This window comes from Acinetobacter sp. XS-4 (assembly GCF_023920705.1).
GTDB lineage: Bacteria > Pseudomonadota > Gammaproteobacteria > Pseudomonadales > Moraxellaceae > Acinetobacter.
In genome coordinates this window covers 2,652,127-2,709,797 of the sequence record NZ_CP094657.1, presented here as the reverse complement: position 1 = coordinate 2,709,797, position 57,671 = coordinate 2,652,127, and the positions used below count along the sequence as shown (strand labels likewise).

Below are 57,671 nucleotides of genomic sequence, written 5' to 3'. Positions count from 1 at the left end.
ACTCGTAGACCTGTCTCTTCTATAACTTCTTTTTCAGCATTTTCCGATGCTGAGTAACCTACGTCAGCCCATCCACCCGGAACAGACCATCGCCCATCTCCAATTTCTTTTGCTAATAATAATTTATTTTCTTTAAAAACAACTGCTCTAACATCTAGTTTTGGAGTAGCATAACCTACATCTTGGAGCACATTATTAATAAAATTTTCTGTTTTGATTTCTTTTAATTCTAATAAATATTCAATATGACCTAAGAGTTGTTCATAACGTTCTTTGTCATAAACATCTTTTGAGTAATGCAAACCTGTTTGAGCAATACCAGTAATTTTATTTAAAGTTTCTAACCACTTAACTGAGTCATTCATTGCAATGTATGCCTTCAAGTTTATATCTTTTAGCTATGGTAAGGCATACTCATTCGAAGCACTATTAAACAGTTGTTAACTGAGATTTCATGTGAAGTCTTAAGATGTTTTCGATAATCAATGTGAGTATAAGGTTTGTGTGATAGCTCTCTAAGGGGGAAATCATTTAATTCATATTGGATACAAACTTGGAATATGCGGATATAAAAAATACTTAACCCATATTATAAATTGCTTATCGACTGTAATTATCGATAACTCAATTACCTCACAGATGGATATAACTATGAAAAATGGAAGTTTTCGTTTAGCAATTGGTTTATGTACAACTATATTCATGGGAATGAATACTGTTAATGCCGCACCTGAGGGTGAAATGAAAGTCACTCTACTCGGAACAGGAACTCCGATTGTTAATATTAATAGATTCGGTATGAGTACTTTAGTTGAGGCTGGTAATCAAAAATTATTATTCGATGTAGGACGAGGTGCGGTTATTCGCCTTCACCAAATCCAAGTTCCTTTAAGAGATATTAATTCTATTTTCTTTACGCACATGCACTCAGATCATTTAACGGGCTTCCCCGATCTGTATGCATCAGCTCCATTACCGACTGATGATGGGCGTAGTAAAGCTCCAATTTCAATTTATGGGCCTGTTGGAATAGACAATTTTGCACGTGGAATTGAGAAAGCTTTCACCGCCAATAATGAAATTCGCTTAAAAGGTGGGGAAACAAACGAACCAGCTACTAAAATTAGTGATCACTTTTTACCGCAAAAAGGTGGTGTTGTTTATGATAAAGATGGGGTAAAGGTCACCGCTTTTCTGGTAGATCATGGTCATGTTGAGCCAGCTTATGGATTCCGTGTAGATTATGCTGGACATGCAGTTGTATTATCTGGTGATACAACTTATTCCTCAAATTTAGTTAAACAAGCGAAAGGTGTTGATTTATTGGTTCATAGTTTATCGATTGGTAGTCGTGAACTTGAAAAAGCTTATCCAGATTATGTACAACACTTCTATTCATATCTTGCGAATACTGAGAAATTAGGGCAAGTACTCAACGAAACCAAACCTAAAGATGCCGTAATTTCACATATTTCTTTATACAGTAAAGGCAATATTGGTAGAGCTAGTGAGAAAGAAATTCTTTCGAGAGTTAGCGAAAACTATACAGGTAAATTCTTATTAGGACAGGATCTAATGAGCTTCGTTATTAATGACAAGGGAGTTACACGAGTAGCATATGATCCGAATATTCGACAATTTGAACCTATCAAACAAAATTGATTAAAGGAAATCCCTCGTATGAGGGATTTTTTAATTCCAACTTGGGATGTTTCAATATTTGGTGTAAGTACTTTATAAATATTAATATTTCTACTCTTTAAAAAAATTTGATTTAATCATAAGCGGTAAACCAAGTTCAGATAATAAAGCAGTTCGTGAATTTGGGACACTTTTTCTCTCTAAATCAATAAGCTCAATAAATTCTTTATTAAATTGTTTTCTAGGGTATTTTTCTAAAATTTCATTTCTAAATGATAGGGGGAGTTTATATAGACCATCACTAATCACATCACAGGATGCGCCTTGCTGTAATAGCGTAATTTCAGCTGGATCAGAATGATCTATATAGCCGTTCATATGTAAGCAGATAGCATCTCTAATAACTTCACTTTTCTTTTCATCAAAGCTATGTTCTTTAGCCTTTAGCTCAAATTGTTTGGCGCTCTCATAGGTAAAACAATTACAACCTTTACTATGAATATGTTGCTCAGTTAAGCCAATATCATGAAAAAGTGAGGCTATTAAAAGTGATTCATGGTCAAATTGCTGTTTTTGTATATTGCCTAGGGCAGCACCCCAGAAATAGGTTCGCCATGAATGATTGTAGATAGATATATTTGCTTTAGCTTCGAGCTCATCAAGCGCGACTTTAACCATTTGAGTATCTGGTATTACGATCTGATCGATATCAAAATCATGAGAAGTTTTGAATCGAAAGTAATTTATTTTTATAGAAGCCATAACACTTGGCAGCATAATTTTTTGAATTAACTTAATTTTCTCTTTGAAGCTGAGCTGACCATTGGTAGCTTGCATCCAGTGATACGAACCAATTCTTTTAGTTTTCATTATTAGATCTCATTTTAGAGTAATTACTCTAAAATATTATCATAGATGATTTTTTGCAAGTTTTCTCTTTTAAGACATCGATAGAGCTTTGATTGATAGACATTTTGTAAACCCCAATTTAACAATAACTTCCTCATTATTTAGCCTTGCTTTTTTAATGATCTAATTTAAAACAAATGTCATTTTGCGTGCTTGACTGTAAAAAGGTTGGGCACTATCCTTTGCCTGCTGGCCACATTGCCAGTCGGTTGTCGCAGACCGAATCAAACGAGCATTAAAAGTTTCATACTTTTAGTGTTGAGCCCTCGTGCCCCCTCTATGGCGGAACGGAGGGGGACACCTTCGGGTGTGCTGGCCTCGTTTGACCAGTCTGCGAACCCCTTTCGTTCTGCCACCATAATTTTAATGTTTTGGCAGAACTCCCAATAAAAAGGAGTTGGCTTTGCACATTCATTATTTCTTGGCAGCCTTTGCCAAAAGCTATAACGACACAACATAAACTTTTAGAGCAGTTTGATAGCTATTCGGCTTTTCAGACTTTAATCCACTGCGCCTAAAAACTTAATCAACAATAAAACTTGAGATGTGCCAAGCACAGTCTTTATAGGCTTTGCTATGCCTTTTTTCTCCCAAAAAGCGGCAGCGGTTTTTATATCTTATTTATATACAACAATAATTTTTTATAACGGTAAAACTATGCCACATATAGATCTCCCATTTCGTGCTTTAAGCGTACTGCACACTTCCCGCTATCTTTTTAATAAATACGGCTTTCACAATGTCGGGGTAGACCGAATTGTTGAGTCGGCGAAAATCCCAAAAGCGACTTTTTATAACTACTTTCACTCAAAAGAAAGGCTAATTCAAATGAGCTTAACCTTTCAAACAGATGGTCTTAAACAAGAAGTGATTTCAATCATTCATATTCAAAAAGAATTAACCCTAGTTGAAAAACTGCGCAAGCTTTACTTTTTACATGCCGATTTAGACAGGCTTTATCATTTGCCTTTTAAAGCTATTTTTGAAATTGCGAAAACACATCCAAAGGCCTATCAGGTGGTCGTTGACTACCGAAATTGGTTTATTAATGAAATCTATAAACTGCTTTTAACAACGAATGAAAATGCTTCAAAACAAGATGCACACATGTTTTTGTTTGTGATTGATGGAGCAATGGTTCAGCTTTTAGACCCCAATAAACCAGATGAAAGAAAGCGGTTGCTTGAGTATTTTTTGCTGGGGTTTGGGTAATTTTTGATTATTTAATAGCCTAAGTATTTAAGGGTTATATGTCATTTTTAGACAAGATTCATGTCATTAGTGTACAAGTCAGACCAATTTAAATATGTTGAAATCAGATTTATCAAATATGGGCGGAATAAATGAATAGGCCTAAAGTTATCGATATTTATTAAATATAATTTATTAATTTGTGGTGGAGGAGATTCAAAAGCTATTAGAGTTAATAAATATTATATTGAGCTAGAAATAATCATTAAGCCAAGTTTTTAATTATAAAAATATAAAACTTGGAAAGTGATTAATTATATTTAAAGGAAAGGATTCTATGTATATATCTAAACAAGGATGTATAGGTACACTCGTGCTTTTATATAGCATAAGTGCAAATGCAGAAGTTAGCCTAAAAGATAATTTTAAGTTCACAGCTAATTTTATTGATTTAGCGATGTATAGCCAAGAAAGTGCTGTAGATGATAATTTTACTAATTCAGCAGGCTTGTTTTTAAATACTGAAATTAAATTGGCGAACGAAAATTATGATTTAGGTATTTTAAAAGCACAATATGTATTTAATGGGTTAAATGATGATGCACAACTAAATACCTCAAACAATTGGTTTGGAGGAGTTGGAAGTTATATCGGTGGTGCAATTGCTGCCAATGATTTGGCTTCATCTCAACTCAGTTTGCTGACTTGGGATAAGTACTGGAATGATAAGAAACTCTATACTTCCGTTGGGCGTACTAACCTAAGACGGTATTTCCTCTATAACAATTGTCAAAATATTCTGTTGTGTACTGACCCGATTAAAGGAGCAATGGGTTCATTGCCTACCAACTATGCTTATTGGGGTGGTTACGCCAAATATAATTTATCAAACAATATCTATATGCATGCGGGAGTTTTTGAGGTAAACACAGATGATTATGTCTATAAGAAAAAAGGATTAGATTTTTCCTTTCATCATCAACTAGGTTTCACCCAAGTGTATGGTGTCGGATATAAAGATAAAAATAGTAAAGCAGAGTTGTTATATTTTTATAATAATTCTGAATATCGTAATGCATATACTCAAGAAAAATATAATGGTACAGATGGTTTAAACTTTAGATTTAATCATGATTTTAATAATCAGAATATCCCAACTGTATTTGGTGCTTACTCATATATTGATGAGAAAAACCAACCTTATAAAAATTATTGGGAACTTGGGTTAAGCTATAAGATTAATCAAGGGAAAAATCATTTAGGTGTGAAGTTTGGTCAGTCTCAGCTCAATGATGATTATGTTTTAATGACAGAGAAAATTAATGGTAATAATAATAAAACAACCTCTTTTCTTTCTTTAGATACCGATATTAATTACAAACGCCTAACCCTAAGCCCATTCGTACAATATATCTGGAACCCAGATAACTACTACCGCTCTACAGGAAAAACCTTCAACAATAATGTGATTGTGGGTTTAGTCACTCAAATTAAGCTCTACTAAGGGAAAAAAGAGATGAAGATTACAAAAATGAGCCTATTGTTCACAGGTCTATTCGTCAGTAGTGTCGCTTGTGCTGAATATAGCTGTCAGCAGTTAGAACTAAAAGACTGTCCAACTACAGTAGATAAAAAATTACCTGATCCACATGATATGTTGACATGGACACAACAACAAAGGGTCGTTGGCTTTCGAAATACCTTCCGCAGTTATGATGGCAGTGTTTTTCACCCTGATAAGAAGAACATACTTGCGCTACCAAAATTAAAGAACAGCATAAAAAATAAGGATATCCATTACTCGGTAGATGGGAAAAACTATAATTTAAATGATTACTTAAAAAACCAAAGTGTGGCAGGTCTAATTATATTAAAAGATGGCAAAGTTGCTTACGAATACTACGGACAAGGCAATAATGAAACAACTTTATGGACTTCACGTTCAGTTGCAAAATCTATTGTGGCAACACTGATTGGAGTTGCTATTCAACAAGGTAAAATCAAATCGGTAGATGATCCCATCATTCAATATTTACCTGATTTGAAAGAAACTGCTTGGGAAAAAGTATCATTAAAACAACTGTTACAACACACCTCAGGTGTTGAGTGGAATGAAAACTATAAAGATCCAAATTCAGATTTTGCAAAAATGACCTATTGTGAGGCTGCTAAGGATCCAGATGCTTGTGTCTATAAAAATGTGAAAAATTTGAAATCTAAATATGAACCAGGAACGGTATGGTCATATAGCACAGGTGGTGCATATCTGGTGGGTAAAGTCTTAGAAGCCGCAACACATGAAAATATTGCTAAATATCTCGAAGACAATGTCTGGAAACGGGTCGGTATGGAGAGAGAAGGTGTTTGGCAGTCTTATACCCGCAATCAAGTTGACATGGGTGGCCATGGGTTTAATGCAACTTTACGTGATTACGCACGTTTCGGACAATTTATATTGAATGATGGGCGCGTTTCTAATGGAGACAAAATGCTACCCGAAGGTTGGACTACACAAGCAACTGAATGGAATCAAGCGAAAGGTTCGGTATCTGAAAATTATCCAAACGGGATATATGGTTTTCAATGGTGGAATTCACATGCCAAAAAAGGTTCACCATTAACGACTCAAAATTCTGATGCAACTTTCTGGGGGCTGGGCATCTTTGGACAAATGCTAGCCATTAACCCTAAAGATAAGATTGTGATGATGCAATGGAGTACATGGGAAACTGCAATGCCTTCAGCTCAGCTTGATAATGAAAAAAGCTTATTTTTTAATGCGGTAACTCAGCATCTTACCCAGCAAAAATAAGTGATTTTCTATAGCTTAGATTGTCATTAAATTTTAACTTGATATTTAACAAAGGTAATTTTAGAATCCGCCCAACAAATTTTTAGGAGCTTCAATGTGAGTACTTGCTCGAGTGACAGTAGTCGATCGGTAATAGTCTAAGTATCCACTGAAGTCCTGACAGACCTCTTTTTGTGGATGCAAGAAGAGGTTTTTTATTTTCATCTTTTCATTTCTATTATTAGCCCATGATTTAATTATGACGGGTTGCAGTACTTGCATGTGCTCCATAACTTATGGGAGTGATGCCAGTGTTATTTACTTTAAAGAAACGCTCACTTATTTCTGGTTTCTGTTTATTCGCATTATCTAACGCTAGCCATAGTGGACGACCAATGGTTGTTGACGATGCGGCTCTTGTTTCTCCAAAAACCTGTCAACTAGAAACATGGATGCAGCATAATCCTGACAGCAAAGAATATTGGGCAATGCCAGCCTGTAATTTTGGTGGAAATTTTGAATTTGCGGTAGGGATGGGAAGAGTAAACGATGATACCGAGCACGTCAGCTATGCAACTTTTCAAGGTAAAACCTTATTAAAACCCTTAGAGACTAATGGGTGGGGAATCGGCTTTTCTTTTGGTACTCAAATGAATATTAATGATTCTTCAAAGAAAGATTGGACGGTTAATGTTCCATTAAGTGTTTCTACGTTGGATGATAAATTTTTAATCCATACCAATATTGGCTGGCTACGTGAAAATACTACGCATAGAAACCAGACCACATGGGGTATTGGAACCGAAGCACAACTTGCTGCCCCATTAACACTCACAACCGAAGTATATGGTAATGACCGAAATAGCGCCTTTTATCAAGCAGGTTTCAAATACATGATCTATAAGGACCTTGTGCAATTAGATGCAAGCTATGGCAATCAAATGTCTCATCACGATAATGCTTTTTTCTCTGTCGGATTTGTATTTCTAACAAAGCCATTTTTACCTTAATGGTTTATATGCATCTAAACCTATCAATAAATGTGACAGAATCTAACTTTTTATATCATGTAAATACCGCTATCTTGATTGGGCTTGAACACAACATCTTAAAGTGTTCCTCTTTTAGTTAGATTTTTAGGTATTTAAAAAATGAATAAAATGCACGTAACTTTAGCGGTAATTATTGGCTTAATTGTTGGTGGAGTAATAGGCGCTCTAGGTTACTCTAAAACTGCTGCACGTTATGACGCAATGACCACAGCATGTGTCATGGTAAATCAAGCAGTTGAACATGGCATCTTGAAACCAGAACAGGTAAAAGAGCTTGGTGAGCTAACAGGCCAAAGCCTTAAAAAAGATTATGAGTCAGTTGCATCTAAATTTAAATTTTCTGAAAAGCAATTAGGTAATGCATCTGAAGGCTCTAATTGTAGCCAGTTTATTGTTGGGGTAAATGCCGCAAAATAACTACTCGAAAGCCCACAAACTGTGGGCTTTTTTGGTTTCATCTTTTATAATTTCCTCAATACTTTTATTAGAATTTAATTATGCTTATTGTTTTTATTATTTTAGCAGTCTTCCTGGTTCTTGCACTTTTAACTAAATTTACTAAATAAAATTCTATACGTTTGTACTCTCTAAAACCTGCTTGTAAGGCGCTATGAGGGGAAGCACAAGAGCAACTGAATATATAGTCTACAGACTGCTATAATCATGATCAATTCAAAATCTGAAATATAAGCTTGCTCTAAAGGCGGGCTTCTTGTCTTTGCAAAAACTGTTAGGAAATATGAAACGCTATCTAAAACACACTGAGCCAACAACTTCCACTTGGACCACCGAGCAAGATTGCTTCTTGATAGAAAATAACTTTCTTTCAATTCATGAACTCATCGGACAGTTACCTTTTTCTGAAGAAGAAATACGAGTACGTCGAGCTGTTTTAGGTTTGGTTCGACGGGACAAACAAATGAAAACATATTGATTTTACCAAATGGTAAAAAATAATATGAAAGTAAATATTTCCAATTATCTCTATTCAAGTGTTCATTTTGTGGATGAGTTATCAAAACCATAATTTTTTTCGGGGTTTTTTTGGTGAGATTTACATAAAACTCTAATTTATTACAAGCAACTCTCATATAGTTACTTATAATTACAATTCTTTAAGCATAATCAAAGTCATAAAAGATTCATAGATCAGCACTTTATAACAATAGGACGGAGAGAGAGGTCAATGCCAAAGTATCTAGCTGTAGCCGAAAAGGTTTATAAAAATATTAAAAAAGATAGCTTATTCACTGATGACATTACTCAGAATCTTAACTGTTTAATTAGTCAGATTCGAAAAGCTATTAAAGGAACGGAGTTTAAACTCAAGTTCAACTATATCGACTTTGAAGAAAACTTAACGAAGCCGTTAAGTGAATGCAAAGTTCAAATTGATCTGAGTGTTATGCCGAAGTTCGCAAATGAAGGTGAATATCTTCTTTGGTTAGCTGGTTTTATCGAGCGAATCACAGAAGGGGGAAAGCCTAAATTACCGCCAATTTCGCACTTTTTACCACCTGGTTTTAAGATGTCGAAAGATGCATTTCCAGTAAGTGTTGCTCCTGCAAAAGAAGAGCATGCTGACATGATTATTAATTATTTTAAATCTGAAGATTTTAATAAAACCAATAAAAATCCTTCATAAAAGAATATAGAAGTGAACGTCCACCTTGCTTCTATATACTGCTGCTTTTAAGTTCAGCGACCGCCTTCTGGGGCGGTTTTTTTTGTCTCAAAATTACTCATAACTCAGTTTTCTTATAATTAAATTCAAATTTAAGAAAATATTAAATGTATATAAATGTGCCTATTTTTAGTATTTTGTAATAAATAACAATGATTTAACTTTTTTTGATAAAAGAAAAGATACATTTTTCACATAACCAATGTGCTAAGTAACGCAATTAAACATTTGGCTGTACATAATCTTTAAAAAAAGAGAGTGTGAATAAGATGAATGAAAACGCAGAGCTTATAAAATATATAGACGTTGCTGAAAACGTCTATGAAAATGTCTATGAGAACAACCAAGTTTCAAATATTTTGATTGTTAACCTTAACCGCATTATGGCGGAAATAAAAAAGCAGGCCGAAGAAAAAGACCTAAAGTTAAAATATAATTCGATCGATTTTGAATATTGCTTGAGCTTACCTTTAGCAGATCGAGATATAAAAATTGATCTCAGTTTGATTCCTCACTTTGAACACCGCGATGAGTGCATTTTATGGCTAACGAACTTTATTGGAAAAATAAGTGTGCCTAAAAAGATGATGAAGCAGAAATTGAGTTTTAATTAAATTGTAGATTTTAAAGAGATATATGAATCGTCACTAAAAGATTAACCACACCGACGTTTAAACAGTTATGCTTTATTGCAGATCGAAATTTCATAATTAAAAAATGATATAGAGCACTTTAAAATGAAAAAGCTTGCAATAACCTTTGCTGTTTTGGTTCAACTATCGACCTATGGCTTAGCCAATGATTCTACGGGTTACGTGGGTACAGGTGGGATTCAATATCTCAAAAATTCGCAGATTGCCATGCAAAGCGAAGATCTATTTATTAGTAAAAAACGAATTAAAGTCGACTATCTCTATAAAAACCTAAGCAATAAAGATGTCACTGAAACGATTTTATTTCCGCTACCACGCATTGATAATTTTTTTGAGTCTGATTTTGCTCATACCGAAGAGCTTTTAAAAAGTTTTAAGATTGTGGTGGATGGTAAAAATATTAAACCAGAAATGCATGTCAGAACGTTTATTCAAAAAGATGAGAAATCACCTCTAATTGATGCAACGGATGAGTTTAAGCAGTGTGGTTTTAGTGAAAAAGATATGCTTAATCCGTGGACTCGTACTAACTATGATTATGAATATTATGTAGATAAGCTAAAACAATGTAATACACCAAAAATACAGAAAATTTTAGCTCATTTTAAAAAAGATGATGTGATCCCGTGGTCATCTCAAGTGATCTATAGTTGGAAGCAGACCTTTAAAGCCAATAGTCTAACTAAAATTCAGCATGAATATAAACCTTTGGTGGGTGGCTCTGTAGCTCTCTACCCAGACGAATATAACCAGCAATTTTGTATGGATAAACAATTTAAGCAGGGCTTAAAAAAAGCCAGTTCAGAAAATTCGCCGTTTAGTGCTTTGGGTTATATTTTGACGACGGGTGCAAATTGGGCAAAGCCGATTGAACACTTTAATCTAACCATTGAGCGCGATAAAGACGAACTGGTTTCATTTTGTTGGGATGGACCAGTTAAAAAGATTAGCCCGACTCAGTTTCAAATGACCAAAACCAAGTTTGTACCTAAAAAAGACCTAGATATTATTTTTGTCAAAGTTAGATAAGCGCATACAAACTTTAAACTGTATGAAATTGCATCACTCTTGATTATGTGACATAACTTAATGATGGCACATAATAATAAGAGGATGCCGCAATGTTGCTTAAGGGAAAAGTGGCCGTCATCTTTGGAGGCAGTGGCGCAATTGGCACTGCAATTGCGAAGGTTTTTGTTCGTGAAGGTGCACATGTCTATTTGTGTGCAAGAGATTTAAATAAACTTCAAAATATTGCGGGCCAACTTCATCAACTTGGGGGCGTGGTTCATACGGCCAGTGTTGATGTGTTAGACAGTCAGTCCATAAATAATACCGTGGCTCAAATTGCTCAAGAGACAGGTGGGCTAGATTTAGTCATTAATGCGACCAGTTTTATACATAATCAAGGCAAAGAAATTTTGGAATTAAACCTTGATGAGTTCGTTGGGGGAATAAATCCATTTCTTACAGCTCAGTTTAATATATCTAAAGCTGTGGTGCCTTATATGGGCAGTAAGCGTAGCGGAACCATCATTTCAATTGTGGCACCTTCAGCTCGGATGGCAATACCAGGTCATTTAGGCCATATTGTGGGCTGTGCAGGAATTGAGGCTTTTATTAAAGCACTGGCTAGTGAGCTAGGAACTAAGAATATACGAGTACTGGGTGTTCGTTCACATGCAATGGTTGATGCTGTTCAAGCTGGTTCTTACACGCGTGAATTATTTGAGTCAAAAGCACAGGCAATGGGGCTTAGCATAGGACAATGGCTTGAAGGTGCGGCTCAAAGTACGATGTTAAAGCGGTTGCCGACACTTTCTCAGGTTGCAGAAACTGTCGCTTTTCTTGCATCGGAACATGCGGACTCAATGACGGCAACGGTTGTAAACATGACCGCAGGTGCAATTGTTGATTAGCACAGCGCTTCATTGTAATGATAAAGATTTAAATCGATTCAAATAAAAATGAATAAATGGCTAGCCTAATCACGCTAAGAACTCACATACTATAAAAGTAGAGGAGTTTTTTAAGACAGGATGAAACGTGAATTTAAAGAATCTTGAAGCATTTTATTGGGTTGTGACTTTAAATAGCTTCAATAAGGCTGCGACTAAATTGCAAACTACCCAGCCTGCAGTATCTCAAAAAATCACATCTCTTGAAAATGAATTGGGCTTTAAAGTTTTAGATCGAAACTATCGGCAGTTTAAACCGACACATAAAGGCTTAACTTTATTTAAGTATGCCGAAAAATTTATGCGCCTAGAAACAGATCTGGTGGCTGAATTGACTGAAAACCAGCACCTGACTGGCACCATTCGTTTAGGTGTTTCTGAAACTATTGTGTATACGTGGCTGGTTGAATATATCGAAAAGGTTCAACAAGAGTTCCCAAAAATTTCAGTAGAAATTGTGGTAGACCTGACACCGAACTTACAAGAGGGCGTTCGGACAGGTGACCTAGACATGGCTTTTTTGCTTGGGCCAACGCTGGCTTTTGAGTGTATTGAACAGGCATTGTGTGATTTTGAACTGAGTTTCTTGGCTTCACCTTCATTTAAAGGTGGTGTAGCTCAAATGTCTTTTAAAACTTTAATGTCACACACCATTTTAACTTATCCTAAAATTACCTATCCCTATAAAGAATTGAAAGCCAGAATGAAAGAACAAGGAATTGATGAACCACTCTCAATTACCAGTTATTCATTAGCGACTTTATTGCGTTTAGCCGAGCAGGGCTTAGGTATTGCTGTAGTGCCAACCTTAACTGCTTTAAAAGAAATTACCGATGGCCGATTAGAAATATTAAATACACCCATTCAATTAAAGACGTTTCATTTCACTTCAATCTACATTCAAGGGAATGATGTTGCCTTGAAAGAAAAACTAACTGAAGTTGCCGTTAGGGTGTCGGAAAGTGCCATGAAAAGCCTTAATGAGAAAATCCAAAAATAAGCGATATTTTTATTTTTAATAAAATATTTTTTCTTATTTTAAATAAGCTGCTTGCATGCAAAGTCATAAAAGCAGCTTATGTAGTTCGATAAGTAAAACTTATCCTGCTTTTTTAATTAAATATAAACCATTTAAAATCAAATGCTTGAATTTTTAATTTTATGTAAAAAGTCTTATTGTCCGTAGGGTTTAGCTATGTTTTTATTTTAGATACAAGATTTGATCGCCGATTGTGTCGATTGGGGAACAGGGAATCTTTGTCATTTTAAAGGATTAAAGAATATTGTTTGGGAAAAATGATGTTCTTGGTTCAACCTGAAAATAGCGTTGTTAAGCTCAAATGGATGAGGAACGCATTAATATGTCTTTACTGAAATCTTCTTTTTTATCAGATCGCCAATGGGCCATTGTAGCCTCAATCTTTATGATGGCGACCTCTGCAATGGGGCCAGGATTTTTAACCCAAACTGCTGTATTTACAGTCAAGTTAGGTGCAGCATTCGGCTTCGCAATTTTAGTTTCCATTCTGATTGATTATGTAGTTCAACAAAATATTTGGCGAGTGGTCACACTTACTCAAATGCGTGCATCAGACATTGCCAATAAAGCATTACCGGGTAGTGGTTATTTACTGGCGTTTCTGGTGATTTTGGGTGGTTTTTTCTTTAGTGTCGGTAACATTGCAGGTGCAGCTTTAGGTCTAAATGCACTTTTTGGTCTAGACACAAAGTGGGGCGGTATTTTAAGTGGTGCATTAGCCATTTTGATTTTTGCATCAAGAAAAGCAACGCTTGCCATGGATAAAAGCATGATCGTGTTGGGATTGCTTAAAATCCTACTGATCATTATTGTTGCTGTCATTGTAATGCCTCCTGTTGGTCAAGCTGTACATCAAACTTTTGCTCCAGATCAGATCGACTTTGCCATTATTACGACCATTGTCGGCGGTACAGTTGGTGGTTATATCTGCTACGCGGGCGCACACCGTTTACTCGATAAAGGTGCTGTTGGCCCTGAAAATATTGATGAAGTTGCTAAAGCTGCGACCAAGGGTATTATTGTTGTCGGCATCATGCGCTACGTGTTGTTTTTAGCGTTTTTAGGTGTGGTGGTAAGCGGTGCAAATATTGATTTAGCCAGCCATGACGCCAATCCAGCAGCTCAAGCATTCCAATATGCAGCGGGTACATTTGGTTTTAAATTATTCGGTTTAATTTTCTGGGCAGCAGGTATTAGTAGCACCATTGGCGCAGCATATACTTCAGTGTCGTTCTTTAATGTGTTTAAAAAGAATTTAACACCAAAACAAAACAACTATACGACCATTACCTTCATTGCATTGGCTTTATTGCTCTATGTGTTATTGGGTGCAACTCCAGCAGGTCTGCTCATTTTTGTAGGTGGTTTTAACGGATTGGTGTTGCCAATTGGCCTTACAATTTTTGTGTATGTTGCTGCATGCCGTAAAGATTTAATGGGTAATTACAACTATCCAAAATGGTTGCTTATTTTGGGTGGATTAACATGTCTGTTGACGTGGTGGATGGGCTATATGTCGTTTACGACAGTGTTTAACTATTTGACCAAGCTTTAAGCCAGACTTTGTTAAGTGATAAAGGAATAATGCCATGTTTGTAGATTTAAATAGTGATTTGGGTGAAAGCTTTGGCTCATGGAAAATGGGTAATGATGATCAGATTTTACCTGTCGTGACCAGTGCCAATATTGCTTGTGGTTTCCATGCTGGCGACCCGCTCGGTATTTTAAAAACGGTTCGTAAAGCAGTTGAGCTTGGTGTGACCGTTGGTGCTCACGTGTCTTATCCAGACCTTGTAGGCTTTGGCCGCCGTAATATGGATTTGTCACGTGACGAGCTTATTGCCGATGTGCTTTACCAAATTTCTGCACTCGATGGCTTGGCTAAAGTGGCAGGTTCAAAAGTGCAATACGTTAAACCGCATGGCGCCCTCTACAACACCATTGCACATGACCAAGCTCAGGCAGCAGCCGTGATTGATGCGATTAAAATGTATAACCCTGAATTGGTTTTAGTGGCTTTGGCGGGGTCTAACTTAGTAGAGCAGGCACGTGCGGCTGGCTTAAAAGTGGTATCTGAAGCATTTGCAGACCGCGCTTATAACAGTGATGGTTCACTGGTGTCTCGTCGTCTAGACGGTGCGGTTTTACACGACTCGGCATTTGTTGCGAGCCGTGTGGTTTCAATGCTTAAAAATGGTGGGGTAGAGTCAATTGACGGTGTCTTTACGCCAATTCAAGCCGACACCATTTGTTTACATGGCGACACAGACGGTGCGCTAGAGATGTCGGCAGCCATTAAAGCCGAGCTTGTAAAAAACAATATTGAAATTCGCCCATTTGTAAACAAAGCATAAGGATGAGCACAATGTATAAGGATATTAAAGTCGACCCAGCTCAGCTTGAAGCCGCTTTAGATGCGCGTTTAAAAATCCGTGCAGGTTTTGATAAACCGACAGCAGGGATGGCTGCGGGTATGACGCAGGTCAACATGATTTCGGTGCCAATAGAGTGGGCATATGACTTTTTACTCTATGCGCATCGTAATCCGCAAAGCTGCCCAGTACTTGATGTGCTCGAAGAAGGCATCTATGCAACTAAGCTTGCGGCAGATTCTGATATTCGAACTGACTTTCCGCGTTATCGCATTTGGAAAGATGGCGAAATGGTCGATGAAGTGACCGATGCGAGCGAGATTTATAATGCCCATCCTGATTTGGTGACTTTCTTGATTGGCTGTAGTTTTTCTTTTGAAACCGCTTTGCAAGAAGCGGGCATTGAAGTTCGCCATATTCGTGACGATACCAATGTACCGATGTATCTGAGCAATATTCAGTGCCAACCGGCAGGGCGTATTTCAGGAAACATGGTGGTTTCTATGCGACCAATTCCATCGCATCAAATTAGTGAAGCAGTAAAAATTACATCGCGTATGCCAAGCGTGCATGGTGCACCTGTACATATTGGGCACCCTGAAAGCTTAGGAATTTCGGATGTAAACAAGCCTGACTTTGGTGATGCTTCACGTATTGAGGCGGGTGAAATTCCAGTGTTTTGGGCATGTGGTGTAACACCACAAGCCGCCGTTATGAACTCGAAAATTCCTTTTGCAATTAGTCATGCACCAGGTCACATGTTTATTACCGACATTCCTGACCGTGCTTGGATTGGCTAATTGGACTAAAGAAGAATTAAAAGGATAAGCAAATGCGTTTTTTATCGGTAAACGCCGATAGTTTTCTGATTGAGCTTGCGAGCCTTGAAGAAACTTTGGCGTTGTACAATAAATTGCAAAATACGCAATTGAATGGAATTAAAGACTTAGTCCCTGCTGCAAAAACAATTTTGGTTTTTTTCAACGAGATCGAAACCAACTTTAAAACGCTGGTCGCTTCAATTCAGAACCTTAAAGTTGATTCTGGATTTGAGCGTGGCGGCCAAGAAGTGATTGTACCGATTCGTTACGATGGCGAAGACCTTGCTCAGGTTGCAGAGTTACAAGGTTTGTCTGTTACCGATGTGATTAGAAAACATCACCAAAGCGTGTGGAATGTGGCTTTTATTGGTTTTGCGCCGGGCTTTGCTTATATGAGCAGTCCTGATAAGCCTTTTACCGATATTCCACGTTTAACGGTTCCGCGTAAAAAAATACCGTCTGGCTCTTTGGGCTTGGCTGGAAAATACTCTGGTATTTACCCAAAAGACAGCCCGGGTGGTTGGCAGCTGATTGGTACAACATCGGAAAAAATGTGGGATTTAGAGCGTAAAAATCCTGCATTGCTGTTACCGGGCATGACTGTACATTTTGAAGATGTCACGCATCGTCCAACAACTGTGACTGTACCGCAGCAAATCACACGTACAGTTGAGCTTCAAAAATCTGTGCCACTGTTTAAGATCACTGCGCCAAGTTTACAAATGCTTATTCAAGACGAAGGGCGCTTAAATCAGACCAATATTGGGGTTGGCGTGGCTGGTGCAATGGACTTGTCTGCCATGCATAGCGCTAACCGTGTTGTGGGTAATCCAACCGATACACCAGTCATTGAAGTTTTAAATGGTGGCTTAAAAGCCAAAATGCAGCATGCGGGCGTTATTGCAGTTGCAGGTGCGATCTCAAACATTCGTGTGAAATTTGTTGATGGTCAAACCGCAGACTTTGCAAGCTATCAACCGATTGATTTAGATGAAGGTGATGAATTTCAAATTCAGCCACCAACTGCAGGCTTAAGAAACTATCTGGCCGTTCGAGGTGGTGTAGACGTTGAACCTGTACTCAATAGTGCCTCATTTGACAGCTTGGCGGTGTTAGGGCCAGAACCTTTAAAGCTTGGAGATACCATTTACCAAGGGCAGATAAAGGCAGCCGACATTAGTGTAAATGAAGTGGGTAAAAACGATTTGCCAAAAGCTGGCGAAGTCGTTGAGCTAGATATTGTGATGGGGCCGCGCACTGACTGGTTTGAACAAGACAGTATTGAACTGCTCTGTCAGCAAGAATGGCTAGTGACCAATGAAAGCAACCGAGTTGGGCTAAGACTTTCAGGCGAACAGTCTTTGACTCGAAAAATTACCCATGAACTGGAAAGTGAAGGCACATGCATTGGTGCTTTGCAGATTCCACCGAGTGGTCAACCCGTTTTGTTTATGAATGATCACCCTTTAACGGGCGGATATCCAGTGATTGGCTCTGTTGCTAAACACCATTGGGACTTGGTGGCACAGATTCCAGCAGGTTGCCGCATCAAATTTAAAAAAATTGCCGAATTTACAGATTTTGAGAATGAATGATGAATACAGAAAAATTATTGATTGCTAACCGTGGTGAAATTGCCGTTCGTATTATTCATGCCTGCCGTGACATGGGAATTTCATCGGTCGCGTTATATGCAGATGACGACATTGGCAGCATGCATGTCGAACTTGCAGATGAAGCATGGGGCTTGGCTGGTGCAAAGGCGAGTGAAACCTATTTAAATATTCCAGCCATTATCGAAGTTGCAAAAAAATCGAAAGCGACCATGGTGCATCCGGGTTATGGCTTTTTATCTGAGCGTGCTGAATTTGCTCAAGCTGTGATTGATGCAGGCTTAAAATGGGTCGGGCCATCTCCAAGTGCGATTGAAAAACTGGGCGATAAAATCGAAGCGCGTAAAATTGCTGCTTCGGTTGGTGCACCTTTGGTTCAGGGTACGCAAGATCCACTTAACAATGCAGAGGAAGCTTTAGAGTTTGCCAAGCAATATGGTTTACCAATTGCCATTAAAGCGGCATTTGGTGGTGGTGGCCGTGGCTTAAAAGTTGCGTGGAAACTCGAAGAAGTTCAAGAGCTTTATGAGTCGGCGGTACGTGAAGCAAAAGCTGCCTTTGGTCGTGGTGAATGTTTTGTCGAGCAATATCTCGATAAACCGCGCCATGTAGAAGCACAAGTGATTGCCGACCAACATGGCAATATTGTGGTATTGGGTACACGTGATTGTTCATTGCAACGCCGCAACCAAAAGTTAGTCGAAGAAGCACCAGCGCCATTTATTAGTGATGCGATTTATCAGCAAATTTTAACCTCGGCAAAAAATATTTGTCAGGCTGCAAACTATGTAGGTGCGGGAACCGTTGAATATTTACTGAGCCGTGATGGCAAGCTTTCATTTTTAGAAGTAAACACGCGTTTGCAAGTTGAACACCCAGTGACCGAAGAAACATCAAAAGTCGATTTGGTGGTTGAGCAAATTCGAGTGGCACAAGGTGAAGTGCTTTCTATTAAAGAAACACCAAAAGCACAAGGCCATGCCATTGAGTTTCGAATTAATGCCGAAGACCCAGCACGTGGTTTTATTCCGGCCTTTGGTGTGTTGAGTTTATTTGAGGCGCCGTTTGGTAACGGTGTACGCGTGGACACAGGAGTTCGAACTGGCTCTTTAGTGTCTAGTCATTTTGACTCACTCATGGCAAAACTGATTGTGACTGGTCCAACTCGTGAAATTGCAATTGCTCGCGCTAAACGTGCTTTAAAACAATTTAAAATTGAAGGCGTGGCATCAGTTTTAGACTTTCACCGTGCGGTACTTAATGAACCTGACTTTACAGATGAGTTTAATGTACACACACGTTGGATCGAAAACGACTTTAAACAAGAGTTGAAACCAACTAAACGCGGCATTCCAAACCATCAACAACCAATGTTGCTCAGCTACATTGAAATTGATGGCAAGTTACACCGTTTAGGTTTACCTGCGGGTATGTTTGCTCAAGGTCCAACAACCGCAGTTCAAGCACAATCTGCCGAGCCAGAAGTAAGTGCTGAGCATTTACTGGCCCCAATTAATGGTGTGATTAGCGCTTGGAAAGTTGAAAATGGTGAGCAAGTTACCGAAGGCCAAGTGGTTGCCATTATGGAAGCCATGAAAATGGAAGTGCAGGTACTAGCACACCGCAGTGGTGTTATTCAGATTAGTGCAGAGAAGGGTGCAACCTGTCATGCAGAAACTGTAATTGCTAGCATTAATTAAGTTTTAAATAAATGATTTGGCCTGATTGAGCTTCGGTTCAGTCGGGCTTAATCTATTTTAGCCATTGGATTTAGAATGAATGTTGCTACTTATGCAATCATTACTTGTTTATTGGCTGCGTTATTTTCTGGAAATTGTGGGTTGTATCGCCGTAAAAAGTTGATGGATTAGGTAAGGCTGGAATCATTTTTTCTAATTAGTTTTTAGTCAGAATATAAATGACTAGTATTTTTAATTATTATTTAATAATTGCTTTCTTTTTTTATTTAAAATAAAAAATAAACTTAAAAAGCTTTATCAATTTAAGAATGAGTGTTGTTTAAGGGTAAAAATATATTTTATACCGTTTATCGGATTTAAATTTAATATTATTTTTTTTGAGAATAAATTAATAGTATGTATTTATATAGTTATTTTATTAATTAAAGTTTTTAATTAATAAATAAGGGGTTTGTTTAGGTAAATTAAATGAAATTTAAGATATGGGGGGTAGAATTAGACACTGGTGAATTTAATATTTTTTCGACTTAATTAAATATTGAAAGTGCTTGATTTTATGAAGTGCAATTAATTTGTTATTGGTGGCATTTTTTGCCAATACAATAATAAATTTAAGATTTTCTTTGAAATAAGGTGTGTTAAATGATTAAAAAATTGATTTACGATTGACAGTAAATTGGAAAGTATCTCTAGGAATTGAGAGGTGTATTATGTTTAATTCGCCAGTTTTTAATTCAATTATAGGTTTGGTTTTGACATATGCATTAATAACAGTATTTGTTAGTTCATTGATTGAAGCTATATCAATAATTTTTCATAAGAGAGCTAAGGATTTAAAAGATGGTTTGACAAGAATGTTAGATAATCTTCAAATAGACGGTCTGATAAATGAGTTATATCAGCATCCTCTAATTAATCCTATTAATTATAACAAACCAAATAAGATACCATCTTATATTGATCCAAAATGTTTTGCAAAAGCATTACATGAAATCCTTTCAAATAAGAAAGTAAGAGAATTAAAACTTAATAAATTATTAGAAGATTTACCAGAAGATAGCCCAGTTAAAGCATTTTTAGATTCTTTAGTAAGTGATATTGATGAAAAGACAGACTCTGTACAAAAGAATTTAATGATATGGTTTGACGTATCAATGGATCGATTATCTGGTGAATATAAACGAAGCATACAGTTTTGGAGTTTTCTTCTAGCATTTGTTATAGCTCTTGCTTTAAATGCTGATACTTTGAGACTAAGTCAGATTTATTGGGGGCTATCTTCATCCCAACTTGACCTTTTGCTTAATACATCTGCACATATACAATCTTCATTACCAGCGGATGTAGCAAAAAATGTCCAAGATAATTTCAAAAACTTAAATAAATTGCCTATTGGATGGGATAGAGATTGTACCCCATGCTCATCATGGGGGGTTGTAAAGGATTTTTTCGTACTTAATACAGACAATATTAAACATCCATCATTACAAAATGTGATGATTAGCATAGGCAAACTTTTTATCTTCATAATAGGTTGTTTTATAACAGCTTGTTCAGTTTTATTTGGTGCTCCATTCTGGTTCGATCTTTTAAAAAGCTTTGTTAATATTCGTGGAACAGGCAAAAAGCCGAATCAGTAATTAAATTATTAAAACTTTATTTAATAAGGATATGAAAAATGAAAAACATAGAAATGATTAAGGAAATACAGCAAAAATTAGGTATTGAAGTTGATGGCTTAGCAGGACCTCAAACATGGTCAGCAATTTATACACATATTCTCAAAAAAAAATTGCCTGTATCTCCAACAGATCAAGTAGATGAAAGAAGTGAAAGAGTTATTGCTACATTACAGCCAGAGGTACAGATATATGCTAGAGCTCTTATTCATAAAGCGGAAGAGGTAGGTATAGATATTAAAGTTATTAGCGGATTAAGAACATATGCGGAACAAGATAAGCTTTATGCACAAGGTCGAACTGAAAATATAAAGGGTGGCATAGTAACTAATGCAAAAGGAGGTCAATCGAATCATAATTTTGGCATAGCATTTGATATAGGCGTATTCGAAGGCAAAGAGTATTTAGAAGATTCTCCTAAGTATAAAGCTGTTGGAGCTTTAGGAATGCAGTTAGGCCTTGAATGGGGAGGGAATTGGAAAACAATTGTCGATCAACCTCATTTTCAATTAAGGCCATTATGGGCTAAAGATTTATCTGAGAAAGAAATGTTGGCAGCTTTAAGAGAGCGAAAAGATAAGGATCAAGCAATATATACATAAAATTATAATAATTAAATTTATCTTAGATAATCGTTTGTAATTTAAAACTATTTCAATTCTATTTTTTCTCTAAGCCATTACATCCAGTAATGGTTTTTTAATTTCCCCAACCGCTCTACTTTAATACGATTGTCATTTCCTACGCTTGACGATAACAAAAGCGAATACTATCCTTTGCGGGCTGGCCTACATTGCCAGTTGGTTTTAGCAGACCATCAGCCAAAGTACACGAAAAAGTCTAATTTTTTTTGTGGAAATCCCTGTGTGCCCCCTTTACGGTGGAACGGAAGGGGGACACCCTCGGGTGTGCTGGATTCTTTGGCTCCAGTCTGCTAACCCTCTTTCGTTTCACCACCATTATTTAGCAGTAATGCGGTGAAACTTCTTTTATAGCCAAAGGAGTCCGCTATGCGTACTAATTCTTCTCAATTTTTGGTCTTTGCCAAACGCTCTCTACACATACCGCCTAACTGGTCTTTAAAGCGCTTTAACCGTTTGTAGGTTTTCTACGACCTTAAATCGTTACGACTAAAAAATCATAGCAACAATAAAACCGAGATAGGCGAGCACACCTCTTGTGTTGCTTTTGCATGCCTGTTTTTAACACTCATTTTAAGAGTGACGGCATTTCTATCTCTTTTAGATACAACAAAAAATTATTTTAAGCGGTATACATGAAAAATTTAGAATCTTCATTTAGAGCACTGCGCGTGCTTCACGTAGCAAAAGATTTATTTAATCAAGATGGCTTTAATAAAGTCGGTGTTGACCGCATTATTGCCGAAGCCAAAATTCCCAAAGCTACTTTCTATAACGACTTTCATTCAAAAGCACGACTCATCGAGATGTGTCTCACTTTTCAAAAAGATGCGCTCAAAGTAAAAGTGTTTTCAATTCTCAAATCTTATCGTGAAGAAATGGTGCTTGATAAACTCAAGCAGATTTACCTTTTACATGCCGACTTAAATGGCTTTTATCATTTACCCTTTAAAGCAATTTTTGAAATTGAAAAGCTCTACCCAAAAGCCTATAGCGTGGTGATTGAATATAGAACTTGGCTAATCAACGAAATTTATAAACTGCTTTTAACCGTCAAAACTACGGCTTCAATGAAAGACGCCCACATGTTTTTGTTCGTGATTGATGGGGCAATGGTGCAGCTTTTAAGTAAAAACAGTGTAGATGAGCGAGACAAGCTACTCGAGTATTTTTTAATAATGCTGTCTTAGCAATGAACCTAAACACACTCTAAAAGGAAAAAAGCTCGTAACTGGGCTTTTTCTTTATTCGAGTTCGAGTTGATCGTCATCTTTAGTGACTTTGATTTTCATCTTTCTATATTTACGTTTGTTTGGGTCTAAAGCAGAGTTTGACACTTCATCAGCAAATTTTGGATTTTGCATGAGTTTTGCATAGGCTCTGTAACCTATGCGAATTCGGGTAGGTGGACAATCTGTTCTCTTGGAATAATATTCAATAAGTGAATTTAATTCCTTTAACAAACTCTGATGTTCCATTGTATTGGTTATTTTCTATTAGAAGGTAATTTAGCATACTGAACTTTAGGAAAATTCAAAAGATGTCTTTGATATACATTATTTTATTTAATGATAATTAAGTTTCGTTAAATTTGAATAGTGTTAATTGAGCCTCATTTTATTTTGTTTTGCTGACAGGTTTTTAATCAAACAGTCATAACTAAGGTGTAAATTAATTTTAGAAAAAGAAAATAGATAGAAGATTGCCACGAACAATAACGATTTAAGCAATTTTCTCACACTGTGGTATTAAGCTGACTTTAACGAGTCGGCTTTTGTTTTTGTGGCCAAATAAAAAGCCCAATAACGGGCTTTTATTTTATATCTTGATTAAAACTTGAGTTTTTTAAGCCCACGACTCACGCCATTTTGTAAGGCTGCTTTAATGATAGGGCCAAGAAAAGGCACTCGGCCTTTAAAGCTAATGGTGTAATCCAAGCGAGTACGGTTGTTTCCCAAATCAATAAACTTCATTACACCACGGTGACCTTTAATTGGGCTAATGCCGCTTGTAATTGCATATTCGATCAGTTCATTTTCTTTGTAGACTAAATTAGTTTCTACAAATGAAGGGGTAAATGGAATAGACATTTTACGAGCAGAGCCAACACCATTACGAGCGTCTTTTCCGTTGCTAATGCGAGTGACTTTAGCAGGAGCGAAAAGTTTGCTTAGGTTTTCATGCTCACTTAAGGTTGCAAAGACCTTGTCTACGGGTGCATCAAATTCTTGTACGATGTTGATTTTTTGAGTTTTTAACATCTTATTTCCTCTGAAAGTAATTTTGACATTGGTGATTGTCATAATTTGGATATTAGCACGCTTTTAGCAACTGCGAAATTCTACTTCGTCGGAGTTTTGAGTCTTCAGCAATCAGGGTCTGAATTTATCAATTGACCTAAATACTAAAACATCTGTTTTAACCTAACATAGTTAATTAAAATTTAAACGCCTAATATTTATTCTTGGGATAAGAACGAGTACAACAAAAATGAATGCTGTTCAACCAATAGAGCCCGCAGGTGTTATGCGGTATTTAATAAGTAAATTGAGTGTAATAGGCCTTGTAGTCTGTGTCATAAGTGCATCTGCCGCTAAAGAAATAAAATCAGGAGATTCAGCAATGGGTTATCAAAATCAAGCTGCTTGGCAACAAATTGAACAATTTCTTCCTCAAGAGTTTCATATTCCTAAAGACCAGTTACCAAAAGAAGAATGGTGGGCTTGGAATGGTCATAACATCCATTTAGATACTTATCGAAATCCAAATGCAAAAATTAAAGTGATTTTATTTCATGGTGTAGGTACGAATGGCCGACAAATGTCGATGATTTTAGGTAAACCATTGGCTGATCGGGGATATGAAACAATTGCAGTCGATATGCCGGGCTATGGTGTCACTCAAGTTAGCAAAGGCAAGGTTATTCGCTATAACGATTGGGTGCAGGCTGGTAGTGATTTAATTGATATTGAATTAGCAAAAGATAGTCGTCCGGTTGTGCTTTATGGTTTAAGCGCAGGTGGAATGCTGACATATCACGTCGCAGCTAAGAATAAAAAAGTGAAAGCAATTGTAGGAATGACCTTTCTTGACACAAGTAGTCAGAAGGTTACAGACACTGTAGCAAGTAACTTATTTATGAGTCGAGTAGGGACACCAATTGCGCATTTAACTGCAAAAACACCTCTGGCATCAATGCGAATTCCAATGAGCTGGGCAAGTAAAATGAGTACTTTGGTGAACAATAAAGGGGCATTAAAGGCTTTTATGAAAGATAAAACCTCGGCTGGTAACTCGGTTTCACTCACATTTTTAGACTCATATATACATTACAAACCTGAAGTGATGCCTGAAGAGTTTGATGTGTGCCCAGTCTTGTTAACTCAACCGGAAAAAGACCGTTGGACTCCACTTGATTTAAGTACACCATTTCTTAGTCGTATTCAGAAGGTACCTGTAAAAACCGTGATATTGGAAAATGCAGGGCATTATCCATTAGAGCAGCCGGGTTTATCTCAAATGGTTGATGCCATTGATAGCTTTTACAGCACTACGGTGAAATAAAGCATTCTTATTGGGTAGAGAAGTTTTTGAACTTATTTATATAAAAATAGGCTGTAATTCATAAAGTACAGCAGTTTAAAAACTCACTCACTATTTAATTAATTTTTTAATATCAACAATATGTGATTTATTTTTTAAATCACGATAAGTCTATATTTTCTTGGTTAAGCCAATTTTCGTATATTTATGCTCAAAAAATTCATTTAGGTAAATCCATTATATTTTCTGTCCTTTTCTTTATCTTTTTGGATTGTAGACACATTGTATTATTTGAGAAATGGAGAATTATACAAATTGTAGACATTTCCCATAAAGGTAGGAACTGAGCTCAGGCTTATGGATGGAGTGGTTAACATGGATAAGAAAATACGATTAGCCGAAACATTAAAACGCCGCATTATTAGTATGGAATTGGCACCGGGCGCTATTGTAGATGAAATATCCCTAAGCGAAGAATTTGGAATTTCCAGATCACCTGTTCGTGAACTCATCCGTCAAATGGCAGCCGAAGGTTATCTTGAGCTTGAAGCAAATCGCGCTGCTCGCGTTTCTTCGATGAGCCATCAATCACTCCGTAATTTCTTTTTAGCTGCGCCATTAGTTTATATCGCTACGACACAATTAGCAGCAATTAATGCAAGCTCAATTGATATTAAGCAGTTGAAAGAAATTCAGATGCAATTCCGTAAAGCCATTGATGAAAATGACTTGGAAGGCCGTGTTTACTATAACAACCAATTCCATTTGGAAATAGGAAAGATTTCCCAAAATGCATATCTCATGCCGAGTTTAGAGCGCTTGCTCATTGATCATGCGCGTTTAGGAAAGATTTTCTATCGCCAGCCGACTTCATCAGATATGCAAGAAGACCTCGATACAGCGGTTATTCAACATGACCAGATTATTGATGCTTTAGAGCGTCACAACGCAGGTGAAGCTGGTGAGCTGATCCGCGTGCACATGGATTTATCTCGCCGTCGAATGACTGAATATGTTGTTCCGGAAGGTATTGATGTTCCACTTACTTATTAATTAAAGGCAAAACCTTTTACAAATAATACTTTCACTTACAGGAAAAGTAGGTGAGTGGACAATATAAATGGAGTTTTTGAAATGACTAAAGTTACAGCCTTACCTGCCGATGACCAACGATGTGCATGGTATCACCTCAGCCCAAAACGAATGGTTAAACCAAGCCATACAGGTAAAAGCGCAGCACGCTGGGCAGTTATTGGTGCAGGATATACGGGCTTAGCCGCAGCACGTCAATTGGCACTCAATTTTCCCAATGATGAAGTGATCTTGATTGAAGCACAAGAAGTTGGTTTTGGTACGGCTGGTCGAAATGCGGGGTTTGCAATTGATCTTCCACATGATATTGGCGCCGAAGATTATATCGGTGATATCGACATTGCCAAAACCACAATGAAGCTAAATCTGTTGGGTCAATCTATTCTGCACGACTTAGTCAATAAACACGGAATTGATTGTCATATGCGTCCAAGCGGCAAATATCAAGGTGCAGTAGAAGACCGTGGTATTAAGGTTTTGGAAGCTTATCAACGTGGTTTAGATAAACTCGGGCAAGAGTACCAAGTGATTAATGGTTCGGAATTACCAAGCCATATTGGAACCTCATTTTATAAAAAAGCATTGTTTACACCAGGAACAATGCTGCTTCAACCATCAGCATTAGTAAAAGGGTTGGCAGACAGTTTACCGTCGAATGTGACCCTATATGAAAATACCGCAATTACTGAAGTTGAATACGGCGATAAAGTTGTATTAAAGCATGAGCTTGGTCAAATCACTGCGGATAAATTGATTTTGGCAAACAATGCTTTTGGGCAACGTTTTGGTTTTTCACAGTTAAAACGCACCATGTTGCCTGTCTTTTTATATGCAAGCATGACTCGTCCTTTAACACCAAGTGAGCAAGTTGAACTGGGCGGTAAAGATTTCTGGGGCGTGATTCCATCAGATCCTTTTGGTAGTACTGTTCGCCGTACCCACGACAACCGTATTTTAATGCGCAACAGTTTCAGTTTTAACCCAAATGGAAAACCAAAGCCGCATTGTTTAGAGCGCTTTATTTCTAAGCATCAGCGTTCGTTTGATAACCGTTTTCCAATGTTGCCAGACGTTAACTTTGAATATACGTGGAGTGGTTCACTCGCATTATCGCAAAATCATAAAGGCTTCTTTGGTCAACTTGCTCCAAATGTTTATGGTGCTTTGTGCTGTAACGGTCTGGGAATTACCCGCGGAACAGTCACAGGTACGTTGTTAGCTGACTGGATTGCAGGACAGCGTAGTGACTTGATCGATTTTCTTTTAGAAACGTCAGGTCCAAATAAAGTTCCACCTGAGCCGTTCTTATCCATCGGTGTCAATGCAACCTTGTGGTGGGGGCAAAGAAAAGCAGGGTTGGAAGAGTGATGTAGGTGGCATCAGGTTTATAGGTTTTTTGATCAAATTAATTAGGTAAACAGCTTTAAACAGCAAAGGTGGCGAAATTGAGTTTTCAGTTTCGCAGGGGCTATTCAACCTTAAATTTCTTAAATGTGTAGGAAACACATCCACTTCGGTGGACGAGTATTGGAGATAAAAATGACAACGAATCATATGTCAATTGATGATGTACCGGTAAATGGATTTCATCAGTTATTGAGTATTCGTACAGGTGGCGGTTGGCTACTGGATGGTTATGTTCTAAGTATTATCGGCGTTGCATTAATGCAGGCTGCTGCGCAATTACAGTTATCCAATTTCTGGCAAGGAATGATTGCAGCATCCGCACTATTCGGTATGTTTTTTGGCGGATTTTTAGGTGGTTGGCTAAGTGATTGGATGGGGCGTAAGAAACTGTATTTCATTGCTCCGACTTTATTTGTTTTATGTTCAGTCGCCCAGCTTTGGGTAGATTCTGGATGGGTATTATTTTTATGCCGTTTCATGATTGGGATTGCCGTAGGTTTTGAATATGCCGCAGGCGGCTCATTGCTTGCCGAGTTTTTACCAACCAAAGAACGTGGCCCACGTTTAGCGATGCTCACGATTATGTGGTTCTTTGGCGCGATGTTGGCGTATCTCTTCGGCAATATGATTTTAAAAATGGATGTTACAGACGCTTGGCGTTGGGTGTTTGCGAGTCCAGCCGTGATTGGTCTGACCTTGATTTTAATCCGAATTGGTACACCAGAATCACCACGCTGGCTTATCAGCAAGGGTCGTAATGCTGAAGCAGAAGTCATTATTAAACAAGTATACGGACCATCTTTTTCACTAGCTAATGTGCCCGTTCAGGAAGCTGTTAAAAGCTTGTCGCTTAGAGAAATCTTAGCTTTAGGCTATGGCAAACGCGTGTTTTTCTGTTCGATGTTCTGGATGTGTGCAGTGATTCCTGTGTTTGCCGTGTATTCCTTTGCACCTCGTGTTTTAGATGCAATGAATCTAAAAGGCTCATGGGCTGAATATGGTTCAGTGGCAATTACTTTAATGTTCGTGGTTGGCTGCGTAATTGCAACCAAACTCATCAACACGATGGGCCGCCGTAAAATGGTTATTCACAGTTTCTTGTGGTCAGGTCTTGCATTGCTGGGTTTAGGTGCATTTGCTGACGGCTCACAAATGTTGGTATTGGTACTGTTTTGTTTATATGCAGTGTTGATTGGTGGAGCGCAAGTTTTGGAACTGGTTTATCCAAATGAACTTTTTCCAACAGAAATGCGTGGCATTGGTGTCGGCATGGCAACTTCATTTTCTCGTATCGGCGCAGCAGTTGGTACATGGCTGGTTCCGATGTCATTAGACACCATTGGTATTGGCAATACGATGTTTGTGGCAGCAGGCGTCACCTTACTTGGTTTGATTGTTTCCATTATGACAGCTCCTGAAACCAAAGGGCTGAACTTGGAACAAGCAACTTCTTTAAAAAATTAACAATGGATCGTGTTGCCACAATCTCGGTTTCTTAAATTGATTATGGCAACCATCAACACACTTTAAAACGGAGAAAATATCATGACATTTTTTGAAGGCATTTATACACCAGCAATCACTCCTTTAGCTGCTGACGGTTCAATTGATAAAGCTGCTTTTGCAGAAGTTTTAGAATATTTAATTGATGCAAAAGTACACGGCATTATTGTAGCTGCAACAACGGGTGAATATTACGCACATACTGCTCAAGAACGTTATGACCTTGCTAAATACGCGAAAGATGTCATTGGTTCACGTACTTCATTGATGATTGGTACAGGTGCAATTCGTACCGAAGATTCGGTTGAATATGCAAAAGTGGCTAAAGAAATTAAAGCTGACAGTATTTTAGTGACTATTCCGCCTTATGCATTGCCAACTGAAAAAGAAGTTGCAGCTCATGCTTTAACAATTGATAAAGCAGCAGGCTTACCAATCATGTTCTATAACTATCCTGCACGTATGGGCGTAAGCATGGGTAAAGAGTTTTTTGATACTGTATTTGCCGAATCAAAGAACTTTGTTGGTATTAAAGAAAGTTCTGGCGATATGAACCAGTTACATATGCTGGCGCGTAACTATCCATTTTTTGAAATTTCTTGTGGTTGGGATGATCAGGCACTTGAGTTCTTTGCATGGGGCGCACGTAGTTGGGTTTGTGCAGGTTCAAACTTTGTACCTCGTGAACACATTGCTTTATATGAGGCTTGTGTAATTGAGAAAGACTTCGACAAAGGCCGTCGCATTATGGCTGCAATGATGCCATTAATGGATTTCCTTGAAACTGGTCATTTCATTCAATGCATTAAATATGGCTGTGAACTTAATGGTCTAAAAGCAGGCAGTGTTCGTGCGCCGTTACAAGATATGGATGCAGAAAAGAAACAAGCATTCAAAGTTATTGTTGAACAACTTAAGCGTGAAGTTGCGGCAATTACAGGAGGCGTTTAATGTCTGAGCTTCTTACTGCATCGGAATATGCAACGATTGCCCAAAACTTATCGTTTCAGACTTTAGCCTTTATTGATGGTCAGTTTCAGGCATCTGCTTCAGGCAAAACGTTTAAAACGACCAACCCTGCAACAGGTGAGTTACTTGCAGAAATTACTGCCTGTAATAGCCAAGATGTGGACCTTGCAGTTGCTAAAGCTAAAGCAGCATTTGAGGATGGTCGCTGGCATCGTTTATCTCCGAATGAACGTAAACACGTTTTACTTAAATTTGCCGACCTTCTAGAGAAAAATACAGTTGAACTGGCTGTTATGGAGAGTCTAGATAGTGGTAAACCAGTCAGTGAATGTCAGTTAACTGATGTGCCAGAAATGATTCATACCATTCGTTGGCATGCGGAACTGATCGATAAAATTTATGACAATACAGCACCTGTAGGTTCAGATACTTTATCTCTTGTGGTACGAGAAGCGATTGGTGTCGTTGGGCTTGTTTTACCTTGGAATTTCCCATTACTGATGTTGGCTTGGAAAATTGCGCCGTCTTTAGCAGCAGGCTGTTCGGTGGTGATTAAACCAGCTAAGGAAACGACTTTAACTGCGCTGCGTGTTGCTGAGTTGGCTGCCGAGGCTGGTATTCCAGCTGGTGTATTCAATATTTTGCCGGGTGGTGGACGCGAAGTCGGTGAACCACTAGGTAGACATATGGATGTCACGATGGTGAGTTTTACTGGCTCAACTGAAACAGGCCGCCTATTTTTACAATATGCTGCCGAATCGAATCTAAAACGCGTTGTTCTTGAGTGTGGTGGAAAAAACCCTGCTGTCGTGATGAATGATGTCGATGATTTAGATCTGGTTGCACAGCACATCGTGAATGGCGCTTTTTGGAACATGGGTGAAAATTGTTCTGCATCTTCTCGTTTAATTGTTCATTCTGATGTTAAAGATGAGCTATTAGGTTTAATCGGTATACATCTGAACGACTGGAAAATGGGTAACCCACTTGATCCAGATCATAAACTGGGTTCGATGGTTAGCAAATCACACTATGAAAAAGTGAAGTCTTATATCGATCAGGCAAAAGCTGAAAAACAAAGCATCGTTTTTGGTGGCAACACTGAACAAGATATTTTTGTACAGCCAACCGTAGTTGATGGCATTAAGGCGACAGATACCTTATTTAAAGAAGAGGTCTTTGGTCCAATTTTGTCAGTGACCACATTTAATACAATTGATGAAGCCATCGCACTTGCCAATGATTCAGTTTATGGCCTTGCAGGTTCGGTCTATACCAGTAACTTACGCAATGCGATCAAGCTTTCACGTGCTATTCGTGCTGGGGTAGTAACCGTGAACTGTTTTGGTGAAGGTGACATTACGACACCGTTTGGTGGCTATAAAGAATCTGGTTTTGGTGGCCGAGATAAATCGATTTGGGCACATGACCAATACACAGAATTAAAGACCATCTGGATTGATGTGTCTGAGTCTTAAAACTTTTGTAACCCTTGGTTCTTAGGAGCCAAGGGAGTTTAAAAAAACACGTTAACTTTTAATTCGAAAACAAAAAAAGTTTTTGAAGGGATCGTTTTATCCAAAAATTCATTTAAATAAGGAAATGTAAATGAATAATCTCTATATCAAAAAAGTAGGAATGGGTTTGTTTGTAGTCGGAATGTCTACACCTGTTTTTGCTGGAGTAACTTTCGGTGACCCAAAAACTGAACTGGGGGCAGTCACAGTTTCTGGAACTTTACGAGCTAACTATCAAGATAAAGATTATGGTGAATCTGCTTCTGATCAGAAAATTAAGTTCGATGCAGCAATTTTAAATGTGGCTTATGAGTCACCAGATTGGTTTGGTAAAGTCCAATACCGCTGTTATCAATACGATAAATTTTGTGATTTCTCGACCTTGGTACAGGCCTATGCAGGCTACCGCTTAAATGCGACCGATAATATTACGGTCGGTTTACAACCTATTCCTTTTGGTCCGGGCCGCTATTGGGATAGTAGTTTCTATGCGGGTATTAACAATACTATGGGCCTGCAAGACGCTTTAGATTTAGGTGTGAACTATCACTTTGAAATGCCGACCGCGACTAAAGTTGACCTCGCATATTTTGCAACTGACGGTGGTAACTACCATGGAACAAGTAAAGATTCTGCACGCTATACCGCCAATGTCGTTACTTCATCCGATCCACTTAAAACCAACCTTAATGAAAAAAACATGTGGATGGCTCGTGTTGATCAAGACCTTAAGTTTTTAAGTACAGATGATTTAAAAGTATCGGTTGGGGGAAGTTACTGGTATTCAGATATTGAAAATAAAAAGACATCTGCCGATGGAAATCGAAATACATGGGCTGTGTTTAACCGCATTAATTATAAAAACCTGAATGTGGTACTTACAGGTGGCAGACAGTCGATGAGCAACAAAGATGCCTTAAGCCCAGCAAGCTCTACTTTTGGTTCATTTGATAGTGAATACGACATTGCCAACAAGGGCTATTTCTACACGGTAGACACGAGTTACACCTTCAAGAATGTAAAAGACTCACTCAACGTCACCCCCTATGTTGTGTTCAGTGGTTTCAACAAGAAAGAACAGGGCTTTGATGACTCACAGCGCAACATTGTGGGTGTGGCATGGGACTACAAAAATGTTTCGCTCTATACCGAATATTTAATGAGTAAAAATGACCCATTTGTGGGTGGAACGGGCAACTCACTTGCAGCGGGCGATGATGGTAAGTGGAACAAGCTCTTAAATGTAATGCTGGTTTATAACTTCTAAGCGTTGCGCCTAACTGATCAATCTACTTCTATTAACTACGCTCTCAAGAAGACCTGACAAGAATGCTTGAGAGTAATTTAAAAGTGTTAAAAAGATGAAACCAATACGTAAAATCTTAGTAGCTAACCGTGGTGAAATTGCCATTCGAGTGATGCGTGCTGCCACAGAAATGGGCATCCGCACGGTTGTAATTTATGCAGAAGAAGATAAATTTGCCCTGCATCGCTTTAAGTCGGATGAAGCTTATCGGGTAGGCGCGGGCAAAAAGCCAATCGCGGCCTATCTGGATATTGAAGATATTATCCGTATTGCACTTGAGGCAGGGGTAGATGCTATTCATCCGGGCTATGGTTTCTTGTCTGAAAACCCTGAGTTTGCTGAGGCTTGTAGCCAAGCGGGAATCCGTTTTATCGGTCCAAAACCGGAAGTAATGCGTCAGTTAGGCAACAAGGTGATGGCACGTAACGTTGCAATGGTTGCATGTGTGCCTGTTGTTCCTGCCACATCGGCACTACCGGAACGTATTGAAGACTGCCAGTTACTGGCCGCTGAAGTGGGTTATCCACTCATGCTCAAAGCGAGCTGGGGTGGTGGTGGTCGTGGTATGCGTGTGATTGAAAATGAAAATGAACTCGAAGATGCAATTACTGTTGCACGTCGTGAAGCCAAATCTGCATTTGGCAATGATGAAGTCTATCTAGAGAAACTGATTCGCCATGCCCGCCATGTCGAAGTACAGATTTTGGGTGATACACATGGCAATATCGTACATTTGTTTGAGCGGGATTGTACCGTACAACGACGTAACCAGAAGGTCGTGGAGCGTGCGCCCGCACCTTATTTATCTGAAATACAACGCAGTAAAATCTGTGACGCTGCTTTAAGACTGGCTCGTGCGGTAGATTACACCCATGCGGGTACGGTTGAGTTTTTAATGGATGCCGAAACAGAGGACTTCTATTTTATTGAAGTTAACCCGCGCATTCAGGTTGAACATACGGTTACTGAAGAAATTACTGGCATTGATATTGTTAAGGCACAAATTCGGGTGACCGAGGGAGCTGCGGTCGGAGATGGCAGTAGTTTTATTCCACCACAAGAGCAGATCAAATTATTAGGCCATGCATTGCAATGCCGACTCACCACAGAAGACCCTAAAAATGGCTTTATGCCGGATTATGGACGTCTCACTGCATTTCGTAGCGCAACGGGTTTTGGGGTGCGGGTAGACAGTGGTACGGCCTATACAGGTGCTGTCATTACGCCATATTATGATTCTTTACTGGCTAAAGTCACGGTTCGCGGTGCAAGTGGTGATGAAGCCAATGCCCGTATGTTGCGAGCGTTACAGGAGTTTCGTATTCGTGGTGTCTCAAATAATCTGGCATTTCTAGAAAATGTGGTAACCCATCCTTTATTTACACAAGGTACTTGTACCACCCGATTTATTGATACCACGCCTGAATTATTTAACCTTAAACCTAAGCAGGACCGTGCGACTAAATTACTGGAGTTTTTAGGTGACATTACCGTCAATGGACAACCCGAACTCAAAGGGCGTTCACTTCCTGAAACTGTACCAGCTCCGGCCCAGTTACCGACATTTAACTTAAACCAACGCCATCCGAGTGGCACCCGAGATCAGTTTAAATTACTGGGTGCAGAGGGTTTCTCAAACTGGATGCTAGATCAAAAGCGTGTATTGGTTACTGATACCACCATGCGTGATGCCCATCAGTCCTTATTTGCTACACGAATGCGTAGCGCAGATATGCTGGCGATTGCACCTTATTATTCCCATATGGCCAGTGAGCTGTTTTCACTCGAATGTTGGGGCGGGGCAACCTTTGATGTGTCGATGCGTTTTTTAAAAGAAGACCCATGGGAGCGTCTGGTTCAACTTCGTGAAGCGGTGCCAAACATTCTATTTCAAATGCTACTTCGCTCATCCAATGCAGTGGGTTATACCAACTATCCAGATAATGTCGTCCGTCAATTTATTGCACAGGCCGCACAAGGTGGGATTGACCTGTTTCGTGTATTTGACTCGCTCAATGCAGTCGATAACATGCGGGTTGCCATTGATGCAGTTCGAGAGTCTGGCATGCTGTGTGAAACAGCAATTTGCTATACCAGTGATATCTTTGACAACAACCGCAGATATAACCTTAACTACTATGTCGATATGGCAAAGCAACTGCAAAAAGCAGGGGCTAACATCCTCGCGATTAAGGATATGGCCGGTATTTGTAAGCCAGCCGCAGCACGTGAGCTGATCAAGGCATTGAAAGAAGAAACCGGATTGCCGATTCATTTTCACACTCATGACACCAGTGGTATTGCTGCAGCCAGCATTTTGTCTGCCATCGATGCAGGCGTTGATGCAGTTGATACCGCCATGGATGCCATGAGTGGTTTAACGTCACAACCGAGCATGGGCTCTGTTGTGGCAGCTTTACAAAATACCGATCGTGATACAGGACTCAACCCTAACAACCTGCAACAGCTTTCTACTTACTGGGAAGGTGTACGCCATATCTATGCACCGTTTGAGGCAGATATGCGTGCGGGTACGGCCGATGTTTATCATCATGAAATGCCGGGTGGACAATATACCAACTTACGTGAACAAGCTCGCTCCCTTGGCATTGAAGAACGTTGGTCAGAAGTTTCCGATGCCTATGCACAAGTCAACTTATTGTTTGGTGACATTGTGAAAGTTACCCCCACCTCTAAAGTAGTGGGTGACATGGCTTTATATATGGTGTCGAATAACCTTAATTCAGAAGATATTGAGAACCCGAAACTTGAGATTGATTTCCCTGAATCGGTGGTTTCACTGTTTAAAGGTGAGCTAGGCACACCAGCACATGGTTTTCCAAAAGAGTTACAGCACAAGGTATTAAAGGGTGCAGCCCCGTTAAATGCTCGTCCTGGAGCAGTGATGCCGCCAGTCGATCTGGTGGGTGAGAAAGCAATGCTTGAAAATATGTTTGGGAAACAACTGACCGAACAGGAACTGGCGTCATATTTGATGTATCCAAAAGTCTTTACCGACTTTATGAAGCACAAACTGAAATATGGCACGGTATCAAGCATTCCATCTTCAGCCTTCTTTTATGGTTTAAAAGAGCAAAGCCCTGTCGAAATTGAGCTTGAACGCGGCAAGACACTGGAAATAAAATTGCTGGGCCGTTCAGAAGCCAAAGATGGCGTTATTGATCTGTTCGTAGAGCTGAATGGTCAGCTGCGCCTGGTGCAGATTAAACAGGCCAGCCAAAAAGAAGTAACGGCTCATCCGAAGGCAGATCCGACAAATCCGAAACATATCGGTGCTTCGATGCCGGGCATGATTAGTACAGTACCTGTGAAACTGGGTCAGTCGGTCAAGAAAGGTGAAACCTTATTTACCATTGAAGCGATGAAGATGGAGCTTGCCATTAAAGCTGATCAGGATTGTGTGGTTCAGGAAGTTTTAATGAGTGCGGGTAAGCAAGTTAGAAATATGGATTTGGTTTTAGTCGTTCAATAGAGCGGCTATCAATTTGAGAAGTGGTTTAAAGATATGACAAGCAAGAGAAATGCAACGTTAATAGGGCTCATCGCTGTTTTGCTATGGAGTTCTATTGTTGGGCTAATTCGTAGTGTGAGCGAGAGTTTGGGAGCAACTGGTGGTGCTGCCATGATGTACAGTGTTGCCTCTGTCTTTCTCTTGATTAGCATTGGATTTCCGAAAATTAGGGAATTCCCTAAGCGCTATTTAGTTTGGGGAAGTCTATTATTTGTTTCCTATGAGTTATGCCTTGCCTTATCTATTGGTTATTCAAATACCAATCAGCAGGCCATTGAAGTGGGAATGGTCAATTATCTATGGCCAGCTTTAACCATGGTCGCGGCTATTTTATTTAATAATCAAAAATCTAGCTGGCTGGTGATTCCCGGATTCGTGATTGCGATTTTGGGAATTTGCTGGGTACTTGGCGGTGAGCAAGGGCTTGATTTTGCAAGCATGCTTGCAAATATAAAAGATAATCCACTGAGTTATGGACTGGCTTTTATCGGTGCATTGATTTGGGCTGCTTACTGTACTTTAACGGCAAGAATAGCTAACGGAAAAAATGGCGTGACGCTCTTTTTTATGCTCACAGCACTGGTGTTATGGGTGAAATATCTGGTCATTGGTGGCGCGCCAATGGTGTTTGACCTTCATGCGATTATCTATCTTGCACTTGCTGCTGCGGCAATGGGTTTTGGATATGCTGCATGGAATGTGGGTATCTTGCATGGCAATGTAACGATTCTGGCTGGTGCGTCTTACTTTATACCCGTATTTTCAGCAGCTCTTGCAGCAATCGTTTTACATACACCGCTTTCCATGTCGTTTTGGCAAGGTGCGGCTATGGTGTGTATCGGTTCGGTTTTATGTTGGTTTGCAACACGTCAGAAGCATTAAAACTCGATACTATTCATTATTTTTAGCTTAGTTCTAGCATTAATTAGAAACTGAACGATTGGTTTAGTTTCTAACGATTAGATGTAAAGAGGTAGTGAATTTCTCTCGTGATCTTTTTGATGAAAGGACGAATAACTGACCAGTTTGTAGAAATCCAGCAAATAAATGAACCTGCTGTCACCATTGCAGTTCCTTGCCAAAAGCTTATAGATAATTGGGTTTGCAAAACGAACATTGCCAGAAGAGATGAAATGATCGGGGTAAAGTAAGAAGCAACAACCAGCATGGTAATATTTCCATGAATAATACCAATATTCCATGCTGCGTAACCTAAACCAATAGCAACAGAAGCGACTCCTAACGTTATAAATGTCGCTAGATCGATAGAGGGTAGCGTTGCGTGACCTGTGATAAATAGCTTAATCCATAGGGTGAGTGCTACACAGATAAAGAAAATAGAAATTGGGTTTTGTCCATTGCTCATTTTCTTGGTTAATACGCAATAAAAAGCCCAAATGACAGCGCCTGCAAAGGCCAAAATGTAACTTAGAGGATTACTATGAAAATTATCAACAATACTATTTAGACTAAAATCACCATTTCCAGTTTGAATAAAAATGATGCCTGAAATTGAGATAAGTAAACCTAAAATAATAATAAAATTAAACTTTAGTTCTTTAAAAATAACGAAAGCTAAAACTGTTAAGCTCGGCCAGAGATAATTAACAATGCTCACTTCAATAGCCTGTTGAGCTGTTTTGGAATAAGCGATTGCAAATGAAAAGCAAAGTTCATACGCAATGAATAGGGCTGTACCTAAAATTAAATATTTTTTAGAAATTAACTTAAAATTTGGAACTCTAAAAATAATAAGCAATAGCACTGCACTGAAAGTATAAATCAGCGTAATACCCATATCGGGACCAATTGCGGCAGTAATATGCTTCACAAGGCCGACCATAGATGCCCACATGAGAATGGCGCTTAAACCAATCAATGTTGCTAAATTTTTTGACATAGGAAAACTGAATAACTCAAATAATTGACTGAGCCGTTAATAGGAAGTAGAAAAAAGCATGGAGCATGACAGGTTAAAAGAATTTAAGGTCAAAAAATAGGTTATATAGGACAATTTATATAAAATATCGCGTTTCAGTAGTGTGGTTAAATAGAATTATTATTTGAGTTTTTCTACTTCATGGCGGCGTTTTCTATACGTAAAAGGTGTTTCCCCATATTGTTTTTTAAACCAAAGAATAAAATGAGAGGCATCAGAAAAACCACATTCAATAGCAATGTTGGTGATATATGCATTGGTGTTGGCAAGTAGTTTTCTAGCATGTTCGAGTCTTAATTTGCGCCAATAATTTGATGGTGGTTCATTGGTACTCGATAAAAAGGCACGGTGCAGTTGTCTTGGGCTGGTTCTCGCATGTTCTGCAACTTCTTTTAATGTAACGTGCGCACTTAAATTTTCGCTCATAAAAGCTATAGCTTTAGAGACAATGTTATTTTCATAGGTAGTTGGGCTATCTAAAAGTATCTCTTCTTTTTCATCAATGATTTGTTTGTCAGCATTAATAAGCAAATATTCTAAGCTTTTTTGTGCCCGAATATCGCCACAATGACGCCGTATTAAATCCGCAGCTAAATCTATAGCAGTTCCACCGGGGCAAGTAAAAATACCTTGGTCTTCAACATAAGCTTTATCTACTACCGTGATTGCTTTAGGGAATCGTTCGGAAAACTCTTCTCTGGTCGTAAAATGAATTGCACATTTACGACCATCCATGAGTCCTGCATTTCCTAAAACAAAACAGCCTGAACAAAAGGCAATAATTGGGATTTTTGCATTGTGTATTTCATTGAGTATTTCTAATAATTTTTCTGGTGGATTACGTGTTTCTGTGAGTAAACCACCTGCAATGACAATGTAATCATAATTTTCTTTTAAAGCTTTTACATTAAGCGATGTTGTTGGGTTAACTGATAATCCACAACTTGCAGTAACAGGTTCATTATTAAAGGTCATCCAGTCCCATTTACAATAAATTTGCAAACTACGAAAAGATTTATCTGCTGCAAATCTAAGAGATTCAACAAAACCAGAAATAGGCGCTAAGGTGAATTTATTCATCAGAATAAATCCAACACGTAAATCAGGATGAACCGAGGAGAGACTTTCTTCAGAGGGAGATGCTTCATCATAAGCATGAGAAGATGAGTTCTTCATATCTTTCACCGTCAATATCCATTTAGAGCAGTGATTCTTAGAATCTGCTATGTTTATTATAGGCATGAAATGGAACAAAAGAAATTTCTTAATAAAACAACATTTTTACGAGGAAAATATGGAAGTCATTAAAACGGTTGGTGTTGTTGGAGCTGGTGTAATAGGTGCAAGTTGGGCAGCTTTATTTTTATATAAAGGATTTAAAGTTAAGGTTTACGACCCGTATCCTATAGATGAAGTGGTCTTTAAAAATAGAATATCTGCAAATTTAAATGATTTATTGGCTTTAGATCAAAACGCTGAACACACTTATTCTTTATCAGATGTGCTGCTTCATCTGGAAATTTTTAATAATTTAAAAGATGCAGTTTCAGACGTAGATTTTATTCAAGAAAATGCCCCTGAACGTCTCGATATAAAACAACAGTTATATCAAGAAATCACAGCATATTGCCCTCAACATACCATTATTGCTTCAAGTTCATCGGGCTTAAAAGTATCTGATTTTCAAAAAGAGGCGCAACATCCTGAACGTATTTTATTAGGTCATCCTTTTAATCCGCCCCATCTTTTACCTTTGGTCGAGATCGTTGGCGGTAATTTGACAGATCCCCAAATTTTAAAACAGGCTTCTGAGTTTTATAGTCAATTGGGTAAAAATCCAATCATTTTAAATAAAGAAATAAAAGGGCATGTCGCAAACCGTTTGCAGGCTGCGCTATGGCGAGAAGCTTTTTCATTGGTTGAACAAGGCGTGTGCTCTGCCGAAGATGTTGACGTCGCGATTACCAGTGGGCCGGGTTTAAGATGGGCGCTATTTGGTCCCTACATTAATATGCAGCTTGCAAACCAAAAGGGCTTTAAAGAGGCCATTCATCATTTAGGCCCTCCAATGACAGAATGGTGGAACGATATGCAACATTTCAACATTCCGACGACACAACTGAGTTGTTGGAAGCAGAAACCAATCAGCTTTTAACACAATATAAGGATATCGATTTATATCAAACCAGAGATAAAGGTCTGGTTGATATCTTAAAGCTCAGACAGAAACTCAAGTTAGATTAAGTCAAGTCTTTACGGCAACGCCAATCATTTTATTGCAAGGATGATTGGCTTTTTGCTGGGTCAAATAACAAAAAACATCCTTAGCTAGAACTAACTTAAATTCATTGATTGTTACGCAAATCTTTATAGAAGCAATTAGAGCGGTATTGATGCTTTGAAATGCACAATTTTGAGTGCAGTTTTTTATTTTTGAACTCAAATCGCACCTAAACGGCCCAAGTTTAGTATTACTTTTAACAAAAATCGTAATACTAAACTGGCATGTCCTTTGCATAGTCATAAACAATCAAAAGTGATCTAGGGTTCCGATACTTTAAGTATGTCTGGACCGAGAGTTCACGGTTCCTAGCGAACTACACGGAGGGATAAAAGCCCGGGAGGAAGTCTAAAACTATCCGATAGGAGTGGCTATGAACACTGCAAGTTATCATAACAATCAGGCGATTTGGACCGAACTTTTACCCGGCGGACATCATTGGTCGGATCGTATTCAAAAAGGAACTATTCTTAGATTTACATCGCTTGGCGCTCAGGCAAATGTTTCTTTATTTTGTGTAAATGCTGCCGATGTGCTTGAACGTTTTAACATGCCCGACAGTTTAAAAGGGCAATATACCGCTTATTTAAAAGCTTCCAATGTGCTCTATTCAGACCTTGGCCGTGTGATGGCTTCCATTGTTCATGATGACCATGGTTGGAACGATGCGCTTTGTGGCCCAAGCCGACCTGAGCAAATTGAAAAACAATTTGGAACGCGCACATTTCAAGATGCCCGCAATGATATGTACCAAAATGGCTTAGATAGTTTACTCATTGAAATGTGTAAATACGGACTTGCCAGCCAAGACCTGAGTGCCGCAGTTAACCTATTTTCTAAAGTTGTGCCAAATGAAAACGGTGCTTTGTCTTATGTCAGTTCTGATAACACCGATCACACTATTGAACTGCGCTTTGAAATGGACTGTTTGCTATTTCTATCTGCCGCGCCGCATGGTTTAGACACCAGCACAAGCTATCAACCTGCCGATATTCAACTCAGTCTATTTAAAGCCAATTCTCTAACAGACAGCGATATTTGTCGTGATGCATGTTCGCAAAATCAGCGTGCCTTCCAAAACACAGCCCGCTACTACGCGCTTAGCAATATTTAAATCAGGAGAAGCATCATGACAGTTTTACAATCATTTGAAAAAGCAGTTTTAAATGAAGTTTGTCCTGCGGGCGAAGCGTGGATGTGCGAGGTTAAAAAGGGCCAATATTTTCGAATTATTGATCTGGAGGGGAACCAAGCGGTCGATACTTTGTTTATGAGCGCCGAAAACCCAACTGAGCGTTATAGCGCAATGGATACTTTGGCCATCAACCAACATATTTATTTAGAAAAGGGCACCAAGCTCTACAGTAACTTTGGCCGTCCAATAGCCGTTATTCATGATGATAACTGCGGGCGTCATGACACTATTGGTGGCGCCTGTTCATGCGAAAGTAATACGGTTCGCTATGCACATGAAACGTACCCAATGCATAGTTGCCGTAACAACTTTATGTATGCTTTGGCAAAACACCCGATTGCAAAAAAGCATGGCTTAAATGTCCGCCACATCGGCCCAAACATTAACTTTTTTATGAATGTGCCAGTAACGCCAGACGGTCAGCTTAAATTTGATGATGGAATTTCAGGCCCCGGTAAATATGTAGAAGTTCGGGCAGAAATGGATTTGATTGTTTTAATTTCTAATTGCCCGCAGTTGAACAACCCATGTAATGCCTATAACCCAACCAAAATTCAACTGGTTGTTCGTGAAGCTGAAGGGGTGTAAGCATGTTTAAAAAAGTTCTAATTGCCAACCGTGGTGCAATTGCCTGTCGCGTAATTCGCACCCTTAAAAAACTCGGGATCGCTTCGGTTGCAGTTTACTCCGAAGCCGACCGTGATTCTTTACATGTGACTTTGGCCGATGAAGCTTTTCTGATTGGTCCTGCGCCTGCTCATCAAAGTTATTTAAATATTGAAAAAATCCTTGAAGTTGCAAAACAATCTGGTGCAGAAGCCATTCACCCCGGTTATGGTTTTTTGTCTGAAAATGCCGAGTTTTGTGATTTGTGCGAAAACCAAGGCATCGTTTTTATTGGGCCAACTTCAAGCCAAATGCTCGACTTTGGTTTAAAACATACTGCACGTGAACTCGCTATTAAAAGCAATGTGCCTTTACTTCCGGGCAGTTCACTACTTGCCGATGAAGCCGAAGCCTTGACCGAAGCTGCTCGTATTGGCTATCCAGTCATGCTAAAAAGTACCGCGGGCGGTGGTGGGATTGGCATGCGTCTGGTTTGGAACGAAACCGAATTAAAAGATGCCTACCAAACTGTGTCTTATTTAGCGCAGGTCAATTTTAAAGATGCAGGTTTGTATTTAGAAAAATTTGTACAACATGCGCGCCACATCGAAGTACAAATTTTTGGTGATGGGAAAGGGCAAGTTTTAGCCTTGGGCGAGCGTGATTGCTCAGTGCAACGCCGTAATCAGAAAGTCATTGAAGAAACACCTGCACCACACTTAAATGAACAGCAACGTGACTATCTGCAAAAAGTTGCGATTCAATTGATGCAATCGGTGAACTATCGCTCGGCAGGCACAGTTGAGTTTGTCATGGACACCGAAACCCAAAAATTTTATTTCTTAGAGGTCAACACGCGTTTGCAGGTTGAACACGGCGTGACCGAGCAAGTGTTTGGTGTCGATTTAGTCGAGTGGATGGTTACTTTGGCAAGTGACGATTGGTCCGCACCGACCAAACAGTTAGAGCCAACCGGACACTCCATTCAAGTTCGTCTTTATGCTGAAGATCCGATTAAACAGTTCCAACCAAGTGCAGGCTTACTTACTCATGTTAAATTTGACCCGCAAGCACGAGTCGAAACATGGGTTGAAACAGGGTCAACGGTGTCGTCTTTTTATGACCCAATGATTGCTAAAATCATTGTGACTGCTGCAACACGGGACCAAGCCATACAGGCAATGAGTGCTAGTCTTGCCAATACACAAGTGGCTGGTATCGAAACCAATTTGGAGTATTTGCAAAATATTATTGCTTGCGATGTGTTTGCTTTAGGTACTCAAACCACTCGTTTTTTAAATACATTTGAATGGAAAACTCAAAAAATTGAGGTGTTGCAAGCTGGTATTCAAACTGCCATTCAAGACGTAACAGGTCGGTTAGGTTATTGGGATGTTGGTGTGCCGCCATCAGGTGCAATCGATCCACTCAGTTTAACTGTGGCAAACCAGCTTTTGGCCAATGAACCAAATACCGCAGGGCTTGAATGTACCTTACAAGGGCCAACTTTAAAGTTTCACTGCGACAGCCAGATTGTTATTACTGGTGCTGATATGCCTTCAAAACTTGATGGTGAACTTGTGCCGATGTGGCAAACCATTAATGTAAAAAAAGGCCAAGTTTTAAAATGTGGGATTATCCGTTCAGGTTGCCGTAGCTATATTGGTGTTAAAGGTGGTTTCGATGTTCCTGACTATTTAGGCTCGCAAGCGACTTTTACTTTGGGGCAATTTGGTGGACACGCAGGCCGTAATTTATTAATTGGCGATATGCTGCCAATTACTGAATATTCCGCTCAATCGACCATCGCCTTAGCTCAAGCGCAAATTCCAAGCTTTACCCAAAACTGGGAAATTGCAGTCATGTATGGTCCACATGGTGCGCCAGATTTTTTCACCAAACAAGATATTGATACGTTCTTTGCCAATGAGTTTGAAATTCACTATAACTCAAGCCGTACAGGTATTCGTTTAATTGGACCAAAACCTGAGTGGGCACGTGAAGACGGCGGCGAGGCAGGCTTACATCCATCGAATATTCATGATAACGCTTATGCCATAGGGGCAATTGATTTTACGGGCGATATGCCAATTATTTTGGGTCCAGATGGTCCAAGCTTAGGCGGCTTTGTTTGCCCTGCGGTAGTGATTCATTCCGAGCTTTGGAAAATTGGGCAGCTTAAAGCAGGTGATAAAGTCAAATTTGTGCCTATGAGTTACGCGCAAGCAAAAGCACTCGATCAAAAATATCATCAAAGCTTAACCGCGACTGATACAACTCAGATCGATTTTAACCCAGCCATTCAAGCAGAACCCGACACTTTACAAGATGCTGTTTTAGCCACTTTAGAAGGTAAAACTGATTTACCAAACGTGACCTATCGACCAGCAGGAAATAGCTATTTGCTGGTGGAGTATGGTGAGTTAGTACTCGATCTAAATTTACGCTTCCGCATTCATGCGCTTATGCAATGGGTCAAAGATCAAAACATTCAAGGCATTATCGACTTAACACCGGGTATTCGTTCACTACAAATTCATTTTGATTCAATCCAGCTCGATCAACTTGAGCTTTTAGAGAAACTTCAACAAGCAGAAGCCGAGTTACCTGACATTCAAAATATGCAGGTGCCTTCACGAACTGTCTATTTACCTTTAGCTTGGGAAGATTCGCAAACTCAACTTGCCACCGAACGCTACACACAAATTGTTCGACCAGATGCGCCGTGGTGCCCAGATAACATCGAGTTTATTCGCCGTATTAATGGCTTAACCTCCAAGCAAGCGGTCAAAGATGTAGTCTATAGCGCAAACTATTTGGTGATGGGTTTAGGCGATGTGTATTTAGGAGCACCTGTTGCAACGCCACTCGACCCACGCCAACGTTTAGTCACCACAAAATATAATCCGGCACGAACTTGGACTCCTGAAAATGCCGTGGGTATTGGCGGTGCTTATATGTGTGTGTACGGCATGGAAGGGCCGGGTGGCTACCAGTTTGTTGGACGTACTACTCAAATGTGGAGTCGTTACCGTAAAAATGCCGACTTCGAAGATGGCAAACCGTGGTTATTACGCTTTTTTGACCAAGTTAAGTTTTATGAAGTGTCTGAGGCTGAACTTTTGCAAATGCGTGAAGACTTTAAGGCGGGTCGTCTACAACTTCGCATTGAAGATGGTGTACTCAACTTAAAAGAATACAACGCGTTTCTCAAAACACATCAAGATAGCATTCAAGCCTTTAAAGACACACAACAAGCCAATTTCGAGGCTGAACGTCGCCGTTGGCATGAAGCGGGCTTGCAAGAATATATTTCTGAAAGTCTAGATGCGGTTGATGAAGGTGAAACCGTAGTTATTCCTGAAGGGGGCTGTGCAGTTGAATCACACATGCCCGGGTCAATTTGGAAAATCGAATGTGCATCGGGAGATATTGTTGAAGAAGGTGCAACCCTTGCGGTGATTGAGGCAATGAAAATTGAAATTCCAATTATTGCGCCTGAACGCATGAAGGTTGAAACTATTACCATTGAAAAAGGGCAAACCGTAAAAACAGGGCAAGTGCTATTTACCTTGGCACCTGTGGCCTAAATTAAAAAGAGAGCATCGATATTGATGCTCTCTTTAAATCTTATGCTTCGGTCAAATGCTTTAATACTTTATGACCATGTTCAACTGCTTCTAATTTAATTTTTGCCTCTGGGTTACCTGATAAAGGCGAAACGTCATAAAGCAAGTAAGTGGCGCTTAACTGCATTTGTGTATATTGAATTGAATATTGAACCGCTTTTAAAAAGCTATCGATTAAGTTTTCTCGGTCGTTCACCATGTTGGCTTCTGTTTGGCCGACCGTCATACTAATAATGACTTTTTTGTCTTTTAATTTATCGCCCTGAGAGCCATAGGCAAACTGATAAGTAAAGACCTCATCAAACCATAATTTCAAAATTGCCGGCATATTAAACCAGAACATTGGATATTGCAGAATGATGGTGTCGTGGCGTAACAAGGCTTCTTGTTCAGCACTCACGTCAATTTGATAGTCCGGATAAAGTTGGAAAATATCTCGGACTTCAAGGTCCGGATCGGTTTTTACAAGTTCATTCACAATCGTTTTATTTGCAATCGATTGAGCGTAGTAGGGATGAGCTAAAATCAGTAAAGCCATGAGAGTGCCTTTAAACTATAAAAATAATAGTCACTATAATTTTTATAGTATTGGCGTACAATAACTATCAAAGTTGATAGGTAGCGTTAAAAAATGGCAAATGCTGAAAATACATGTGAAGTCACGGTAAATGGAAAAACTTATCCATGTCATATCAGTATGGCTATGGACTTGGTGGGTGGAAAATGGAAATGTGTGATTTTGTATTATTTAAAAGATAAGCCGAAACGCTTTAATGAAATCAAGCAACTCATTCCTACAATTACTGAAATGACATTAAGTCTTCAACTCAAGCAGTTAGAGCAAACCGGCTTAATCTCTAGAACGGTTTATGGTGAAAAAGCACCAATCAAAGTTGTCTATGAAATGACAGATTTTGGAAAAACGTTTAGGCCAGTTTTAGATTCTTTATATGTATGGGCTCATAGTTTGATTAGTCTATCTGAGGTTTCAGAATAAAAGTTCGATTCACAGTTATTATAATTAATATAAAAGATTGATTTTTTAATGCTCACTTCAATTAGCCCCATCCCTGTGCATGGGGCTTTTTTTTGCCCAAAAAGCATTCATAAATACCCATAAAGCCCATCAAAACGACGCTTAAAAACTGGCACATTTTCTGCATCTCTATTAGTAATACAAAAACTGAATTTGGTAATACCAAGCTAGAGGTGCGATATGAACGATGTAAAACCTGTGGTTCAACCAAAGCCAACTTTAAAAGCCTTTTTAGTTGAATTGCTCAGCGTACGTGCAGGCGTATATATCAAGCAAAACAATCAGCCGCCTAAAACAAAAGGATAAGACTGTGGCAAAACAAAAGTTGGCTCGAATCAGTATTACCGTACCTGAAACGACACTTAACGCACTCGATCAAAAAATTGTCGACCAGAACTATGAAAGTCGCTCGCAAGCCATTGTCGACATGATTAATAAACACTTAATTGCAGAGCAGGCGCAGGCTAATGAAGTCATGGTGGGCACCTTGACGCTGCTTTATGACGCTAGCCAAATGACCTTGCGTAATCAATTGGTCGATTTACAACAACAGTTTTTAGCGCAGGTGATTAGTTCACTTCATATTCAACTCGACCAACAAAAGATATTGCAAGTCATGTTAATGCAGGGCGCAAGTTCTGAACTCAGACAAATTAGCCAGCAATTTATTGTGCTGAAAGGGGTGATTAAAGGGCATTTAGAACTAATGGATGCCGTTATGCCGCCTATACAGCAAAATGACTAAATGAGGAGTAGCGTATTGAAAAATTTATGGACCATCCAAGGCTGGAAAACAGCATATCAAAACGGGCAAATCCATCTTGAAGATCTGATCAGCTATGTTACAGAAATTAAAAATGATGACCATGCATGGATTGAAATTGCATCGAAGGAGCAGATTCAGTCGCAAATTGATGTTTTAAACGACCAGAATATTGCTGACTTACCTCTATACGGTGTGCCATTTGCAGTCAAAGACAATATTGATGTCGCTGGCTTTAACACTACTGCTGCCTGTAAAGAAGTTGAATATTTAGCGACCCAAGATGCTGCCGTAATTGCCAAGTTGAAAAAAGCAGGGGCGATTGTGATAGGTAAAACCAATCTTGATCAGTTTGCAACAGGACTGGTTGGCGTTCGCTCTCCCTATGGTGCAGTAAAAAATAGTTTTAACCCTGAATATATTAGCGGTGGTTCAAGCTCAGGTTCTTCGGTGGTAGTTGCCAACGGTATTGTGCCTTTTAGTCTGGGTACAGACACGGCGGGGTCAGGGCGTGTTCCTGCGGGCCATAACAATATTGTGGGTCTTAAACCGACAAAGGGCTGGTTTTCTACTACAGGTTTAATTCCTGCATGTCGGACTATTGATGTCATTTCTATTTTTGCGCTGCATATTGATGATGCGTGGACCGTTGCCAATTTAATGCAGGGCTATGATGAAACAGATGAATATTCACGAGCACATCCAGCCAATGTACCAACTCAATTTTCTAAACAAAAAATTGCTATTCCAGCTCAGCTTGAGTTCTATGGAGATATTGAATCTGAAAAAGCTTTTTTAGTTGCAATTGAGCGCGTTAAAAAACTGGGCTATGAAGTTGAGAGTATTGATTTCAGCACGTTTAATGAGCTTGCAGCTGCACTGTATAACGATGCTTGGGTGGCTGAAAGAACAGTCGCCGTTGAACGTATGACAACACGTGAAAACGCTCATCCAGTCATTGCTCAAATTATTGCGCAGGCAGATAAATTCACGGCAACAGATGCACTTCAAGCTGAATATAACCGTGCCGTTTTGGCTCGAAAAATTAATTTGGCATTACAACCTTTTGATGCATTGATGGTTCCGACAGCGCCAACCATTTACACCATTGCAGAAGTTGAAGCCGATCCTTTAACTAAAAATGCGCACATGGGAGCCTATACCAACTTTGTTAATTTTGCAGATCTTTCTGCTTTAGCATTACCAAATGTACTTCGTGAGGATGGCTTACCAAGCGGGGTAACCTTTATTGCACCTGCGTGGCACGATCAGGCGCTCGCTAATTTTGCGCAGCTTTGGCAAGCCGAAACATCGCTGAGTTTGGCTAAATCAACTCAACATTATCAAAAAAGTATAAACATCCAGTCGAATCATTCAGTACAACTTGCTGTAGTGGGAGCGCACTTAACAGGCATGCCGCTTAATTTTCAGCTCACTAGTCGCAATGCCACTTTGCTTAAGAAAACTCAGACTGCAGAAACTTATAAACTCTTTGCCTTAAAAAATACCACACCACCAAAACCTGGCCTGCAATGTGATGCAGAAGGGACATCAATTGAAGTTGAAGTTTGGGATGTTCCATTAGCAAATTTTGGGGCCATTGTGGCTGAAGTGCCTGCACCGCTTGGTATTGGCAACCTCAAATTAAAAGATGGCACATGGGTCAAAGGCTTTATTTGTGAAGCGTATGCCATTCAAGATGCAACTGATATTAGCCATTTTGGAGGCTGGCGAGCCTATATACAGTCACTCAATCAAACCGCTCAAAGTGTTGTTAGCAAAAATGTTGGGGAAGTTTCTATATGATTAAAAAAGCGTTTTTATCCGTATCTATTTTATCGGCAGTTGTATTGGGTGGGTGTGACAATACGGCTAAAGTGCCCGAGGCTAAACAAGATGCTCAGGCAGCCGCAAATACAAAACCAATTACCATCGGATATAGTGATTGGCCGGGCTGGGTGGCTTGGCAAGTGGCTATTGAAAAAGGCTGGTTAAAAGAAGCAGGGCTAAATGTAGAGTTTAAATGGTTTGATTATTCGGCTTCTCTTTCGGCCTTTTCGGCAAATCAGCTCGATGCTGTGTTGGTCACCAATGGCGATAACTTGGTAACAGCTTCGGGTGGCACGCAAGGCATGATGATCATGGCAACAGATTATTCTGCGGGTAATGATGTCATCATTGCAAAAGAGGGTATTAATACCATTCAAGACCTAAAAGGAAAATCAATCGGTGTCGAAAAAGGCTTGGTTGATCATCTTTTACTAGCAACGGCTTTAACTGACCATAACATTAAAGCGAATGAGGTGAAGCTGGTAAATTCAGCGACAAACCAATTACCTCAAGTATTTAATAGCCCCGATATCTCAGCTATTGCTGTTTGGCAACCTGTTGCAGGTCAGGCATTAAAAGCAGTGGCAGGCTCTAAAATTATCTATACCTCTAAAGACAAGCCGGGTTTAATTTATGACACCTTGACCGTCAATATGAGCCATTTAACGGCTCATCAAGAAGAATGGAAAAAAATCATTCAAGTGTGGGACAAAACAGTTAAATATATTAATGATCCTGCAACCCATGCAGATGCAGTTAAAATCATGGCAAACCGTTCAGGCGTCGACCCAAAACAATATGAGTTGATGGTTAGCGGTACGCATTTATTAGATATCAATGCCAATAAAAAAGTATTTACTAAATCTCAAGGTTTTGACTCAATTTATGGTTCGACCTATCACGTCAATAAATTTAACGTCGAAAATGGTATTTATAAAACCGAACAAAATGTAGATGGGCTAATTTATCCAACACTCATAGAACAACTTAAATAAGCCAAATAAATAAAAGCCCAAGTTGAACTTGGGCTTTTTAATGTGTTTCTTATTTTTCTGTACTGACCTGAGTCATACGTGGAATTTTGGGTAAGTCTTGTAAAGCTGGGTCAAGCTCGTCTTCTTCAGCGTGTACCAGATAATCTACCCGTGAACGGAGTTGTTTAAACTCAGGTGTGCTCATCAAATCGAGTGAGCGTGGGCGTGGCAAATTAACTTCAATAATTTCCTTAATTTCACCTGGATTGGCTTTGAGTGCCACAATTCGGTCTGCCAGTAAAATGGCTTCATCCATGTCATGGGTCACAAAAATAATGGTGATATCAATGTTGTGCCATAAATCCATTAAATGCTTTTGCATTTTTTGACGGGTGTGTGGGTCGAGTGCACCAAAAGGTTCATCCATGAGTAAAATTTTAGGTTGATTAACCAAAGCTCTAGCAATCGCAACGCGCTGTTTCATTCCTCCAGAAAGTTGGTGTGGATACTGATTTTCATATTTTTCCAAACCAATAATATTAATCCATTCGCGTGCTTGAGCTTCGGCTGTCATTTGACTCGCGCCACGCATTTGCGGACCAAACATCACGTTTTCTTTTACGGTTTTCCATGGAAAAAGGGTATAGCCCTGAAACACCATGCCGCGTTCAGGGCATGGGCCCGTAATGCATTCGCCGTCTACCAAAACTTCTCCACTATGGTATGGGTCTAAACCTGCGATAACACGGCTCAGTGTTGATTTACCGCAACCAGAAGGGCCAATCACACAAATAAATTCTCTTTTATGAATTTTTAAATCCAGCTTATTTAAAACAGTACGTTCGGTTTGACCATGCTTAAACACTTGGCTCAGTTGTTTAGCTTCTAAAATAACAGGACGTTCATAAATCTTTTGAAAGTATTCATGCGCTTTAAATGTTGAATCGTTCATTATTTTGCTCCTACTTTCCAAGTGAACATCCGCTCACCTAACTTCATTAATAGCCAGTCACAGACAAGACCAATCACACCAATAATCAAAATAGCCGCATAAACATTGTCAAAGTTTTGATAGCGTGCCTGTTGGGTAATAAACCATGTAATACCCGAGGTCGTACCAATCAACTCTGAAACAATTAAGTAGGTCCAAGCCCAGCCCAATAGAACACGTAAGTCACGGTAAATATCAGGTAAGGCAGCAGGGATCACCACATGAAATAAACTTTTGAGCTTATTGGTGCCAAGCGTATAACCGGCTTCAATTAAGCTTCGATCTACCATTCGGGTGGTATTGGCAATAATTAGAATTTGTTGAAATAGCGTACCAATCACAATAATCGCAATTTTAGGCGCGTCATTAATCCCCAAAATTGCTACTGCAAGTGCACCAAAGGCGGGAGCGGGTAAGTAACGGAAAAACTCGACAAAAGGTTCTGTTAACAGGGATATACGCTTAGAAAAACCACACAAAATACCCAGTGGAATTCCAATCAAGGAAGAAATAAAAAAGGCTGAAAATACCAGTTTGATACTGTGCCATAAACTTTGGTGAAACCATGGTGAATCAGGTTGTTCTGGTGGTGTGGTAAAGGCGGTGACCAAAGCCTTAGCGACTTCATGTGGAGCGGGTAAATAAATCGGATTGACCAAAATACCTTGTGGTGGTGCAGAATTTCGATTGACTGCATTTTGTGCTTCGAGATAGAACACATTTTTATCAATGCGATTTCCTACTTGTAAGTAAGAAACACTTCCCGAATTCGTGATTTGTACTTGAGGATGCCAAACAAAAGGTAAGTAACTGATTGCGCACCAAAGACATATTGGAATAACGAAAGAACAAATACTGAGAATCAGCTTGTTCTTTCGCGTAAATTCCTTTGCAACATAACCCATATCGAGAGCTCCCCATTTTGATCAGTATTACGATTTTCATAAAACGTAATATTGTTAAGCAAAATAGGTGCCATCTTTAAGGTGCTCTAGATGAGTTAAGAAGATGAGGGAACTAAAGTTTCATGTAAGTAAACCCAATAACATTTTTCACCTTCTACTTTAATGCAGGCTGTAGAGGTACGTACTGTCTCAATCTCACTCGTTTGCTGATGTTCTTGATATTGCACCCAACAATAATTTTCAAATTCGTATAAAACTGTACTTTTAATAATATCGATTTTTAAAGAAGATTTTTTTCCAATATTTTGGCTAAATAAACTATGCACTTCGGCAAAACCAATGCTGTGACCTTGAACCGTTACCATCTTAAAATTTTGATCAAAGCTATCTAAAAGCGGGCTCAGACTTTGCTCTGCATTTTGGCCTGTAAATACATTTTCTATTAAAACATGTAGGTCAATGACACTTTGAATGGCCTGATCCATTTGTTTAGACATGGGTTTTCTCCTTTAAAACGGGAATGAGTGAAAGTAAGCAGAGTAAAGCTGCAATTAAAAAAGTATGTTGATAGCGAAGTAGATCGCTTGAGCCAGACATCAAGTTATAAATCGAAATGAGAACAACAGTACCGACACTAAATGAAACTTGTCGATTAATATTCCAGAGCACACTCCCTTGTAATAAATCTTGGCCTGAAAAATCAATCAGTGAGCTAATTTGGGCAATATTGGCACTCAGACCGCCACCCATACCCATTAATAAATAAGCAATCACTAAAAAGCTGATTGGGCTTGTGTTTGAAATACAAAATAAAAGAAATATGCCAAGGCTATGTAGGGTTATTCCAATAATAAGAAGATACTTTTTTCCTAACCGTTGATAGAGCAGGCCACCACTAATCATGGCTGCGAGTGCCCCAGTTGCATAGAGCAACATGAATAAACCAGTTTGTTTTGCATTAAAGCCAAAGTTAAGCTGTAAATTAAAAATATTGAGTAAATTAATGCCTGTAAAAATACCCGGAACGGCGTAATAGACAATAAATGCATTGCATAAATTTTTATTTTTTAATAACTGAAGATTAAGAACAGGATGGGAAATTTGTTTCGCATGTCGAATGTAAAAAATAAGCATTCCCACCGAAGTTAGAAAACTCATTATAGCGAATGAGGCGTTGTGGTAATCGTTATAGAATGAAAAGGAGAGTAATAAAGATAACAGGCTTATATTAAAAATAACCAAGCCTTTTATGTCTGGTTTTTCACTCGATACATTCTTTGTTTTTTTAACCCATAACCACGCCAGAGCTGCTGCCAGTAAAGAAAAAGGAAGGTTAGATAAGAATACCCATCGCCAATTCAATGAATCAATAATCACACCGCCAATGGCTGGTGAAAAAGCTGGTGCAATCAATGCAATTGCCATAATTAATGTAGAAATGCGTTGGCGTTCTTGGTTGGGGAATAATGCATATACGAAAGCTTGCCCGACTGGAATTAATAAACCTCCAGCTACGCCTTGAATAAATCGCCAAAAAATTAAGCTATAAATCGATTCACTAAAGCCAATAAAGCAGATGCTTATCGAAAATAACAGCATTGAATAACACAATAATTTTTGGTTCCCAAGTTTGGTGGCTAACCATAAACTCATGGGCATAATTAAAATGAGGCCGAGAATATAAGCATTTGTTACCCAAGCGACCATGGATTGGCTAACTGAAAATGACGATGCAATATTAGGCAATGCAATTGCAGACATAAAAATGTTGATGCAATCAATAAAGAACCCAAGTAAAAACACTGTCGCTATTTTATATCGATAAGACATACCTACCTCCGTGCAGGCAGGGTAAGATCCAGCTCTTTTATTGTCGATGCAAGCGAAGTAAAATCATTGTTTGATAATTTTAAACAATTGGCTTAATTGTGCAAAAAAACCTCAAGCAAATTACCAGTTTTTTACAAGTCGTTGATTCCGGCTCTTTTACCAAGGCTGCTGAAATTTTAGGCTTAAGCCGATCAATGGTGAGTATTGATATAAAACAATTAGAAAAGCAGCTCAATACAAGCCTGTTAATTCGCAACACCCGTAATATTGCATTAACTGAAATCGGTCAGCATTTTTATGAGGATTTTAAGCAAATCCAACTTCAGATTGATGAGGCATTTGAACGAAGCCAACACTTAGGTACAAGCATTACAGGCACTTTACGGTTTTCATCTACCAATGAGTTTGGCCAACGCTTCATTCTGCCTTTACTTCCTGAATTTTGTCAGCTTTACCCACATTTACGTTTACAGTATTCGTTTAATTCATCTCTCGATGATTTAGTGACTGAAAAATTAGATCTGGTTATTCGATTAGGGAATTTAAAAAATTCATCCCTAAAAACTCGAAAAATCGGAGAATATCCAATTTATCTTGTGGCTACTCCGCAGTTTATAAAAGATCATGCTATAGAAAATATATCTGATTTAGCGGATGTTCCTTGGATTGGTCACACTTTATTAAATTGGCAAGATTCACAATATATTTTGCAAAACAGTTTAGGGGAGCAATATTCATTACCTTTTATTCGAAGTCAGTATGAATCAAATTCGGTCACTGCAATTCATCAAATGGCTCTTTCATCTTTAGGTGTGGCGATTTGTCCTGCATGGTTAGTTGATGAAGATATTCTACAAAAACGCTTAATTCGGTTATTTCCTGATTTTTCGTTACCGCTACAAAGTATTCAACTACTTTATCCTCATACCTCTAATTTACCGGCCAAAACGAGAGCATTTATAGACTATTTAATAGCCCGTCTTTCTTTTAGATAAACTGAAAAGTATGTAAGTTGTGGAAGATAAGCAATTTTATATAAATAGACAATTCTGTCTGTTTTTTATAAAATATCGATGATTATGACTCAGTTTTATAATAATGATGTCCCATAAAATATTTCAAATTTTAGATAGTTTAGGTTTGGTCGCACAGAATCGTGTACTTCATGTGCAATTTTCCAACCCATCATTAAACAATCAGGTCTTCTTACAACGTATTGAAGGCGAGCATACGCTCAACCAAGGCAGCGTTGCTGAGTTACTGTGTCTGTCGACAAACGCACATATTGCATTAAAACAATTTATTGGCTGTCAGGTTGCCGTCGATCAAGTCACCGATACAGGCCAGTTCTTTAGAACTACTGGTATTATTACTGAAGCGAGCCAAGGCCAAAGCGACGGCTCACTCACCATTTATAACTTAACGTTAAAAGACCCAACTGCACTTTGGCATAAACGCCGTAATAGTCGTGTGTTTATGAATAAAAGCGTGCGCGATATTAGTGAAATTCTATTTAAGGAATGGCAAGGCAAAAGTCCGTTATTTGCTTCAAGCTTAACACTCGATACGGCTGGTTTAACGAAAGACTACGATGTGCGTCCGTTTGTGATGCAGTCAAATGAAAGCGATTATGACTTTTTAACCCGTTTGTGGCGTAGTGAAGGTATTAACTGGTTAGTCGATGAATCACAGCTTTTGGTCGCTGACCTGAATGCATCTATTCAGCCACAAGTCTTACGTTTGATTGATGAAAATCAGAATTATAAAGCCCTTGAACGTCGTAGCCTACGCTACCAGCGCAGCAGTGCCACAGAACAGTTCGATACCATTACCCAAGTCAAGGCAGAACGACGTTTACAGCCAACTTCGGTTCATGTGCAACGCTGGCAAGCTGATGCGCTGCAACAAGAAGAAGGCAGTGGTAGCGTACAAGGTAAGCAGCAGCACAGCGAACACTATGACAATGCGAGCTTAAACCTTGAAGATGCATGGCATGTTAGCCCTGCTTGGATGCAGGATTTAAACGGTGAAGACCAAGCCACCGCTTCTGGTAATAGCCAGATTGAACAGCTTAACCAGCACATCAATGCTTATCATCACCTAAGTTCGAAACAGTTTACGGTTTCAGGTAACGTCCGTGATGCACAGGTGGGTTATTGGTTTGAACTCAATGACCATCCAGAACTCGACCAACATGACAGTGTCGATAAAGAGTTCTTAATCTTAAGCAAGCACTACTACAACCAGAATAATTTACCGAAAGAATTACAACAGCAACTTGAGCGTCTGTTGCCAAAAGACAAACTCAAGGCAGCCCAGTTCGACACTCAAAACCCTGAGCAGCGCCACTTTGCTGAGCTGAATGTCGTTCGACGCAACATTAAAGCTGTGCCTGAATATAGCCCACTAGAACACCGACCAGCAGCTTACCCGCAGCGCGCTAGGGTTGTGGGATTAGAGGGCGAAAGTATTCATGTCGACCAGTGGGGGCGCATTAAAGTCCGTTTCTTGTTTACCCGAACTGACGACCATAGCCATGACGGTGGAGCAGGAAGTAACGATAATGACACCGACTCGGCTTGGGTCGATGTACTCACCCCGTGGGCAGGTGCGGGTTATGGCGCACGCTTCTTGCCACGTGTCGGTGAGATCGTGGTCATCGACTTCTTTGACGGCAATATTGATCGGCCATTTGTGGTGGGCCGTATTCATGAAGCTGAACGGCATCCAACGCAATTCGACCAGAAAGGGCAGTTACCTGACACTAAAAAACTCAGCGGTATCCGCTCAGAAGAAGTCGACGGTAAGGGCTTTAACCAGCTACGTTTTGATGACACAACAGGCCAGATCAGTGCCCAGCTACAAAGTAGCCATGCAGCCAGCCAACTTAACTTGGGTAACTTAAGCCATCCAAAAGACAAGGCGGAAAGTGATGGTCGTGGTGAAGGCTTTGAACTCAGAACAGACCAATGGGGCGCAGTAAGAGCTGGCAGTGGCTTACTCATTAGTACCCATAAACAGGATCAAGCGCAAGGTGTACACCTTGATGCAAATGAGGCCAAACAAGAAATAGAAGGCA

Annotated in this window: 49 protein-coding genes, 2 pseudogenes and 1 riboswitch (2 of these 52 only partly in view); of the genes and pseudogenes, 40 read left to right on the top strand and 11 right to left on the bottom strand. The window is 39.2% G+C overall.

What is annotated here, in order from left to right:
- Positions 1 to 365, bottom strand: partial view of an NUDIX hydrolase gene (locus MMY79_RS12615; protein WP_252609016.1) — the 5' portion only. It extends 256 nt beyond the left edge of the window; the window shows 365 of its 621 coding nt (coding positions 1–365); it begins with the start codon at positions 363 to 365; the stop codon falls past the left edge of the window.
- 286 nt (positions 366 to 651) lie between these two features.
- On the opposite strand from MMY79_RS12615, the gene MMY79_RS12610 reads away from it, so the two are divergent.
- The gene (locus MMY79_RS12610; RefSeq protein ID WP_252609014.1) at positions 652 to 1,662 is read left to right on the top strand and encodes an MBL fold metallo-hydrolase; all 1,011 of its coding nucleotides are present in this window, start codon (positions 652 to 654) and stop codon (positions 1,660 to 1,662) included.
- A 90-nt stretch (positions 1,663 to 1,752) separates the two neighbouring features.
- Here MMY79_RS12610 and MMY79_RS12605 read toward each other — a convergent pair whose 3' ends face one another.
- Positions 1,753 to 2,511: an HD domain-containing protein gene (locus MMY79_RS12605; RefSeq protein ID WP_252609012.1), complete on the bottom strand. Its 759-nt coding sequence runs from the start codon at positions 2,509 to 2,511 to the stop codon at positions 1,753 to 1,755.
- 696 nt (positions 2,512 to 3,207) lie between these two features.
- Between MMY79_RS12605 and MMY79_RS12600 the strand changes: the two genes are divergently transcribed.
- The 19 genes from MMY79_RS12600 (at position 3,208) to MMY79_RS12510 (ending at position 22,934) form a co-directional block, all read left to right on the top strand.
- Complete coding sequence (locus tag MMY79_RS12600) at positions 3,208 to 3,762, top strand: TetR/AcrR family transcriptional regulator (RefSeq protein WP_252613525.1); 555 nt, start codon at positions 3,208 to 3,210, stop codon at positions 3,760 to 3,762.
- Between the two features lie 316 nt (positions 3,763 to 4,078).
- Positions 4,079 to 5,245, top strand: a complete 1,167-nt coding sequence (locus MMY79_RS12595; RefSeq protein ID WP_252609010.1) for a carbohydrate porin — start codon at positions 4,079 to 4,081, stop codon at positions 5,243 to 5,245.
- 12 nt (positions 5,246 to 5,257) lie between these two features.
- A complete protein-coding gene (locus tag MMY79_RS12590; RefSeq protein ID WP_252609008.1) occupies positions 5,258 to 6,553 on the top strand; it encodes a serine hydrolase in 1,296 nt (431 codons plus the stop codon).
- 284 nt (positions 6,554 to 6,837) lie between these two features.
- Positions 6,838 to 7,542, top strand: coding sequence for a hypothetical protein (locus MMY79_RS12585; RefSeq protein WP_252609006.1), 705 nt, complete (start codon positions 6,838 to 6,840; stop codon positions 7,540 to 7,542).
- Between the two features lie 141 nt (positions 7,543 to 7,683).
- Complete coding sequence (locus tag MMY79_RS12580; RefSeq protein WP_005041709.1) at positions 7,684 to 8,001, top strand: hypothetical protein; 318 nt, start codon at positions 7,684 to 7,686, stop codon at positions 7,999 to 8,001.
- A gap of 322 nt (positions 8,002 to 8,323) precedes the next feature.
- Positions 8,324 to 8,518 (top strand): hypothetical protein, encoded by a 195-nt coding sequence (locus MMY79_RS12575; RefSeq protein WP_252613523.1) that lies wholly within the window; start codon positions 8,324 to 8,326, stop codon positions 8,516 to 8,518.
- Between the two features lie 252 nt (positions 8,519 to 8,770).
- Positions 8,771 to 9,229, top strand: coding sequence for a hypothetical protein (locus MMY79_RS12570; RefSeq protein ID WP_252609004.1), 459 nt, complete (start codon positions 8,771 to 8,773; stop codon positions 9,227 to 9,229).
- 308 nt (positions 9,230 to 9,537) lie between these two features.
- Positions 9,538 to 9,882: a hypothetical protein gene (locus MMY79_RS12565; protein WP_252609002.1), complete on the top strand. Its 345-nt coding sequence runs from the start codon at positions 9,538 to 9,540 to the stop codon at positions 9,880 to 9,882.
- A 123-nt stretch (positions 9,883 to 10,005) separates the two neighbouring features.
- On the top strand, positions 10,006 to 10,950 hold the full coding sequence (locus MMY79_RS12560; RefSeq protein WP_252609000.1) for a DUF4424 family protein: 945 nt from the start codon (positions 10,006 to 10,008) through the stop codon (positions 10,948 to 10,950).
- A gap of 92 nt (positions 10,951 to 11,042) precedes the next feature.
- On the top strand, positions 11,043 to 11,840 hold the full coding sequence (locus MMY79_RS12555; protein ID WP_252608998.1) for an SDR family NAD(P)-dependent oxidoreductase: 798 nt from the start codon (positions 11,043 to 11,045) through the stop codon (positions 11,838 to 11,840).
- Positions 11,841 to 11,967: 127 nt separating this feature from the next.
- Positions 11,968 to 12,879: a LysR family transcriptional regulator MumR gene (gene mumR, locus MMY79_RS12550; protein ID WP_005303905.1), complete on the top strand. Its 912-nt coding sequence runs from the start codon at positions 11,968 to 11,970 to the stop codon at positions 12,877 to 12,879.
- Positions 12,880 to 13,219: 340 nt separating this feature from the next.
- Complete coding sequence (locus MMY79_RS12545; RefSeq protein ID WP_252608996.1) at positions 13,220 to 14,473, top strand: NRAMP family divalent metal transporter; 1,254 nt, start codon at positions 13,220 to 13,222, stop codon at positions 14,471 to 14,473.
- 34 nt (positions 14,474 to 14,507) lie between these two features.
- Positions 14,508 to 15,272, top strand: coding sequence for a 5-oxoprolinase subunit PxpA (locus MMY79_RS12540; RefSeq protein ID WP_252608994.1), 765 nt, complete (start codon positions 14,508 to 14,510; stop codon positions 15,270 to 15,272).
- 2 nt (positions 15,273 to 15,274) lie between these two features.
- Positions 15,275 to 16,090, top strand: coding sequence for a putative hydro-lyase (locus MMY79_RS12535; protein ID WP_252608992.1), 816 nt, complete (start codon positions 15,275 to 15,277; stop codon positions 16,088 to 16,090).
- Positions 16,091 to 16,122: 32 nt separating this feature from the next.
- Positions 16,123 to 17,706: an urea amidolyase family protein gene (locus MMY79_RS12530; RefSeq protein ID WP_252608990.1), complete on the top strand. Its 1,584-nt coding sequence runs from the start codon at positions 16,123 to 16,125 to the stop codon at positions 17,704 to 17,706.
- Positions 17,706 to 19,424, top strand: a complete 1,719-nt coding sequence (locus tag MMY79_RS12525) for a biotin carboxylase N-terminal domain-containing protein (protein ID WP_252613521.1) — start codon at positions 17,706 to 17,708, stop codon at positions 19,422 to 19,424. Before MMY79_RS12530 ends, MMY79_RS12525 begins: the two co-directional genes overlap by 1 nt.
- Before the next feature lie 710 nt (positions 19,425 to 20,134).
- Positions 20,135 to 21,064: a hypothetical protein gene (locus MMY79_RS12520; protein ID WP_252608988.1), complete on the top strand. Its 930-nt coding sequence runs from the start codon at positions 20,135 to 20,137 to the stop codon at positions 21,062 to 21,064.
- Between the two features lie 38 nt (positions 21,065 to 21,102).
- A complete protein-coding gene (locus tag MMY79_RS12515) occupies positions 21,103 to 21,705 on the top strand; it encodes a M15 family metallopeptidase (RefSeq protein WP_252608986.1) in 603 nt (200 codons plus the stop codon).
- A 674-nt stretch (positions 21,706 to 22,379) separates the two neighbouring features.
- The gene (locus MMY79_RS12510; protein ID WP_252608985.1) at positions 22,380 to 22,934 is read left to right on the top strand and encodes a TetR/AcrR family transcriptional regulator; all 555 of its coding nucleotides are present in this window, start codon (positions 22,380 to 22,382) and stop codon (positions 22,932 to 22,934) included.
- A 54-nt stretch (positions 22,935 to 22,988) separates the two neighbouring features.
- Here MMY79_RS12510 and MMY79_RS12505 read toward each other — a convergent pair whose 3' ends face one another.
- Together MMY79_RS12505 and MMY79_RS12500 are read right to left on the bottom strand one after the other, a co-directional pair.
- Positions 22,989 to 23,222 (bottom strand): hypothetical protein, encoded by a 234-nt coding sequence (locus MMY79_RS12505; RefSeq protein WP_013198320.1) that lies wholly within the window; start codon positions 23,220 to 23,222, stop codon positions 22,989 to 22,991.
- Positions 23,223 to 23,573: 351 nt separating this feature from the next.
- Entirely contained in the window at positions 23,574 to 24,005 is a 432-nt protein-coding gene (locus tag MMY79_RS12500; protein ID WP_199990847.1) for an SRPBCC family protein, read from the bottom strand.
- Positions 24,006 to 24,234: 229 nt separating this feature from the next.
- Between MMY79_RS12500 and MMY79_RS12495 the strand changes: the two genes are divergently transcribed.
- From MMY79_RS12495 to yddG (MMY79_RS12455), 9 genes are all read left to right on the top strand, one after another.
- Positions 24,235 to 25,308 (top strand): alpha/beta fold hydrolase, encoded by a 1,074-nt coding sequence (locus tag MMY79_RS12495; protein ID WP_252608984.1) that lies wholly within the window; start codon positions 24,235 to 24,237, stop codon positions 25,306 to 25,308.
- 354 nt (positions 25,309 to 25,662) lie between these two features.
- Positions 25,663 to 26,340 carry a GntR family transcriptional regulator gene (locus MMY79_RS12490; RefSeq protein WP_252608983.1) on the top strand — a complete coding sequence of 226 codons (678 nt, stop codon included), beginning with the start codon at positions 25,663 to 25,665 and terminating at the stop codon, positions 26,338 to 26,340.
- Positions 26,341 to 26,421: 81 nt separating this feature from the next.
- Positions 26,422 to 27,747 (top strand): FAD-binding oxidoreductase, encoded by a 1,326-nt coding sequence (locus MMY79_RS12485; protein ID WP_252608982.1) that lies wholly within the window; start codon positions 26,422 to 26,424, stop codon positions 27,745 to 27,747.
- Between the two features lie 171 nt (positions 27,748 to 27,918).
- The gene (locus MMY79_RS12480; protein ID WP_252608981.1) at positions 27,919 to 29,250 is read left to right on the top strand and encodes an MFS transporter; all 1,332 of its coding nucleotides are present in this window, start codon (positions 27,919 to 27,921) and stop codon (positions 29,248 to 29,250) included.
- Between the two features lie 81 nt (positions 29,251 to 29,331).
- Positions 29,332 to 30,240, top strand: coding sequence for a dihydrodipicolinate synthase family protein (locus MMY79_RS12475; RefSeq protein ID WP_252608980.1), 909 nt, complete (start codon positions 29,332 to 29,334; stop codon positions 30,238 to 30,240).
- Positions 30,240 to 31,736 carry an aldehyde dehydrogenase gene (locus MMY79_RS12470; protein ID WP_252608978.1) on the top strand — a complete coding sequence of 499 codons (1,497 nt, stop codon included), beginning with the start codon at positions 30,240 to 30,242 and terminating at the stop codon, positions 31,734 to 31,736. The genes MMY79_RS12475 and MMY79_RS12470 overlap by 1 nt, the downstream gene beginning before the upstream one ends.
- Positions 31,737 to 31,866: 130 nt before the next feature.
- The gene (locus MMY79_RS12465) at positions 31,867 to 33,042 is read left to right on the top strand and encodes a hypothetical protein (protein ID WP_252608976.1); all 1,176 of its coding nucleotides are present in this window, start codon (positions 31,867 to 31,869) and stop codon (positions 33,040 to 33,042) included.
- 94 nt (positions 33,043 to 33,136) lie between these two features.
- Complete coding sequence (locus tag MMY79_RS12460; RefSeq protein WP_252608974.1) at positions 33,137 to 36,574, top strand: pyruvate carboxylase; 3,438 nt, start codon at positions 33,137 to 33,139, stop codon at positions 36,572 to 36,574.
- A 33-nt stretch (positions 36,575 to 36,607) separates the two neighbouring features.
- A complete protein-coding gene (gene yddG, locus MMY79_RS12455; RefSeq protein WP_252608972.1) occupies positions 36,608 to 37,495 on the top strand; it encodes an aromatic amino acid DMT transporter YddG in 888 nt (295 codons plus the stop codon).
- A gap of 70 nt (positions 37,496 to 37,565) precedes the next feature.
- Here the strand turns inward: yddG (MMY79_RS12455) and yddG (MMY79_RS12450) are convergent, their stop codons facing one another.
- Positions 37,566 to 38,513: an aromatic amino acid DMT transporter YddG gene (gene yddG, locus MMY79_RS12450; protein ID WP_252608970.1), complete on the bottom strand. Its 948-nt coding sequence runs from the start codon at positions 38,511 to 38,513 to the stop codon at positions 37,566 to 37,568.
- 159 nt (positions 38,514 to 38,672) lie between these two features.
- A complete protein-coding gene (locus tag MMY79_RS12445; protein ID WP_252613520.1) occupies positions 38,673 to 39,728 on the bottom strand; it encodes a GlxA family transcriptional regulator in 1,056 nt (351 codons plus the stop codon).
- 118 nt (positions 39,729 to 39,846) lie between these two features.
- On the opposite strand from MMY79_RS12445, the pseudogene MMY79_RS12440 reads away from it, so the two are divergent.
- The 4 genes and pseudogenes from MMY79_RS12440 (at position 39,847) to uca (ending at position 46,224) form a co-directional block, all read left to right on the top strand.
- A pseudogene (locus MMY79_RS12440) lies at positions 39,847 to 40,796 on the top strand (3-hydroxyacyl-CoA dehydrogenase NAD-binding domain-containing protein).
- 286 nt (positions 40,797 to 41,082) lie between these two features.
- Positions 41,083 to 41,178, top strand: a riboswitch (guanidine-I (ykkC/yxkD leader).
- Positions 41,179 to 41,206: 28 nt separating this feature from the next.
- A complete protein-coding gene (locus MMY79_RS12435) occupies positions 41,207 to 41,947 on the top strand; it encodes an urea amidolyase associated protein UAAP1 (protein WP_252608968.1) in 741 nt (246 codons plus the stop codon).
- Positions 41,948 to 41,962: 15 nt separating this feature from the next.
- Positions 41,963 to 42,616 (top strand): urea amidolyase associated protein UAAP2, encoded by a 654-nt coding sequence (locus tag MMY79_RS12430; RefSeq protein WP_003651023.1) that lies wholly within the window; start codon positions 41,963 to 41,965, stop codon positions 42,614 to 42,616.
- Between the two features lie 2 nt (positions 42,617 to 42,618).
- Positions 42,619 to 46,224 carry an urea carboxylase gene (gene uca, locus MMY79_RS12425; protein ID WP_252608966.1) on the top strand — a complete coding sequence of 1,202 codons (3,606 nt, stop codon included), beginning with the start codon at positions 42,619 to 42,621 and terminating at the stop codon, positions 46,222 to 46,224.
- 40 nt (positions 46,225 to 46,264) lie between these two features.
- Here uca and MMY79_RS12420 read toward each other — a convergent pair whose 3' ends face one another.
- On the bottom strand, positions 46,265 to 46,801 hold the full coding sequence (locus tag MMY79_RS12420) for an NAD(P)H-dependent oxidoreductase (protein WP_252608965.1): 537 nt from the start codon (positions 46,799 to 46,801) through the stop codon (positions 46,265 to 46,267).
- 93 nt (positions 46,802 to 46,894) lie between these two features.
- Between MMY79_RS12420 and MMY79_RS12415 the strand changes: the two genes are divergently transcribed.
- From MMY79_RS12415 to MMY79_RS12395, 5 genes are all read left to right on the top strand, one after another.
- Positions 46,895 to 47,260, top strand: coding sequence for a helix-turn-helix domain-containing protein (locus tag MMY79_RS12415; RefSeq protein ID WP_252608964.1), 366 nt, complete (start codon positions 46,895 to 46,897; stop codon positions 47,258 to 47,260).
- Between the two features lie 219 nt (positions 47,261 to 47,479).
- Positions 47,480 to 47,605 (top strand): hypothetical protein, encoded by a 126-nt coding sequence (locus MMY79_RS12410; protein ID WP_001000625.1) that lies wholly within the window; start codon positions 47,480 to 47,482, stop codon positions 47,603 to 47,605.
- A 4-nt stretch (positions 47,606 to 47,609) separates the two neighbouring features.
- On the top strand, positions 47,610 to 48,044 hold the full coding sequence (locus tag MMY79_RS12405; RefSeq protein ID WP_252608963.1) for a transcriptional regulator: 435 nt from the start codon (positions 47,610 to 47,612) through the stop codon (positions 48,042 to 48,044).
- A complete protein-coding gene (gene atzF / locus MMY79_RS12400) occupies positions 48,045 to 49,868 on the top strand; it encodes an allophanate hydrolase (RefSeq protein WP_252608962.1) in 1,824 nt (607 codons plus the stop codon).
- Positions 49,865 to 50,887, top strand: coding sequence for an ABC transporter substrate-binding protein (locus MMY79_RS12395; protein WP_252608961.1), 1,023 nt, complete (start codon positions 49,865 to 49,867; stop codon positions 50,885 to 50,887). The genes atzF and MMY79_RS12395 overlap by 4 nt, the downstream gene beginning before the upstream one ends.
- A gap of 49 nt (positions 50,888 to 50,936) precedes the next feature.
- On the opposite strand, the gene MMY79_RS12390 is transcribed toward MMY79_RS12395, so the two are convergent.
- From MMY79_RS12390 to MMY79_RS12375, 4 genes are all read right to left on the bottom strand, one after another.
- Entirely contained in the window at positions 50,937 to 51,818 is an 882-nt protein-coding gene (locus tag MMY79_RS12390; protein WP_252608960.1) for an ABC transporter ATP-binding protein, read from the bottom strand.
- A complete protein-coding gene (locus tag MMY79_RS12385) occupies positions 51,818 to 52,762 on the bottom strand; it encodes an ABC transporter permease (protein WP_252608959.1) in 945 nt (314 codons plus the stop codon). The genes MMY79_RS12390 and MMY79_RS12385 overlap by 1 nt, the downstream gene beginning before the upstream one ends.
- A 95-nt stretch (positions 52,763 to 52,857) precedes the next feature.
- Entirely contained in the window at positions 52,858 to 53,259 is a 402-nt protein-coding gene (locus MMY79_RS12380) for a hypothetical protein (RefSeq protein WP_252608957.1), read from the bottom strand.
- Positions 53,252 to 54,592 carry an MFS transporter gene (locus MMY79_RS12375; protein ID WP_252608955.1) on the bottom strand — a complete coding sequence of 447 codons (1,341 nt, stop codon included), beginning with the start codon at positions 54,590 to 54,592 and terminating at the stop codon, positions 53,252 to 53,254. Before MMY79_RS12375 ends, MMY79_RS12380 begins: the two co-directional genes overlap by 8 nt.
- A 98-nt stretch (positions 54,593 to 54,690) precedes the next feature.
- Here MMY79_RS12375 and MMY79_RS12370 point away from each other — a divergent pair, with 98 nt between their 5' ends.
- Positions 54,691 to 55,587, top strand: coding sequence for a LysR family transcriptional regulator (locus tag MMY79_RS12370; RefSeq protein WP_252608953.1), 897 nt, complete (start codon positions 54,691 to 54,693; stop codon positions 55,585 to 55,587).
- 103 nt (positions 55,588 to 55,690) lie between these two features.
- Positions 55,691 to 57,671, top strand: a pseudogene (locus MMY79_RS12365) (type VI secretion system Vgr family protein) (its annotated part continues 758 nt past the right edge of the window); the annotation flags it as partial.

Coding starts and splice junctions, on each gene's coding strand:
- MMY79_RS12610 (WP_252609014.1), top strand. CDS start 652: ATGAAAAATGGAAGTTTTCGTTTAGCAATTGGTTTATGTACAACTATA.
- MMY79_RS12605 (WP_252609012.1), bottom strand. CDS start 2,511: ATGAAAACTAAAAGAATTGGTTCGTATCACTGGATGCAAGCTACCAAT.
- MMY79_RS12600 (WP_252613525.1), top strand. CDS start 3,208: ATGCCACATATAGATCTCCCATTTCGTGCTTTAAGCGTACTGCACACT.
- MMY79_RS12595 (WP_252609010.1), top strand. CDS start 4,079: ATGTATATATCTAAACAAGGATGTATAGGTACACTCGTGCTTTTATAT.
- MMY79_RS12590 (WP_252609008.1), top strand. CDS start 5,258: ATGAAGATTACAAAAATGAGCCTATTGTTCACAGGTCTATTCGTCAGT.
- MMY79_RS12585 (WP_252609006.1), top strand. CDS start 6,838: ATGCCAGTGTTATTTACTTTAAAGAAACGCTCACTTATTTCTGGTTTC.
- MMY79_RS12580 (WP_005041709.1), top strand. CDS start 7,684: ATGAATAAAATGCACGTAACTTTAGCGGTAATTATTGGCTTAATTGTT.
- MMY79_RS12575 (WP_252613523.1), top strand. CDS start 8,324: ATGAAACGCTATCTAAAACACACTGAGCCAACAACTTCCACTTGGACC.
- MMY79_RS12570 (WP_252609004.1), top strand. CDS start 8,771: ATGCCAAAGTATCTAGCTGTAGCCGAAAAGGTTTATAAAAATATTAAA.
- MMY79_RS12565 (WP_252609002.1), top strand. CDS start 9,538: ATGAATGAAAACGCAGAGCTTATAAAATATATAGACGTTGCTGAAAAC.
- MMY79_RS12560 (WP_252609000.1), top strand. CDS start 10,006: ATGAAAAAGCTTGCAATAACCTTTGCTGTTTTGGTTCAACTATCGACC.
- MMY79_RS12555 (WP_252608998.1), top strand. CDS start 11,043: ATGTTGCTTAAGGGAAAAGTGGCCGTCATCTTTGGAGGCAGTGGCGCA.
- MMY79_RS12545 (WP_252608996.1), top strand. CDS start 13,220: ATGGATGAGGAACGCATTAATATGTCTTTACTGAAATCTTCTTTTTTA.
- MMY79_RS12540 (WP_252608994.1), top strand. CDS start 14,508: ATGTTTGTAGATTTAAATAGTGATTTGGGTGAAAGCTTTGGCTCATGG.
- MMY79_RS12535 (WP_252608992.1), top strand. CDS start 15,275: ATGAGCACAATGTATAAGGATATTAAAGTCGACCCAGCTCAGCTTGAA.
- MMY79_RS12530 (WP_252608990.1), top strand. CDS start 16,123: ATGCGTTTTTTATCGGTAAACGCCGATAGTTTTCTGATTGAGCTTGCG.
- MMY79_RS12525 (WP_252613521.1), top strand. CDS start 17,706: ATGAATACAGAAAAATTATTGATTGCTAACCGTGGTGAAATTGCCGTT.
- MMY79_RS12520 (WP_252608988.1), top strand. CDS start 20,135: ATGTTTAATTCGCCAGTTTTTAATTCAATTATAGGTTTGGTTTTGACA.
- MMY79_RS12515 (WP_252608986.1), top strand. CDS start 21,103: ATGAAAAACATAGAAATGATTAAGGAAATACAGCAAAAATTAGGTATT.
- MMY79_RS12510 (WP_252608985.1), top strand. CDS start 22,380: ATGAAAAATTTAGAATCTTCATTTAGAGCACTGCGCGTGCTTCACGTA.
- MMY79_RS12505 (WP_013198320.1), bottom strand. CDS start 23,222: ATGGAACATCAGAGTTTGTTAAAGGAATTAAATTCACTTATTGAATAT.
- MMY79_RS12500 (WP_199990847.1), bottom strand. CDS start 24,005: ATGTTAAAAACTCAAAAAATCAACATCGTACAAGAATTTGATGCACCC.
- MMY79_RS12495 (WP_252608984.1), top strand. CDS start 24,235: ATGAATGCTGTTCAACCAATAGAGCCCGCAGGTGTTATGCGGTATTTA.
- MMY79_RS12490 (WP_252608983.1), top strand. CDS start 25,663: ATGGATAAGAAAATACGATTAGCCGAAACATTAAAACGCCGCATTATT.
- MMY79_RS12485 (WP_252608982.1), top strand. CDS start 26,422: ATGACTAAAGTTACAGCCTTACCTGCCGATGACCAACGATGTGCATGG.
- MMY79_RS12480 (WP_252608981.1), top strand. CDS start 27,919: ATGACAACGAATCATATGTCAATTGATGATGTACCGGTAAATGGATTT.
- MMY79_RS12475 (WP_252608980.1), top strand. CDS start 29,332: ATGACATTTTTTGAAGGCATTTATACACCAGCAATCACTCCTTTAGCT.
- MMY79_RS12470 (WP_252608978.1), top strand. CDS start 30,240: ATGTCTGAGCTTCTTACTGCATCGGAATATGCAACGATTGCCCAAAAC.
- MMY79_RS12465 (WP_252608976.1), top strand. CDS start 31,867: ATGAATAATCTCTATATCAAAAAAGTAGGAATGGGTTTGTTTGTAGTC.
- MMY79_RS12460 (WP_252608974.1), top strand. CDS start 33,137: ATGAAACCAATACGTAAAATCTTAGTAGCTAACCGTGGTGAAATTGCC.
- yddG (WP_252608972.1), top strand. CDS start 36,608: ATGACAAGCAAGAGAAATGCAACGTTAATAGGGCTCATCGCTGTTTTG.
- yddG (WP_252608970.1), bottom strand. CDS start 38,513: ATGTCAAAAAATTTAGCAACATTGATTGGTTTAAGCGCCATTCTCATG.
- MMY79_RS12445 (WP_252613520.1), bottom strand. CDS start 39,728: ATGAAGAACTCATCTTCTCATGCTTATGATGAAGCATCTCCCTCTGAA.
- MMY79_RS12435 (WP_252608968.1), top strand. CDS start 41,207: ATGAACACTGCAAGTTATCATAACAATCAGGCGATTTGGACCGAACTT.
- MMY79_RS12430 (WP_003651023.1), top strand. CDS start 41,963: ATGACAGTTTTACAATCATTTGAAAAAGCAGTTTTAAATGAAGTTTGT.
- uca (WP_252608966.1), top strand. CDS start 42,619: ATGTTTAAAAAAGTTCTAATTGCCAACCGTGGTGCAATTGCCTGTCGC.
- MMY79_RS12420 (WP_252608965.1), bottom strand. CDS start 46,801: ATGGCTTTACTGATTTTAGCTCATCCCTACTACGCTCAATCGATTGCA.
- MMY79_RS12415 (WP_252608964.1), top strand. CDS start 46,895: ATGGCAAATGCTGAAAATACATGTGAAGTCACGGTAAATGGAAAAACT.
- MMY79_RS12410 (WP_001000625.1), top strand. CDS start 47,480: ATGAACGATGTAAAACCTGTGGTTCAACCAAAGCCAACTTTAAAAGCC.
- atzF (WP_252608962.1), top strand. CDS start 48,045: ATGAGGAGTAGCGTATTGAAAAATTTATGGACCATCCAAGGCTGGAAA.
- MMY79_RS12395 (WP_252608961.1), top strand. CDS start 49,865: ATGATTAAAAAAGCGTTTTTATCCGTATCTATTTTATCGGCAGTTGTA.
- MMY79_RS12390 (WP_252608960.1), bottom strand. CDS start 51,818: ATGAACGATTCAACATTTAAAGCGCATGAATACTTTCAAAAGATTTAT.
- MMY79_RS12385 (WP_252608959.1), bottom strand. CDS start 52,762: ATGGGTTATGTTGCAAAGGAATTTACGCGAAAGAACAAGCTGATTCTC.
- MMY79_RS12380 (WP_252608957.1), bottom strand. CDS start 53,259: ATGTCTAAACAAATGGATCAGGCCATTCAAAGTGTCATTGACCTACAT.
- MMY79_RS12375 (WP_252608955.1), bottom strand. CDS start 54,592: ATGTCTTATCGATATAAAATAGCGACAGTGTTTTTACTTGGGTTCTTT.